The following is a 56371-nucleotide window of genomic DNA, read 5'->3' as shown; positions in this document are numbered from 1 at the left end:
GCATCGTTGCGGCGCGTGCACGGCAGCTGTTCGACCGCGCCGGTCAGCGCATCACGCAGCGCACGCTGCGCATCGGCGTCTCGGCGCGGATCTTCCACCCGGAGCCGGGGGCACAGGGGCTGCGCGGCAAAACGTTGCAATACCTCGAAGAGTCGATTGCGCACTGGGTGATGTCGCGCGACGTCATCGTGTTCATGATCCCGACGGTCGGCCACCAGGGCATGCTGCATCCGAGCAACATCCGGTTGCGCGATTACGCGAAGCATCTCGACGGCCTGTTGCTCCAGGGCGGCGCCGACGTTTCGCCGCAGACCTACGCGGAAATCTCGCCGCGCCCCGAGTGGCCGGGCGACCGCGTGCGCGATATGTACGAACTCGAATTGCTTCATGAGTTCGTCGAGTCGGGCAAGCCGGTGCTCGGCGTGTGCCGCGGCTGCCAGCTCATCAACGTTGCATTCGGCGGCACGCTTTATCAGGACATCGCCAGCGACGTGCCGACTGCCGGCGTTCACGTGAGCGAGCATTACGACCAGCATCGCCATTCGATCTCGTTCCCGGAAGGATCGACGTTCGCGAGCATGTTCCCCGGTAGGCGCGAAGCCCTCGTCAACTCGATCCACCATCAAGCCGTGAAAAACCTCGGGCGTGACTTGACGGTAGAGGCCGTATCGGCCGGCGACGGGCTCATCGAGGCAGTGCGTTACCGGCGAGCGCCGTTCGTCGTGGGCGTGCAGTGGCACCCCGAGTTTCACCGCGCGGGCGGCCCGGAACTGCTCGATTGCACGCCGCTGCTCGACACCTTCCTTCGCTCGGCGCGCGAAACGCGCTTTTGATCGCCGACCACGGCGATTGCCATCTCATACCGGCCGCGCGCAGCCTGCGCGCCCCGCTATCCTTGGGGCATGGTCTTTTGGGTCCATGCCTCGGAGTCCTACGCAGCTTGCATCCTTTCTGCTCGGGATGGGCGTCCTTATCGCATAAGAATCGTCCTAATCTTGCGATTCGTCGGCCTATCTAAAATTAAACCTCATTTTTGAGATTTTCCCGCGGCGATAATGAAGGGTTACTGAGAATCATGGACGGAATAGGCAGGTATGAAGCATTCGATCACGTTGCGCCGTGTGATGCTCAGCGCCGCGACCCTCATACTGCTGCAGCGGGGCGCAACGGCATGGGCGGGCATGCCGGCCGACGCGGCGAACATGGGCTCCGCGCCCGCCGCGGCTGGAGAAAGGGCGCCGCTCGCGGGCAGCCGCCCGGCGCTCGGCAGCTTGACGCCGCAGCCGGCCGGCGTGCTGCCAGCCGTGAGCAATCCTGATGAGCAGGCCAGCGCCGGCGCGTCGCAAGGCGATGTTGCCACGCTGATGCAACTGATTCACGACGCGCAACTCGTCGAACTCCGTACGACTTATAACGCGAGCTACGGTGCGAGCCTCTTCTTCTACCCGCCGGAGATGACGTACTACGTCGTGCTGTTTCAGGACAAGCACTTCTGGCGCGTGATCCGTTCGCAGGACGCAGCGCGTTCGGAAGCGATCTATGCCGATTTCGTGCGTCAAACCGAGCAACTCGCCCAGGTTGAGATACGGCGCACGCAGCTCGAGGCGCAAAAGACCTTCATCGAGCGCGTGATCGCGCTGTCCGAAGCGCGCGCGCGCCGGTTGCAGGCCGACCTCGACATCGCGCGCACGCAACAGGCGCGGGTCGATGCCCACCAGCGCCAAGTGCAGGGCGACGCCACGGCGCTCAATGCGCAGAAGGCACAGGCGCAGGCGCAACTGCGAGACCTGGAGCGCCAGGTGGATGCGCTCCAGCGCGCGACGGAGGCAGGCCTGCCCACTGCGCGACACTGAAGGGAGCGGCCGGCGAATGCGGGAGCGGTCGTCCGCCTTGTTGCCTGGCTTGCTTCTTACGCGACCCACAAAAAAGCCCGGTTTTAAGCCGGGTTTTTTTGTGGCGAAAATTGTGCGTTATTTTGCGAACCGGTCTGGGACCTCGGTGAGGCGACGCTGTGAAACATGGTTCACCCACTCCGTGCTATCTGCCGGCACGGCTGGCCGGGTCGATGCTTGCGCCGGGGCGTACGTTTTCGCATAAGCGAGGATGGAAGCGAATTCGTCGGCCTGATTCGCGCCGGTCTGTCGGGGTGAATAGCTCGACGCTTCCGAGTAGGCGCCTCGCGCGCGATGGGTCGTGACCGGCCGCGTTTCACGATGGGGGGCGAATTCGTGGACATCGTGATGCGCGGTGACCTTGCGTTGCGTCGCGGTTTGCGTGGCGATGCGTTCGGCGCCGCGCGGCTCGCGCTGGACTAGTCGCGCGGGAGCAACGGTTTTCGAGTGCGCGCGCAAACTGAAATCGGGTTTCGTGCGCGCAGCCAGGTTGGCTTGCGCAGGCCTGCGGCCGGTTGCTGCTTCGGCCCGGTGAACCTGTGCCGGCGCCGGAGCTGCAACGACGGGAGCCCGTTTGTCCGCCATTGGCACCGCGGCCGCTTCGACGGACATTGAGTCCGCACCGCGCGGCAAGGACGTTGCAGGGGGAGAGGGTGGCAACGCAGCCTGCCTGACTGGGCCGGTGACGAGGGGCTCGTGCTGCGCGCGCGCTTCGGCAAGATGACGCGAAGCATCTTGATGCGTGACTGGAACAGGGCGAGCATTCGCGCTGCCGGTTTCGGTTGCCGCTTCATGAGGCGCGTGACTGGCGACGATCCAGGCGAGCAACGCCGCACCGCCAATCGCGACTGCGCCGCCAGCGAGCCTGTGTTGCTCTGCCGGTGGCTTGTGTCCGAGCGACGTCGCGGGTGAGCTGACCGCGTATGCGGCGCGGGCGGCCGTCGGCCCGCAGTCAGTTTGCGACCCAATGGGCGCGGCAACGGGGCGATGAGACTGCGGCGCCGGGCTATGGCAGGTGTCCCATCGCGCGGCGGCGCGGAACGCTTCGGCGCTCAGGCAGACGGTGCGCAGGATGGCCGCATAAAGCGCTCGCAGTTCGGCCCGCAAGCTGGAATGAGGGGGCGTGAGCGCCCATTCCCGCCCAAATGACACGGGCAAGCGGGCAAGCGGGCGAATGTGCGGCAAGGCCAGCGCGCCTTGAACCTGAACGAACGGGAATGTTGACATCGATCTCTCGCAGCCCGGTGTGGCGCCGGCGCCGGGAGGCAATATCATCGGCGGCGCGAAAAGTGAGTCGCCTGCGGCGCGTGGAAAAAATGGGGATGCCACAGATGATGACAGTCCCCTTTTCGACGCTCTATCGGAGATGTCCTAAAAGATAGTGCCCGTGGGCCGCGATGACGAGATCGCCAGGCAAGCGGCGGAGTCGTGCCTCACATACGGTCGAGGCGATACACGTAGCGCAATGCCGTGATGTCGATGCCGCCCATGCGATCGGGCTCCGAGCCCGAGTAGGTCCAGCCCTGGCGCTCGTAAAACGAGATCGCGGGCGTGTTGCCGTCGAGCACATATAAGTAGAGCTGGGCTTCGCCCTGCGCGCGGGCCCAGTCCTGCGCGGCGCGCATGAGCCGCTTGCCGACGCCAATGCCCTGATGTGCCGGCAACGCATGGAGATTGTCGAGGAGCACGCCCCACGGCGATCCAGGCTGGCGCTCGGCGCAGACGAACCCCGCAGCAGCGCCCGTGTCGAGTTCGGCGATCAGCACGAGACGTCGGTCGCCGCCAGGCGCTTCCATACGCGCACGCCAGTAGGCGGCGCGCTCGGCTGCGACATCGTGCTCGAGAAACGCGGCGGGCAGCAGTGCGTGATAAGTAGCCTGCCAGCTTGCGGCGTGCATGGAGGCGAGCAAGGCGGCATCGGCGACGGTGGCCGGGCGCAGTGTAAGGGCGGAGGCTTGGGTCATGCAGAATGGTGGCGTCTGGGCCATGTGAGTCAAGGCGCGCGTCTGGGGCCGCGCGCCGAGCCCTGCTGCGCCTATTGTGCCGCATCCGGGAGCGCTCGCGGCGGAGTCAGGAAAGCGAAAGATTGAGGAATACGTAATGTAATTTAAAGGGAAGAAACCGCCGACGTGCGGCCTCATCGCGACGCTCGTGCTCTATCGCACGCCCGAAGCGCGTGATCAGTACAAGGCGGCTTGATCATCGAATCGCCCGCCCGGCGCGATCAATGAAAACGGGGCGCTGAGTTCACTCGGGCGCCCCGCTTTTGTTTCGCTCCCTACCGCGGTAGGGCTCATGCTTCGCGCAATTCGCTCGCGACCGTTTCGACGACTTCTGCCCATGCGTGCGGCCGCGGCTGGCGTACGAGCCGCGCGCACGGATACCAGGGGCTGTCGTCGGTGCCAGTGAACCAGCGCCAATCCGCGGCGAACGGCAGCATGACCCATAGCTTCGTGCCGAGCGCCCCCGCCAGGTGAGCGATCGAGGTATCGATCGACACGACGCCGTCCAGACGCTCGATCACGGCCGCGGTATCCGCAAAATCCTCGAACTTGCCACCGAGGCGATGGATCGAGCGCGCGCGCGGGTGCGCGTCGAGCGCCGCGTGTTCGGCCGCGCTCAGGTCCGGTTGCAGCACGATCCAGTCGATGCCGTCGAGCGCGAAAAGCGGCTCGAGCATGGATAGTGCAATCGCGCGGTTCTCGTGCTTCTGGATGCGGCCCGACCACGCGAGGCCGATCTTGCGCCGCGCCTGGCCGCCCAGCGAGCCGCGCCATTTGCGCCGGTAGGCGGCGCTGGCGTTGAGGTAAGGCGTGCGCGCGGGCAACGTGTCGATGGTCATGCCGAGGGCGAGCGGCAGGGAAAGCAGCGGGCAGTGCAGGTCGGCGGCGGGGCGCGGCGCGCCCTGTTCGATGAGCGTGACGCGCCAGGCAAGGGCTGCCGGCGCGATGAGCGGCACGAGCGCGCGCTGCACTTCCAGCACGACGCGCCCGTTGCCTTCGCGTGCCGCGGCTGCGGCAACGAGGGGCACAAAGCGAACGAACTGGAGCGTGTCGCCGAAACCCTGTTCGGCTTCGATGACTATCGTGCGGCCGTTCAGGGGCTCGCCGTGCCAGCGCGGCAGTGCGCCTGCCATCGTACGCGGCCCGATCGACGCCATCGGCATGGCCCCAGGCGGGGCCGAGGCAAAGCCTGCGCCGCGCGGCGCGTTGGCTTGCGCTGCGTCGCGGGCGGCGGGATCGAGCCGCCATTCGTACTCGGGCAGTCCGCGCTGGAAGTCGCCGAGGGTCAGCCACGTGAGCGCGCGATTCAGATGCGCGGCGGCGAGATCGGGGCGCACGCGCAGCGCCTGATCGAAGGCGCGCAGTGCGGCCGCATGCCGGCCTTGCGCATGATGGGCGCTGCCGAGCGCGAGCCACGCGAGGGCGAATTTCGGGTCGAAGCCGATCGCTCGTTCGTAGGGCCCGACCGCTTCGTCGTGGCGGCCGAGCGCGGAGAGCGCGTTGCCGAGCCCGAACAGGGCAGGCACGAAGCGGGGCTGCAGCGCGAGTGCGGTTTCGAAGGCGCCCACGGCTTCGCTGTGCTGGCCGGTCGCATCGAGCGTATTCGCGAGATTGAAGTGCGCGGCCACGAAGCGCGGCTGCACGCTCAGCGCCTTGCGGAAGTGATCGAGCGCGCCCGCGCTGTCGCCAAGCGCATTGAGCGCCATGCCGAGGTTGTTGTGCGCGCCGCCGTGGCCGGGCCGGATCTTGAGCGCCCGGCGAAACGAGTCGGCGGCCTCGCTGTGGCGGCCGAGCGCGTGCAGCGCGTTGCCGAGATTGTTGTGCGAGGAGGCGTCCCCGGGCTGCAGGCGCACGGCGTGGCTGAACGCGTACATGGCGTCCTCGTGGCGCCCGATCGCAGCGTAGGCGTTGCCGAGGTTGTAGTGCGCGAGCGCGAAGGCAGGCGCGAGCGTGAGCGCGTTGCGAAAGCGTTCGATCGCGCCGTCCAGTTCGCCGAGCGCCTTCAGCGCGTTGCCGAGGTTCAGCTGGAGCGCGGCGTCGTCGGGGCGCAAGGTGACCGCACGGCGCACGAGATCCGCAGCCTCGGCGTGCTGGCCCTGCTGGTGCCGCAGCACGCCGAGCAGATGCAGCGCATCGACGTGCACGGGATCGGCGGCGAGCGTCGCGCGGTAGCCGCGCTCGGCGTCAGCCAGCCGGCCGTCGCGATGTGCGGCGTACGCGCGGACAAAAACGGGTTCCATGACTGAAAAGCAAACGTTCGGGACGCAAAGCCGGCATTTTCCCACAGTCGCGAATCCGCTCCCGAAGTTGACTGATGTTTGACGGGAACTTGACCAGGATCCGTCGTGGAACTAACATATGAACATCTGTTCATATGTATTGCACGTCATCATGACCCCAGTTTCCGACGACGAGCGCGCAGTGCCGCTCGCCGACCTCTTTCGCCTGCTTGGCGACGCCACGCGTCTGCGCATCGTTCTCGCCTGTGTGCAGGAGCGGCTCGCCGTCGGTGCGATCGCCGATGCGCTGGATTTGTCGCCGTCGCTCGTGAGCCACCATCTGCGGTTATTGCGTGCAGCGCGCATCGTGCGCGCGGAACGCGAGGGCAAGCAGGTGTTCTATGTGGCCGCGGACGCGCATATCAGCGCAATGCTCGCCGGCATGCTGGAGCACGTGGCCGAGCCCTCCACGCAATGGCAGGAGGGCGCATGACGGCCGCTGATCGCGCGAACGACCTCAAGGGCGCGCAGGAGCGCGAGGACGATCACGCGCCGGTGTGGTTCGACGAGGCGCACGGCCAGACGCCGCATGCAACGACTGCGCATGCGCGTCGTCCAGACGGCGAGCCGGGTGAGCATCGCGATCACAATCACGACCACGACCACGACGATGCCTGTGCGCAGGACGCCCAGGCACCGCACGGGCACGATCACGGGCACGGCCACCATCACCATCATCACGGGCCGGTCACCGGTCATGGCCGCGCGTTTGCGATCGCCGTCGCGCTGAACGTTCTCATCGTCGTCGTTCAGACGGCTTATGGCCTGCTGGCGCATTCCACCGCGCTGCTGGCCGACGCCGGCCACAATCTCTCCGACGTGCTCGGTCTGCTGCTCGCCTGGGGCGCCGCGTGGCTCGCGACGCGCCGCCCGTCCGCGCGCTTCACGTTCGGCTTCGGCAGCTCGTCGATTCTCGCTTCGCTGGCCAACGCCGCACTGTTGCTGCTCGCGTGCGGCGCGATCCTCGCGCAAGCGCTTGGGCGCCTGTTTCATCCCGCGCCTGTCGCGGGCTTCGACGTGTTCGTCGTCGCGACCGTCGGCATGGTGGTCAACGGGTTTTCGGCATGGCTTTTCATGCGTGGCCAAAAGGACGACCTGAACATTCGCGGCGCTTTCCTGCACATGGCCGCCGATGCGGCCGTTTCCGCGGCCGTGGCCGTGAGCGGTCTCGTGATTCTCGCGACCGGCTGGAACTGGATCGATCCGCTCATGTCCATCGCCGTCGTGCTGGTGATCGTGTACGGCACCTGGGGGCTGCTGCGCGAGTCGGTGCGCCTCGCCCTCGCCGCGGTGCCAGGCAACGTCGACATCGTGCGCGTGCGGGCATTCCTCGCGCAGCAGGAGGGCGTGATCGATGTGCATGACCTGCACGTCTGGGCGCTCTCCACCACGGGTTGCGCACTCACCGCGCATCTCGTGATGCCGGCGGGACATCCCGGTGACGCCGCGCTCGACCGTATCGTCGAATCGCTCAACACGCGCTTTGGAATGCGGCACGCGACGCTGCAGGTGGATCTCGGCACGAGCGAGCATCGCTGCGCGCTCGAGTCGCCAGGCGGCGCAGAGGGGCGCACGCAGGCACACGGGCATTCGCATTCACGCTGAAGCGCGGCAAGTCGCGCTGCATTTGATGCGCTGCCGCGCGACCGGTCGGGGCGCGGGCGATACACTACGCGGTACCGAGCGCATGGAGGTTCTGCATGGCCGTGGCTTCTTCTCTCGCGCCCGTGCTCATCGTGGGTGCGGGACCCACCGGGCTCGCCGCCGCGATGAGCCTTGCGCGCGCGCGTATTCCGGTCAGGCTGATCGATCGCGCGCCGCAGCCAGGCCGCCATTCGAGAGCGATTGGCATTCAGGCGCGCACGCTCGAACTGTTCGAGCAGCACCGCATCGTCGAGCCCTTTCTCGAACTCGGTCATCGCGCGCACATCGCGAACCTCTACTCGAACGGCCAGCGCCGCGCGCGGCTCGACTTCGACCCGCTGTTCACGCGTTATCCCTATCTGCTCTTCATCGACCAAACGGTCACCGAGCGCATTCTCACCGAACATCTCGCGACGCTCGGCGTGGAAATCGAGCGCGGCTCCGAACTGCTCGAATTCAGCCAGGGTTCGGCCGGTGTGAGCGCGGAAGTGCGCCGCCCTGACGGGCGCGTCGAATCGCTGCGCTGCGCCTGGGTGATCGCCGCCGACGGCGCCCATAGCACCGTGCGCCACCGGCTCGACATGAAGTTCGACGGCGAGACGATGGCGCAATCGTTCCTGCTCGCCGACCTGAGCGCGAGCACGCCATGGTCCGACGACGAGTTTCACGTTTTCGCCTCGGGCGAGGGTCTCGCTGCGCTTTTTCCGTTCGGCCATGGCCGCTACCGCCTGATCGCCGACCACAAGGCAATGCTGCCTGCCGCGCCCGAAGGCACGATTCCCGTGCCCACGCTGGAAGAGTGCCGCGAGATCGTCCTGCAGCGCATGCATCATCCTGTTTCCGTCTCGGACATGAGCTGGGCGTCGTACTTCAGCGTGAACAGCCGGATGGTTCGGCAACTGCGCGTCGAGCGCACCTTTTTTGCCGGCGATGCCGCGCATGTCCACAGCCCCGCGGGCGCACAGGGCATGAATACGGGCATCCAGGAGGCCTTCAATCTGGGCTGGAAGATCGCGCGCGTGCATGCGGGCGGCGGGCCCGAGCGCCTGCTCGACACCTATCACGCCGAGCGCTATCCCATCGAGCGCCTCGTGCTCCAGCAAACGAGCTTCATGACGCAGCTGGTCGAAGCCGATCACGGACCGCTGAAGCTGCTGCGCGAGCGCGTGATGCCGGCGCTCGTCGCGCTGGGGCCGCTGCGCGACGCCGCGCGCCAGGCGGTGAGCGAGCTGTCGATCCAGTATCGCCGCAGCCCGCTCACGCTCGAGCGCGTGCTGGACGGTGGCCCGCGCGCCGGCGAACGCGCCCCGGACGCCTTCGTGCGGGTGGTGGACGGTCCACTGGGCAAGGCGCCCGATAAGGGGCGCATTTTCGATCTGCACGACCCGGCGTGCTTCTCGTTGTTCCTGCTGGTGGAGGGCGATGCCGATGCGGCTTCGACGAACAACGGCGCAGACGCGGGCGCGACGCTCGAGCGTTTCGCCCAGGCTGTCGAGCGGCTCTTTCCGCAGGCGCTACGAGTCTGGTGGATCGCCGATCTCGCCAACGGCGAGACACCGTTGGCGGGCGAAGGGGCGCCCTCGCTAGACGAATCGTACGGGCGCACGCGGCCCGCGTTCTACCTCGTGCGTCCCGATGGCTATATCGGTGCGCGGGGGCGCCCGGTCTCGGACCTCAATGCGTTGCTGCGCCACTGTGAGACCTGGTACGCGGCACCGGGCCTCGTTCAGCCTCCGCCGCTCTGAATGTCGTTCGAACGTGCGGCGCCGGGCCCGCGACCGGATGGGCAGGCCCGGCGGGTCTTGCTCAGGCTGCCACGGGCATCAAGGTCTCGCGATATTTCGTGAGCGCCTCGAACACGATCTGGGTGAAGCCCGCGTCCTTTCCCTCGCTGTCGAGCGCCGCGAGCAGCGTGCGGCGCATGCGCGGCTCCCAGAACTTGCGGATGTGCTCCGCGATGCCCGTGAGCGCCTCTTCGCGATCGGGCAGCGATTCGAAGAACATGCCGATCTGGTTCGCCATGTCGATCAGGTGATCTGCTTTCATCGCCTTATTTCCCCGAAGTGGTGAGCGCTTCGCGCTGGCGGAGCAGGTCGAGCTGGGTCGCGTTGAAGCGCGAGTACTCGCGCTGCCATTCCGACGGCTGCTGGACGTGGCTGACCTGCACGGCCGTCACCTTGTACTCGGGGCAGTTCGTGGCCCAATCCGAAGCTTCGGTGGTGATCACGTTCGCACCCGATTCCGGGAAGTGGAACGTCGTGTAGACCACGCCCGGCTGCATGCGCGTGCTTACCTTCGCGCGCAGCACCGTATTGCCGGCGCGCGACTCGATGCCCACCCAGTCGCCGTCGCGAATGCCACGGTCTTCGGCATCCACCGGATGGATCTCGAGGCGGTCCTCCTCGTGCCAGCGCGAGTTCTCGGTGCGGCGCGTCTGCGCGCCCACGTTGTATTGCGAGAGGATGCGGCCCGTCGTGAGCAGCAGCGGGAAGCGGCGCGTGACCTTTTCCGGCGAGGCGATGAACTTCGTGATGACGAACTTGCCCTTGCCGCGCACGAACGCATCGATGTGCATGATCGGCGTTCCATCGGGCGCCGCTTCGTTGCACGGCCACTGGATGCTGCCCATCTCGTCGAGCTTCTTGTACGAGACGCCGTGGAAAGTGGGCGTGAGGCGCGCGATCTCGTCCATGATCTGCGACGGATGCGTGTAGTCCATCTCGTAGCCGAGCGCGCGCGAGAGCAGGATCGTCGCTTCCCAGTCCGCATAGCCGGCGATCGGCGGCATGACCTTGCGCACGCGCGAGATGCGGCGCTCGGCGTTGGTGAACGTGCCGTCCTTTTCGAGGAACGATGAGCCGGGCAGCAGCACGTGGGCGTACTTCGCCGTCTCGTTCAGGAAGATGTCCTGCACGACGATGCATTCCATCGACGAGAGCGCCGCGGCGACGTGCTGCGTGTTCGGATCCGACTGGACGATGTCCTCGCCCTGGCAGTAAAGGCCCATGAAGGAGCCGTCGAGCGCTGCGTCGAACATGTTGGGTATGCGCAGGCCGGGCTCGCTTTGCAGCGCGACGTTCCAGGCGCTCTCGAAAAGGCCGCGCACCGTGGAGTCGCCCACGTGGCGATAGCCCGGCAGCTCGTGCGGGAACGAGCCCATGTCGCATGAACCCTGCACGTTGTTCTGGCCTCGCAGCGGATTCACGCCCACGCCTTCGCGGCCGATGTTGCCCGTGGCCATGGCGAGGTTGGCGATGCCCATGACCATGGTCGAGCCTTGCGCGTGTTCGGTCACGCCGAGGCCGTAATAGATCGCCGAGTTGCCTTGCTTTGCGTAGAGACGCGCGGCGGCGCGCACCTGTTCGGCCGGCACGCCGGTCACTTCGGCCATGGCCTCGGGCGAGTTCTCCGGCAGCGCGACGAAATCGCGCCATTGCTCGAATGCGCGCGTTTCGCAGCGCTCGGCGACGAACGACTCATTGACGAGCCCTTCGGTGACGATCACGTGCGCGATGGCGTTGATCATCGCGACGTTGGTGCCCGGGCGCAGTTGCAGGTGATGGTCGGCCTTCACGTGCGCAGTGTCGACGATGTCGATGCGGCGCGGATCGACGACGATCAGCTTCGCGCCCTGGCGCACGCGGCGCTTCAGGCGCGAGCCGAATACGGGGTGGCCGTCGGTGGGGTTCGCGCCGATCACCATGATCACATCGGAGTGGTCGACCGAGGCGAAGGTTTGCGTGCCCGCCGATTCGCCGAGCGTCGTCTTCAGGCCGTAGCCCGTGGGCGAGTGGCACACGCGTGCACAGGTGTCGACGTTGTTGTTGCCGAACGCGGCGCGCACGAGCTTCTGCACGAGATACGTTTCCTCGTTCGTGCAGCGCGACGACGTGATGCCGCCGATCGAATCGCGTCCATACTTTGCCTGGATGCGGCGGAACTCGCTCGCGGCATGGTTGATCGCCTCTTCCCAGCTGACTTCGCGCCACGGATCGGTGATCTTCGCGCGGATCATCGGCTTCTTGATGCGGTCCTTGTGCGTGGCATAGCCCCACGCGAAGCGGCCCTTCACGCACGCATGGCCTTCGTTCGCCTGGCCGTTCTTGTGCGGCACCATGCGCACCACTTCATTGCCCTTCATCTCGGCCTTGAACGAGCAGCCCACGCCGCAATACGCGCAGGTGGTCACGACCGAGTGCTCGGCCTGGCCCAGCATTACGACGGTCTTTTCCTGCAGCGTCGCGGTCGGGCAGGCGGCCACGCACGCGCCGCACGACACACACTCCGACTCCATGAACGGCTCGTTCGCACCCGCGGCGACGCGCGACTCGAAGCCGCGCCCGGCGATGGTCAGCGCGAACGTGCCCTGCGTTTCCTCGCAGGCGCGCACGCAGCGATTGCAGACGATGCACTTCGACGGGTCGTAGGTGAAATACGGGTTCGATTCGTCCTTCTTGTCCTTGAGGTGATTCGCGCCGTCAAAGCCGTAGCGCACTTCGCGCAGGCCGGTGACGCCCGCCATGTCCTGCAGCTCGCAGTCGCCGTTGGCGGGGCAGGTGAGGCAGTCGAGCGGGTGATCGGAGATGTACAGCTCCATCACGTTGCGGCGCAGCTTCTGCAGGCGGTCGCTCTGCGTGCGCACCTTCATGCCCGCTTCGACGGGCGTCGTGCACGAAGCGGGGTAGCCGCGGCGGCCTTCGATTTCGACGAGACACAGGCGGCACGAACCGAACGGTTCGAGCGAATCGGTCGCGCAAAGCTTGGGCACGTTGACGCCGGCCTCGATGGAGGCGCGCATCACGGAGGTGCCCGCGGGCACCGTGACGCTTTGACCGTCGATTTCGAGCGTGACATCGACATCGGCGTGGCGCAGCGGCGTGCCGTAATCGGTGTCGTCGAAGGGCGAGCGCGCGTTTGCCTTGTTCATTGCCGCCGATTTGCAGGCGCAATTGCCGGAACCGCAACCGCCGGCCTGATTCATGAGCGTGTCGGACATGGTGGTTCCTCGTTCAGGCGGCCGCCGCCGGTTGAGTAGCAGGTTCGAGACCGAAATCTTCAGGGAAATGATCGAGTGCGGAGATCACCGGGTAGGGCGTCATGCCGCCCATCGCGCAGAGCGAGCCGGACACCATCGTGTCGCACAGGTCACGCAGCAAGGTGACCTGCTTTTCGGACCTGTCGCCCTTGCGGATCTTCGCGATCACCTCGACGCCGCGCGTCGAGCCGATGCGGCACGGCGTGCATTTGCCGCACGATTCGAGTGTGCAGAACTCCATGGCGTACTGCGCGAGTTCGGCGAGATTCGAGGTGTCGTCGTGCACGACGATGCCGCCGTGGCCCACGACCGCGCCAACGGCCGCATAAGCTTCGTAGTCCATGGGAATATCCCACTGGCTCTCGGGCAGATAGGTGCCGAGCGGGCCGCCCACCTGCACGGCGCGCGCGGGGCGGCCGCTGGCGGTGCCGCCGCCGTAGTCGACCATCAGCTCGCGCAGCGTCACGCCGAACGCGAGTTCGACCAGGCCGCCGCGCGCGATATTGCCCGCGAGCTGGAACGGCAGCGTGCCGCGTGAGCGGCCCATGCCGAAGTCCTTGTAGAACGCCGCGCCCTTCGCGAAGATGATCGGCACCGTGGCGAGCGTGATGACGTTGTTGATGACCGTGGGCTTGCCGTAGAGGCCGGCGAGCGCGGGCAACGGCGGCTTCGCGCGCACGATGCCGCGCTTGCCTTCGAGCGATTCGAGCAGCGCGGTTTCCTCGCCGCAGACATAAGCGCCCGCGCCCTTGGCGACGAACAGGTCGAAGCGCTTGCCGCTGCCGAGCACGTCGTCGCCGAGCCAGCCGGCGGTGCGCGCGCGGCGGATGGCTTCCTCGAGCGCCGCGATCGAATGCGGATATTCGCTGCGCACGTAGATATGGCCGACGGTGGCGCCCACCGCGATGCCGGCGATCGTCATGCCCTCGATCAGCACGTAAGGGTCGCTTTCCATCACGAGGCGGTCGGAGAACGTGCCCGAATCGCCTTCGTCTGCATTGCAGACGATGTACTTCTGGTCGGCTTGCGCGTTGGCCACGGTGCGCCACTTGATGCCGGCCGGGAACGCGGCGCCACCGCGGCCACGCAGGCCCGATTCGACGAGCGCTTCGCAGACCTCGGCGCCGGTCATCTTCAGCGCCTCGCGCAATCCTTCGAGGCCGCCGTGGGCGACGTAGTCGTCGGTGGAAAGCGGATCGGTGATGCCGATGCGTGCGAAGGTGAGGCGCTGCTGCTTGCGCAGATACGGAATCTGCTCGACGAGGCCGACGCTGCGCGGGTGCTGGCCGCCTTGCAGGAAGCCGGCGTCGAAGAGCGCGCCGACGTCGTCGGCTTCGACGTTCGCGTAGCCTACGCGGCCTTCGGCGGTCTGCACTTCGACGAGCGGTTCGAGATAAAGCAGGCCGCGCGAGCCGTTGCGCACGAGTTCGATGCTGATGCCGCGCGCGGCGGCTTCGCATTCGATGGCTTCGGCAATGGCATCCGCGCCGAGTGCGAGGGCCGAGGAATCGCGGGGGACATAGACGCGAGTCATGCGGCCTCCTGAGCGCGTGCAACGACCGTCATCGCGGCGGCGAAGAGCTTGTCGAACTTCTGCGGGGTCACTTTTGCGTGCAAAGTGCCGTTAATCATCATGGCGGGCGAGAGCGCACATTGGCCGAGGCAATAAACGGACTCCAGCGCGACCGGGCCGTCGTGTGCGTGAGCATGTTCGGCGTCGTGGCCGTGCTGGCCGAAACGGCAGCCGGTATGCGCCTCGACGTGCTGCGCAAGCGCCTCGCTCCCCATGCTGCGGCAAGCCTCGGCGCGGCACAGCTGCACGGTGACCGGCGCGGGCGGCGCAGTGCGGAAGTGGTGGTAGTAGGTGATCACGCCGTGCACTTCGGCGCGTGAAAGATTGAGCGCCTTCGCGAGCGGCACGACGGCGTCCGGCGGTACGAAACCGGTTTCGTCCTGGATCGCGTGAAGGATCGCAAGCAGTGTGCGGCCCGGTTGCACGTGACGCTGGACGAGAGCGTCCGGCGCGCTAACAGCTGTCTCTTCCATCATGGGGCTTCTCCAGGGCATATATGCACTTGTTATTCATAAAGCGTGCATCTATGCTGCGGTTGTCTTGTTGTCTGACCGAACAATAGGCCCCCGCAAAGGCAGACGCAATAGGAAGGGAGACTTCATAATGATCAAGGTCGAGTGCCATGCGCAGCTGGTCGTGCGCGACGCGGAAGGTCGCGAGGCAAGCCTGACGGACGTTGTGCCGTTGCTTGCGCTCGTCGCGGAAGAGGGAAGCATCGCGCAAGCCGCGCAGCGTAAGGGTTTGTCCTATCGCCATGCGTGGGGCGTTTTGCGTGAAGTGGAAGCGCGCCTGGGGGGCGCACTGATCGCCAAAGCGCGCGGCCGTGGCTCCGTGCTATCGGAACTGGGCGAGTCTGTGCTGCGCTCGCAGCGCCTGTGCGCGGAGCGACTGCAGGGCAACCTGGACGCATTGGCGAGCGAAGTGGCGAGCGACCTGAACCGTTGGCTGGCGCCCGCCGCGCAGGATTTGCGCATCCATGCCTCGCACGGCTACGCGGTGGCCGCTCTCGTCACGGCGCTCGTCGCCGACCAGGTGCCGGTGCAGATCAAGTACCGCGACAGCGTCGATGCGATCACGGCGCTCGCGCGCGGCGAATGCGATCTTGCGGGTTTTCACCTGCCGCGCAGCGACTTCCGGGCGGCGTGCGCAAATGCCTACCGCGGCTGGCTGGACCCGCAGCGACATGTGCTCATCCATCTCACGCAGCGCAAGCAGGGGCTGTTCGTCGGGCGGGGCAACCCCAAGCAGGTCACCGGGCTCGCCGATCTGGCGCGCGGTGACATCCGCTTCGTGAACCGGCAGCCGGGCTCGGGCACCCGCATGCTGATCGATCTGCTGCTCACGCGGATCGGCGTCGATCCCGAACGCGTCAACGGGTACGCATCTTCGGAACTCACGCATTCGGCGATCGCCGCGTTCGTGGCGAGCGGCATGGCCGATGTGGGTTTCGGTGTCGAGCCGGCCGCGCACCATTTCGGACTCGATTTCATCGAAATCGCCGATGAAGACTACTATTTCGCGTGCGATCGTGCTCACCTCGCGCACGAACCGCTTGCGACGGTATTGGCGTTGCTCCGCGGCGGCGAATTCCGTGCATCGGTTGCGCAACTCGAGGGCTATGACCCTGCGTCCTGCGGTGAGGTCATTGAGCTTGACGCCGCTTGGGGCGGCTCGCGTGAGGGTGAGCCGCAGGCCTTGTAACCGAAAGCAATCGTCAATTCTGGCCCGGCTGCAGACTCTGGTGCTTTTTGTGATACTTTCAGTTCGTTTTTGTTCTCAGGCTCCCCATGCGCGCCCGCCGCGCCGATCGACCATGAAATTTGTTCTCAAAGTTGGTGCCGCAGCCGTCACGGCAGCGGCGTTGTTCGCCACGTTCAACCTTGCTTTCGCGCAGAACTCGCCGGGCGTCCCCGGCGGCATCCTCGACGATCAGTTCAAGTTCAACGAGCATCCGCAAATGCAGTTCGCCGCTTCGGCGCCGTCGGGCAAGTATCAGCACGGAAAGCCGACTGCGGCGCGCAAGCGCGGCGACCTCGGCGACCCGAACGGTTGTAATCTGCAGTGCCCGCAGGACAATTGATGAATTAACGGCGCCGCGGCGCGATGTTTCGCCGCGTGGAAGAACCACTCGCGAAAGTTGTGCGGCTTTCGCGAGTGATTTGCTGGCGTCTATTGGTCGAGTCGATCGACCGAGTTGATCGACGGAATACGAAAAGCCCCGGCGGCCTTGCGGCACCGGGGCTTTGTACGTGAGGCGAACAGCAATATCTGGTGGAGCCGGCGTCAACATAAAGTCGCTCGAAATTCCCTTGCAGCCAACGTTTTTGGTCGATTATCAAAGGAAATGTGCCCCCAAAGATGCCCCCGGATCAGTTGTAGTTGGGCGCGAGCCCAGCGCGGTCATTCCGAAGGTGCAGGGAAACGGAATTAGCTGGACTCTCGGCGATCGTCATCGGCGGTAGCTATCATGCCGTTCGCCGGAAAGCGGGTGCTCTGGGAATGCGACCGGCTTGTCACGACCCAGATGCGCCGTTTAGATGCGGCAGACGAATGGCGGCTTTCCGCGCAGCGTATCTTCTCTCACCGATGAACTGTCAGTGCCGAGCTAGGGTTCCGCACGTGGGAGTGACACCGAAAAGGTGGTCTCCGTCTCATCCGACCGCGTTTCGATGGCACCGTGGTGGGCCTTGGCGATCTCACTTGCGATATACAAACCCAGTCCCAGGCTGCCCGCTCTCTCGTCTTGATTCTGCCGGTCTCGTCCCCGCTCCAGGGGATCGAAGATGCGAGCGAGAGCAGCGGGTTCGATCGCCGAGCCGCAGTTGCTGACGTCGATACGGACATGTGTTACATCGCCCGTCACCATCACGCGCACGGGTCTGTCCTGTGCCCCGTACTTGATGGCATTGAGAACAAGATTTCCCAACAATTGCTGCAGGCGCTGGCTATCCCAGACCCCCTCTAGATCACCGGTCACGTGTAACTCAATCTCTCTGTCGGGATGAATAGCACGCAATTCGTCCAGCTCTTCAGCAAGCACATCCGCCAGATTGACATGTGTAGGCATAACGTTGATGCCCAGGCCCAGTTTTGTCCGGTTGAATGCGGTCAGGTCATTGAGTAACGCCTGCATCCGGGCCCCGCTGCGCATCAGGCGGCCAGCAGCTTTGGATACCTGTTCCCCTGCGTTGAGTGCCGCAAGATACGTCGAGGTGACCTGAATCGCCTGTAGAGGGCTGCGCATGTCGTGCCCCAGCATGCCAAGCAGGAGGTTGTGGTTCTGTTCAATCTGCGCATTGAACGAGGTGACCGATTCGGCAAGCGCCTGATCGATCGCTTCATTAAAACGAACGATGTCGTCGAGGTTAGGCGCTCCTGGCGCGCAGTCGTCCATCCACAGGCGAAGCACGCTTGCGCGTAACGCGCGATATTCGGCGGCAACCTGGTTGACAGTGAAGCCGGCACGAGCCCTCAGAGTGCCGTGCGTTCGCGCGGCCGACTCAGTCTCCCCGACCAGACCGGAGCCTTGCCCTAACGATTTCTCGTGTTGCTCTTCCGGTGTTTGCGGGGTTCGCAAGTCTGCTGTTACGGCGCGCAGCATTTGCTCCGCCTCTTCGCGTAACTCCGCCGATCCCATATCTGTCGACGCCGGCAGCAGGGTGGCTGCGAACGCCTCCCATTGCGCCAGGATGGGCCCCATGTCTCGCAAGATAAAGTCTGCAAGCCGCATGTCCGTGTCTCCGTCGGTAAATGGGCTGCTACCGGTGTCCCGGGGGCGCACCTATCTTACCTGCATATTGGTGACGGGCTCCAATCGAAGGAATGCCCGGCTCGTTGGTGACAAGAGGACGCCCTTGGGTGTCGCAGTATGCCCAAAACTCGTTGGCGGCTGTAATTGAAAGCGGCCGTTCGCCTGGAGCAATCGAACGTCTCAAGATGGCCGAATCTTGCCAATCGTCGCTTGATCGGCGCAAGCTTTACGCGAATGGCAGCGCACGACCCACAACTGCCTTTCGATGCAACGCGAGGGCTAGGGCCGGTTGCAACGGGGAACGGCCGTTCGCGGGTATGCGCCGAGCGAAAATCGTCTCGATCGGACTAAAGTCCGATACCCAACGGCCCGATCCATGAATAGGCTACGAGCTGCGGCCTGGAAAGGGGCATGCATATACCCATGGAGGTCTATCGTGAAAATGCCAATTGCGGCCGTGCTAACTGCCTTTATCTCATTGACGTCGATTTCGGCTCCGTGCGTATGGGCGCAAGGTACTCAAGGTACGGCTGATGCGGCCACAGCGCCGGCTTCGGAGCATCCTGATGAAATCGTAAGAATGCGCCAGCAGATCGCCGCGGCCAATCGCGCATACGACCGCGAGGTCGCGGCCGCAAAGAAGGTCTTTGACCAGAAGAAGGCCGTGGCGGCAAAGAAGCGCGACGCTGCGATCGAGGCGGCTCATCGGGGGGTTGCAGGCTGAGCACGATGCACCTCGCTGGTTAGCGCCACGCATACCTGGACCACTACGGAACTCGAGTGAGAGGCAGCGCGACGCGCGGTCTGCGTAGACACACTCACGTCTCGTCTCAAGGGGGCGCAATAATGAGCACGTTCTTCGCGGGACCGGTCAAGGATTTGTGGGGCAGCAAGTGGAAGATGGACCAGAGACTTTTCGGCGTCTTCGCTGCGATCATATTTGCCTTGCTGCAAGGATGTTCCACCGTGCCTGACCGATTGCCAGCGGTCCCAGATGAGCTGACAAGCAAGGCTGAAATTCCGGGCATGCCCGGCGTGCGCCATGTTGCCGGTGTGGACGCCCCGGATCTGACCCAGGTTGCCCTTGACTCGTTGAAGAGGGAAAGGGACTACCTCGCGCAGCAGGGACACGTGGGCCCGATGCCGCCTGCGGTATTTCTCGCGATATCCGGTGGCGGCGACAACGGCGCATTCGCTGCGGGCTTACTGAATGCATGGACAGAAACAGGAACCCGGCCGGAGTTTAAGCTCGTAACCGGCATTAGCACCGGGGCGCTTATCGCGCCTTTTGCGTTTCTCGGGCCGAAGTATGATGCGACGCTCAAACAGGTCTACACAACTATTTCTCCAGAAGACGTCCTGGAGAAGCGTAGCCTGCTCGGCGGCGTGCTCAGCGACGCGATGGCTGATAACCGGCCGTTGCTGGCGTTGACCCGGAAATTCGTCACCGCGGATCTGCTCAAGGAGGTGGCAGCAGAGTACGCTAAAGGCCGTTTGCTGCTGGTTGCAACGACCGACCTGGATGCTCGCCGAGGCATCATCTGGGACATGGGGAAAATTGCGACATACGGTGGTCCCAAGGCACTGGACCTCTTCGTGAAAATACTCGTCGCCTCCACATCAATTCCCGGCGCGTTTCCTCCAATGATGATTGACGTGGAAGTCAACGGCAAACATTACCAGGAAATGCATGTTGACGGCGGTGTCGTGGCGCAGGTGTTTGCCTATCCAGCGACGATCCGCATAGGTGAGGAGGCAGCGGCGGTCGGCGTCAACCGTGTGCGCAAGCTTTACATCATACGAAACGCACGACTCGATGCGGACTGGGAGCAGGTGGACCGCTCTACGATGAGCATTGCCTCTCGCGCCGTTGCGTCGATGATCCAAAGCCAGGGCGTCGGTGATCTTTACCGCATCTACGCGACAGCGAAGCGCGATGGTGTCGAGTTTAACCTCGCCTTCATTCCGGCAAGCTTTAATGCGCCCCACAAGGAAGAGTTCGATACCGAATACATGCGCTCACTCTATGACACCGCCTATCAAATGGCATTGAAGGGCTACCCGTGGGCAAACGCGCCGCCCGGGTTCGTTTTGCCGCGCGTAGCGGTAGCCCCGAAATAGGACACGGGCAGCGCTCGACTAAGTGCTGCGCGGACGCCGCTCCGCGCGCCGGCACGAGCCATTAAAACCGGCGAGGCATAGCTTTGTGCGATTTTTGCTGGCCGCGCCGCACAATCGAAGTAAGTCAATTGCCCGTTCGACCCCGCGGTGTCTCGTAGATACTGTCGCACGGTCGGCCCGCGAAGGTCTGTAGCGAGGTGGCAACCCGACGCTCGAGTGTCCGTGCAATGGTGGGGCCATTGACCGCTTGTGGCCGATCGGGGACATACACCAATCTAGCCAATTCGCGTCGACGATCCGGCCAAGCGCGTCATTTGCGCCAACGGGCTTCGACCTGGGGGCTTTTTTTCTACCCGCTGCGGCTATGCGCTATGCTGTGCGCCCGGCGCTGGCCCGAGTGCAGCAACTCCCGTAGTTCGACAGCGCAAGCTGTCGGCTCTGACGCTTGGCAACAGGTCGATTCGAACGGTCCCCGGGTAAGGTCATGGCCGCACTTTCCCATCATCGCGCACATAGCCGGCACCCTCATCGTTTGCCGCTTCGAGCGCCTGCATGCTGCGATATGCACGGCGGCGAAATCGGCGCACGCGCCGGTAAAACGCATCGCGTGTGATGCCCTGCGCAGCGGCAGCCTCTTTGGTACAGCGACTCAGCGCCAGGTAATGAATCAGGAACGAGATTTTTGCCGGCGAATCGCCCTGCGCCGCGATCGCGGTATTGAAGAGCGCGAGTTCTGCGGATAATTCCGGGTCGGGCACCGGGCGCACCCTGCCGGGCTGCATCTGGGCAAGAACGTTTTTCGGGATTGAAGGAGCGAAAAAGCGGCGCGTGCGGCTCCAGGCGGCCCAACGATGGGCCAGTTCGTCTATCTGAGAGTCAGTCAAGTCATCGCGCATGGGGGCATATCCGGTCGAACAATCGGGCACACCGCAACGATAGTCCAGAGCCAGGAGGCAAGCGACCACCCCTGCGCCGTCGCGCGCGCACGCGCGTAAGGCACGGGCCGCGCGTCACGGCGGAGATTCGCCCTCAAATTCGTAGACGCCTGCGCTTGTCACCACAACGCCGCTTTTCCGGTCTTTGCGGTGCAAAGTGATACTCAGCACGACAGATCCGCCCCAGTTCGCTGCTCGCCGCGAATGCGCAAGCTCGTTTTCCGCGCGCCGAATCCGCTTGCGGAATGCGCGCTCCTCGCGTCGCGCCTCGGCGGTATCGTCATACGGTGGGTGTGCACCCCGTTGCAGCCCCATCATCCGTTCGATCGTCGCCCCGAGGGTTTCGTTTTGCTGGCGGTTCGTTTCAAGCCAGTGCGAGAGCGCAGGCGACAAATAAATGGAACGGCGGCGATAACCTGCCTCGTGCAGGCGTTCGCCATGCGCGCGCAACCGCTTTACGTCAAACTGCGCCATCGCGACACTCCCGCATCGTCATCCCGAGCAATCGCCTAAGAGTCTCTCCGGGGGTCTCCTCCGGCTGGCGGTGGATCTCGACCAGGGCGCGCAATTGGCGCGAACGGGCCGCGCGTTCGAACCCAGCGGCTTGCAGTCGCTCATTCTTCGGTCCTACATTTCTCAAAACTCGAAGGTTCCATTAATTTCCTCGCGCATCTGAGCCGGGCCTTCGAGGCTGCGCAGCGCGTCGGCCACCGTCTCGACAACCCAATACTCCCCGTGCCAGGCATCTGCCCAGCGGCGCTCGTCGGGCGTCAAACGGCGCGCGCTCGGCGGCTTGCTGCCGTCTTTGACTTCGACCAGAAAACTACGGCGGCCCGAGACGTGCGCGTGAGCAACCAGAAGGTCGGGCACGCCGTGCCCCTGATTCGACAGGATCAGTACGCTTGCGTCAGCCGCGCGATAGGCGGCCACGATCGCGGACTGATTCCCGTCAACGCGAGCCAGGTAACGCCTCACGATTGCGACTCCATCTCACCTGGTTGTCCTGATGGATCGTCCGACGCCAAAATCGGCGCGCCAGTGGCTTCGGCAGCTTTGCCTGGCCATTGGGGCTCGTCGCATCGTTCGAGGGCCGCAATGGCGATTTTCGCGAGCGAGGCGGCCGTTTGCGGCGTGCTTGGCTCGATCGTCTGCCCGCCAGCCTCGACAACGTCTTTGCCGGGCAGGCAGCCGCAGGCACTCTGCGAGCAGTTCACGGCGCAGCCGGTAAGCCCAGAAGTGGCCATGCTCGCGCTCGTCACGCTCGCGCACGGTCACTGTCGCCGCGCCGGTCACACGGTCGAACGCGCTCTGCTCGATCCGCACCACGCGCGGCGCCCAGGTCGGATAACCACGCTGGACGACCCGCGCGCCGATCCGGTCTGCCAGATCGCGCCATTCGACACTGGAAATCCATTCGGCGAAGGCGGCAGCAGTGTATGCCCACTCATGAGCGCAATTCCAGGCCGTCACTGCAACCCATTTTTCGGCGGGCGCGTCGCGATGCGCGGCGCAGACCCAGCCGCCACCACCGTGATATGAAGCCGGCGCCGGGCAACCGTTGGCGATGCAACACGGGGCGGTGATCATCATTTCACCCCCTTGCAGTGCAACCGCATTTTCTTGACTGCCTCACGCGATTTGGCCGTGCCCCGACTGCCGTTTGCAAGGGATAGCTGCGGCACGCTGTTTGCAGTGTTGGTACTGCCAATGCCGCCAGATTCCTTTACTGATTCCTTTACTGATTCTGGGTGTCGTAAACGATCCGATTGTTGTGCCGGAAACGAACCTATTGAGGAATCGCAAACGACCCCATTCGACCCATGCAATGGGACCGTTTTCGATACCATTCCATCGCATTCAAAGGGCGCGTTTTCGATACCATTGGAAGGCGAATCGGCATCGTCGGACGTCCGCGCTTCGGCAAAGCGCCGCTCCATTTCTGTTTGCAGTGCAGCGAGCGGGGGGAGATGCAGGCGATAGACAACGATGCGCCCGCTCTTGCCCTTGCGAGCGCCCGTGTCGATCAGCAGGCCGGCAGCGCGCAGTTTGCGCATGTGGCATTTCACGCGGCCTTTGCTTAGGCCCGTGCGGACCGAAAGATACGGAATCGACGGCCATAGCAGCCCGTCGCGATTCGCCATTCCACCCAGTACGAATGCGAGCGCCCATGCGCTGCCGAGTTCCGGCATGAGTGCGACCGCGCGAAGCAGATCGAGGCTCATGACGCTATGCGGCCGTTTGCGTTGCCGTGTCGGGCGCACGGTAGTTTTCGGGGTCGCGCAACCACACTAGCAGATCAGCGTTGCGCCATGCGGCCGTGCGCGGACCCAGCGAGACGTGCTTCGGAAACAGGCCTCGTTGTTCCTTTTGGCGGACGGTCTCGCGGCCCATGCCAACCAACTGTCGCACTGTCGGCCAACGGCTGAATCCCTCAGCCGGCAGCGTCGCTGCCGGGTCGATCGTTGCCACTTCGTTCGCTGGCTTCACCATCATCATCCCCACTGTTTTGCCCTATTGGGCGTTACGGTGAGTTGAGAGTAGAAACGCGCGGCTGTTACGTCATGTCGGAAAAGGTGGGGGGGCTTTTTGCGAATCCGGCATTAAGGCCGAGAGAAATGATCTTCCAGAGCGTCACGATGTTCGTAATACAGGTCTCGTACGCGTACCGGCGATATCGCCAGCGGCTTGGCTACCATGGCGAATGCTTCCTTAGCGGATACGTTCTCGCGGTGGATCAGCCACCACGCATCGCGCGCAGCGATCAGGTCGCGTTCCTTTCCTGGACGGCGGTGGCCGACTTCCAAGCCTAAAGCCTTGTTGGCGTCGATACCCTCTTCAATTTTGCGGAGGGCGGCGACCCAATGGTCGCGCTGGGCAATCCAATAATCTCGCTCGGATTCAGGCACTCCCGGTGGGGGCGGTAGCTGGTCGATTGTGTCAACCCATTCGCCGAGTGCGGCGCGAACCAACGGGGGATCGGCTTCGCCGGATTTGAGTTTTTCGAGGGGCGTTGGCAAAAGCGCATTCGGGCGGGGCGCCCAGTAGGGAAACCTCGACCAATATTCGGCCAGCCTTTCCTCTGTATGTCGCTCGGCCCGCACATTCAGGTAGGCCAATACGCGCGCTTCGCGGAGCAATCGGCGTTCACGAAGTGCCTGCGCGAGCGCGAGACGTGCGCGTCTGCGCTTGCGGCGTGCCGGCTGCATCGGGCGGATCATGTGGCAGCGCCGCCGTTGATCGGAACCACCTTGGCGCCGGCCCTCAGGCCATCGAGATAGTCGGCCCATTTCTGCATCAGGTCGCGCCGTGCGACGAGCCATTGCGTGCGGTTGTAGGCGCGTCCGAGGCTGTCGCGGACTTCGTGCGCAAGCTGCATCTCGACCACTTCGGCAGGCACGCCCAGCGCCTCCACGGCGAGCGTGCGCGCCGTTGCGCGCCAGCCGTGAGGTAAAGCCGTGTCTGAATCGAAGCCCATGCGCTTGAACGCTGCGCTCATGGCCATATCGCTCATGGGCCGGTCGGCGCCGCGCAGGCTCGGGAAAACGAAGCGCCCGCGCCCGGTCAGCAAATACAGGTCGCGCAGGATCGCGACGGCCTGACGGCTGAGCGGCACGAGGTGGGTTTCGCCATTCTCCTTTTTGTCCTTCCTGCGTTTCATGCGCGCGGCGGGCACGGTCCACAATGCGGCGTCCAGATCGAATTCGGTCCACTCGGCCTGCCGCAGTTCGCCCGGTCGCTGGAATACAAGCGGGGCGAGCCGCAGCGCGGCGGTTACGGTGGCCGTGCCGTTGTAGCCGTCGATCGCGCGCAGCAGCGCGCCGAGGGCGACAGGTTCGGTGACGGCGGCGTGGTGTTTCACCGGTGCGGGCGGCAATGCGTCGCGAAGATCAGCGGCAATGTCGCGCGCGGCGCGCCCGGTCGAGACGGCGTAGCGCATGACCTGCCCGATCAGCACGCGCACGCGGTGCGCTGTCTCGATATGTCCCGTTTTCTCAATCCGCTGGAGCACGGGCAGCACGTCTGCGGGCATCAGGTCGGCAATAGGCCGGCTGCCGATATAAGGGAACACGTGCTTTTCGAGCCGGCGCAGATTGCGGGTCGCGTGCGAGTCGGACAGGGCAGGGGCGAATTTCAGATGCCACTCGCGCGCGACGGCTTCAAGCGTGTTGGCGCCGCTCACGCGTTTGGCCTGCTTCTCGGCCTTGCGGGCGACGCCGGGATCGACGCCTTGAGAAAGTAACTGGCGGGCCGCATCGCGGCGTTCGCGCGCCTGTTTCAGCGCCGTCTCTGGATAGACACCCAGTGCAAGGCGCTTCTCCTTGCCGCCGTAGCGGTATTTCAGCCGCCAGTATTTCCCGCCAGCCGCCGTGATTTCGAGATACATTCCGGCCGCGTCTGCGAGCCGGTAGGACTTTTCGCGGGGCGCGGCGTTTCGGACGGCCAGATCAGTGAGGGACATTTTGGGGCGTTGGGGGCATCAGGTTGCGAAGGTGCTCGCGATGCCCCCGAAGATGCCCCCAAAAACACCGGGTGTCAACGGGTGATCCGGTGCTACATTAGGCAATAAAAAACCCGCGAAGCCTTTGCTGTCGCGGGTTTTGGGGAATTGCGGGGTGTTTCAGGGAAATGTCTTGGTGGAGCCGGCGGGAATCGAACCCGCGTCCAGAAGCAGTCCATAACCAGTTCTACATGCGTAGTTCTGTCATTTGATTTAACCGCAGCGACGCGGACGAACACGCTGCGCTACGGCGATTCACTGGATTTTCGACCTTGGCGTCGTGACGCCACCAAGGCTTAACTGACGTAAATGACCTCTGGCGGTATTGCTACCGGTCTTGCGACGCTAGCCCGTCAGTGAGCCAGGCAGAGGACGGCGGCCCTTAGGCTGCCAGTGCGAACGTATCGTCGTTTGCAGTTACGTTTTTCCCATTGATTAACGAGGTGACGGGTCCTCGGCATGCCCTGATTACTTCATAACCCCTGTCGAAACCAGGTCGGCCCCAGAGGAAGAACAATTATCCCATAGTTCGCCATATGAGGCGAACCGCGACCCGTTCAAGGGCGCGTGGGCCCTTCACCGCGCAAAAACCGCTCAGTCCCGCTTGCCGACGTGCTGGAGCAGGGCGAACAGCGTTGCCGTAGTGTCGGCCAGATATTGCGCATTCCATTGCGCAGGTGGCACGTCGTTGCCGCAGTAGCCATAAGCGGCGGCGATCGTGGCCATGCCGGCCGCGGCGCCCGCCTGCACGTCGCGCAGGTCGTCGCCGACATACACGACGCGCTGCGGCGCCATGCCGAGCGCCTCGGCCGCGTGCAGCAACGGGGCGGGATGCGGCTTCGAGTAGGGCGTCGTGTCGCCGCTCACCACGCAGCTCGCGCGCGTGTCGAGATGCATGAGTTTCACGAGCGGCTCGGTGAGGCGCGCAACTTTGTTGGTCACGATGCCCCAGCGCACGCGGCGGGCGTCCAGGTCGTCGAGGACGGCGTCTATTCCGGCAAAGAGTGCCGTCTCAATACGCAGATTCGCTTCGTAATTCGCGAGAAATTCTTCGCGCATGGCAGCGAACTCGCGATCGTCGGGGCCGATCCCGAACGCGCCGCCGATGAGGCCACGTGCGCCGGCCGAAGCGAGCGGGCGCAGTTTTTCGAGCGGGGCGGGCGCGAGGCCGCGTGCGTGGCGCATCTGGTTGACGGCGGCCGCCAGGTCGGGGGCCGTATCGGCGAGCGTGCCGTCGAAGTCGAACAGCACGGCGTCGCAGGCGGCCAGCGCGGCGCTGTCCGTCGCGGATTGGGCGTGGGTGGATGGGTTCATGTCACGGAGGGAGTGGCGCGGCGCGCCGATGTAGAGGGACTGCCGCCGGAGCCGATGATCCGGCGGCGCCGATCGCAGAAGTCCCGTCAGGCGTCGCGCCGGCAGGCAATCATGTAATTGACGCTCGAATCGTTCGAAAGCGCGAATTGCCGCGTGAGCGGGTTGTAGGTGATGCCCTTGATGTCGGCGACGCGCAGTCCGGCGTCACGCACGAAGGCGGCAAGCTCCGAGGGGCGGATGAATCGCGCGTAATCGTGCGTGCCCTTGGGCAGCATCTTGGCGATGTATTCCGCGCCGATCACAGCGAGAAGGTACGACTTCACGTTGCGATTGAGCGTCGAGAAGAACACCCAGCCGCCCGGCTTCACGAGTGTCGCGCAGGCTTTGACGACCTCGGCGGGCTGCGGCACGTGCTCGAGCATTTCCATGCAGGTCACGACGTCGTACGACGCCGGCTCGCGCGCAGCGATCGCCTCGGCCGCGATCAACTCGTAGTCGACCGTCACGCCGCTTTCCAGACTATGCAGGTCGGCCACGCCGAGCGCCTCGTTCGACAGGTCGATGCCCTTGACGCTGGCGCCAAGTCCCGCCATCGATTGTGACAGGATGCCCCCGCCGCACCCGATGTCGAGCACGCGTTTGGACGGCAGATGCGCATGGCTGTCGATCCAGCCTAGGCGAATGGGGTTGAGGTCGTGCAGCGGCTTGAATTCGGCGTTCGGATCCCACCAGCGATGAGCAAGATCGCTGAATTTCTGCAACTCGTGGGGGTCGGCATTCGTCATGTCGTAGCAGCCTGAAGCGCGGTGCGGGTCGGAAAGAATAAACCCCGAGTATATAGGCGGGTGAGCAGGGCGGCAAAATGCCACGCCGTGCCGTAAAACTTTCCAAAACGATAAAGCCGGGCGGAAACAGGCGAAATGAAAGGGGAATAAAGGGATGGGGCGGGATGAAAAAAGCCCCGCCGAAGCGGGGCTCTTGAGGCTTGCGGTCGAAAGCTCGCGATTACTGCTTTTGCGTGCCGACGACTTCGACTTCCACGCGACGGTCCGGTGCGAGGCAGGCGATGAGAGCCTTGTGGTTCTTCTGGTTGCAGCCCGTGGTAACCGGGTTGCGCTTGCCCTTGCCTTCCGTGTAGATACGGTCGGCCGGAACACCCTTGCTGACCAGGTACGACTTGACGGCTTGCGCGCGGCGCAGCGACAGACGGTCGTTGTAGGCAGCCGAGCCGATACGGTCGGTGTGGCCCGTTGCGACGACGACTTCGAGGTTCAGCGCCTGGATCTTGCTTGCCAGATCGTCCAGCTTTTCCTTACCAGCCGGCTTCAGGATAGCCTTGTCGAAGTCGAACAGGGCATCAGCCTGGTACGTGATCTTCTGGCTGCTGATGGCCGGCGGCGGCGGAGCGACCGGCGGTTGCGGTGCCTGGGCGACCAGGGCGCCATCGCACTTGGCGTTGGCGGTGGCCGGCGTCCAGAATGCATCGCGCCAGCAAAGCTCGTTCGTGCCGTTCATCCACACGTATTCGCCGGTACCATTCACCCAGTTGTCATTGACGGCTTGTCGCGACGCCGGCACCGATTGTGCCTGAGCGGATGCAGCCACAACTGCGGTAGCTGCAATGAACGCGAGCTTTGAAAGTTTATTCATATTTCTCCTCTCGAAATTGAGATTACCGCAGGTTTACTGCGAGCTATATGACGAAGACAAGTCATACATTGCTCGAAGTATAACATTGCCAGGTTGTGGGGCACGGTTTGCGTTGTGTAGACTTCGAGCAGTGTCTAAGTTTGTGCGTTGGCATTTTGCCATATCGTTCCCGTCCGACGATAAAAAAATCCGCCCCTTTTGGGCGGCGGCGCGCCGAATGTGGTGGGCCCGCAACAAAAAGTTCCCGCAATTTTACCTGGTAATGCGCCTGGGTCGAGTGTGCGTGCCACATTGTCACCCAAATCAGTCGCGGCGAATCTGATTCGCGTCGTCACTGCGGCGTTTGCGCCACGCTCCTTGCGGTTTTGAGCCCTTCGCGCGCGCCCCTCTAATAGGTATACGTAGACGGCGGGCGAGGGTGTCTCGCATGGTAGAATCGCGTGATGCGCTGCGTCCGCGGCGTCCATGCGACAGCTGGGCTTTCGGCAGTGGCCGTTGGTGACCTCTGCCCCGCTTGCCGGGACAGGGCGCTAGCCCTGCGCGTGCCCAAACAAGATATCGATAATGGATCAATTCGCGAAAGAGACTCTGCCAATCTCCCTCGAGGAGGAAATGCGCCGCTCGTATCTCGATTACGCGATGAGCGTGATCGTCGGGCGAGCACTTCCGGATGTTCGCGACGGCCTGAAGCCCGTGCACCGGCGCGTGCTCTACGCGATGCACGAGCTCAACAACGACTGGAACCGTGCTTACAAGAAGTCGGCGCGTATCGTCGGCGACGTCATCGGTAAGTACCATCCCCATGGCGATACGGCTGTCTACGACACGATCGTGCGGATGGCGCAGGACTTCTCCCTGCGCTACATGCTGGTCGACGGCCAGGGCAATTTCGGCTCGATCGACGGCGACAACGCCGCAGCGATGCGATACACCGAAATCCGCATGGCGAAGATCGGCCATGAGCTCCTGGCCGACATCGACAAGGAAACCGTCGACTTCGGGCCGAACTACGACGGCAGCGAAAACGAACCGCAGATCCTGCCCGCGCGCATCCCGAACCTGCTCATCAACGGTTCGTCGGGGATCGCGGTCGGCATGGCCACGAATATCCCGCCGCACAATCTCAACGAAGTTGTCGACGCCTGTCAGCATCTGCTGAAAAATCCCCAGGCAACGATCGACGAGCTGATCGAGATCATTCCCGCCCCCGATTTCCCGACCGCCGGCATCATCTACGGCGTCGCCGGTGTGCGCGACGGCTATCGCACCGGCCGCGGCCGCGTGGTGATGCGCGCAGCCACGCACTTCGAGGAAATCGATCGCGGCCAGCGCATGGCGATCATCGTCGACGAGCTGCCGTACCAGGTGAACAAGCGCTCGCTGCTCGAGCGCATCGCCGAGCTCGTCAACGAGAAGAAGCTCGAAGGTATTTCTGATATTCGCGACGAGTCGGACAAAAGCGGCATGCGTGTCGTGATCGAGCTCAAGCGCGGCGAAGTGCCCGAGGTCATCCTCAACAATCTTTACAAGGCGACGCAGCTCCAGGACACGTTCGGCATGAACATGGTCGCGCTGGTGGACAATCAGCCGAAGCTGCTGAACCTGAAGGAAATGCTCGAGCATTTCCTCTCGCACCGTCGCGAAGTGCTCACGCGGCGCACGGTCTACGAACTGCGCAAGGCGCGCGAGCGCGGCCACGTGCTCGAAGGCCTTGCCGTGGCGCTCGCGAACATCGACGAATTCATCGAGCTCATCAAGGCCGCGCCCACGCCGCCGATCGCGAAACAGGAGTTGATGAACCGCTCGTGGGATTCGTCGCTCGTGCGCGAGATGCTCACGCGCGCGGAGCAGGAGAATTCGGCGGTGGGCGGTCGCGAAGCCTACCGTCCGGAAGGGCTGAACCCGCAATATGGTATGCAGGCCGACGGCCTCTACCGTCTGTCCGACACGCAGGCGCAGGAAATCCTGCAAATGCGTCTGCAGCGCCTGACCGGGCTGGAGCAGGACAAGATCATCGGCGAGTACCGCGAAGTCATGGCGCAGATCGCCGACCTGCTCGACATTCTTGCGCGCCCCGAGCGCGTAACTGTCATGATCTCCGAGGAACTCACCTCGATCAAGGGTGAATTCGGCGACGCCCGCCGCTCGAAGATCGAACTGAACGCCACCGAGCTCAATACCGAGGACCTGATCACGCCGCAGGATATGGTCGTGACCATGTCGCACTCGGGTTACGTGAAATCGCAGCCGTTGTCGGAATATCGCGCGCAGAAGCGCGGAGGTCGCGGCAAGCAGGCGACCCAGATGAAGGAAGACGACTGGATCGACACGCTCTTCATCGCCAACACGCACGATCACATCCTGTGCTTCTCCAATCGCGGCCGTGTCTACTGGGTGAAGGTGTACGAAGTGCCGCAAGGTTCGCGCAATTCGCGTGGCCGTCCGATCGTCAACATGTTCCCGCTGCAGGACGGCGAAAAGATCACGGTCGTGCTGCCGGTCAAGGAATTCTCGGCCGACAAGTTCGTCTTCATGGCCACGGCGCTGGGTACCGTCAAGAAGACCCCGCTCGAAGCCTTCAGCCGTCCGTTGCGCAAGGGTATTATTGCGGTCGGTCTTGACGACGGCGATTACCTGATCGGCGCTGCCATCACCGACGGCGAGCACGATGTGATGCTGTTCTCCGACGCCGGCAAGGCCGTGCGCTTCGACGAGAACGACGTGCGACCCATGGGCCGCGAAGCGCGCGGCGTGCGCGGCATGCAGCTCGAAGACAACCAGCAGGTCATCGCGCTCCTCGTGGCGGGTGACGAGCAGCAATCGGTGCTGACCGCGACCGAGAACGGTTACGGCAAGCGCACCCCGATCACGGAGTACACGCGCCATGGCCGCGGCACGAAGGGCATGATCGCGATCCAGACTTCGGAGCGCAACGGCAAGGTGGTTGCGGCCACACTGGTCGATCCCGAAGCGGAGATCATGCTGATCACCACCACGGGCGTGCTCATTCGCACCCGCGTGTCGGAGATCCGCGAAATGGGACGCGCAACGCAAGGTGTTACACTCATCAGCCTTGACGAAGGTACGAAGCTCTCAGGACTGCAGCAGATCGCCGAGGCGGACGCCGAAGGCGAGGGCGAGCCAGCCGAAGGCGAAGCCGAGGAGTGACGCGCCGGGTGGTGCCCGCGAGCGTGTAGCGTGCGCTCAAGCGATCCCCTTATGCGCGTGCCTTTAAGGTGGGTTTCAGTGAATCTTGTTACTGTCAGCTAAATGAATGGTGTGCCGGGCGGATCGGGCGGCGGGCGAGCAGCGCCCCGCGGTCCGCGCGGCAGCGCAACTCGATTAATTTCTCAAAGGGAGTAATGATGCAAAAACGATTCAAGCAGGTGATGTTGCTGGCCGCTCTCGTGCCGACGTTTGCCATGGCTCAGGCGCTCCAGAACCAGGCGCCCGCCCAGGCACCGGCCGCGGCAGCAGCACCCGTCGATCCGGCGAAGCAAGCCGCGATCAAGGACCTGCTCGACGCGATCGACGCACAGAAGCTCGTCGGCGCGATCGGCAACAGCGCCCAGATGCAAGCCAAGCAGCTCGTCCCGGCCATCCTGTCGGACGCGCTCTCGGAAAACAAGACGATGACGGACAAGCAAAAGCAGGCTGCCGTCCCGTCGCTGCAAAAGAACGCCGTGCCGAAGCTGGTTGACTCGGCAGGCCAGGTCTTCGCGACCGACTCGTTCAAGCAGGACGCCATGGAAGCTCAGTACGACGCTTACGCGAAGTACTACAGCACGCAGGAAATCAAGGACCTCACCACGTTCTACCGCAGCCCGACCGGCCGCAAGTTCATTCAGGTTCAAGACCAGGTTGGCCGCGACGTCGTGAACAGCCTGATGCAGAAGTACATGCCGCAGTCGATCAAGGCAACGCGCGACCAGGCCGACAAGGAAGTCGCTTCGGTCAAGGTCGCCAAGTAAGCCTTCTGGCATCGCGCGCTCCCTGGGCCCCGATCCTTCAGCAGGGTAACGGGGCCGGATGTAGCGCCCGATGTAGCAATGCGCCGTGGAAGGCCCGCGTTGGCGGGTTCCCGGCGACAATGCGATAATGGTCGTTTGCGCGTGAGCGCAAGCGACCATTTTTCTTTTTGGCGTGTGTTCCGGCGGTGGTTTTTTCCACAGCGGCCACAGTGGCGACAGCGCCAGCCTCGGGGATCTCTTTTACGATGCGCGTCTACAACTTCTCAGCCGGACCGGCAGCGTTGCCCGAAGAGGTCCTGCGTCAGGCCGCCGACGAAATGCTCGACTGGCACGGCAGCGGCATGGGCGTGATGGAGATGAGCCATCGCGGTCCGGAATTCATGCAGATCCATAGCGAGGCGCTGCTCGATCTGCGCGAGCTGATGCAGGTGCCCGCGAGTCACCAGATCCTGTTCCTGCAGGGCGGCGGCATTGGCGAGAACGCCATCGTGCCGCTCAACCTGTTCGGCACGAAGCCGCGCGCGGACTTCGTGATCACGGGCTCATGGTCGCAGAAGTCGCAGAAGGAAGCCCTCAAGTACGGTGAAGCGCATATCGCCGCGACGGGCCGCACCGAGGCCGGCTTCACGCATTCGCCGCCGAAGAGCGAGTGGCAACTCTCCGACGACCCGGCCTACGTGCACCTGTGCACGAACGAGACGATCGACGGCGTCGAGACGTTCGAGATTCCCGATCTCGGCGATATTCCGCTCGTGGCCGACGCCTCGTCGCACATCCTTTCGCGCCCGATGGACATCGCCAAGTACGGCGTGCTTTATGGTGGCGCGCAGAAGAACATCGGCATGGCGGGCGTGACGGTCGTGATCGTGCGCGAAGACCTGCTCGACCGCTCGATGTCGATCTGCCCTTCGGCGTTCGAATGGAAGACCGTGGCCGCGAACAACTCGATGTACAACACGCCGCCGACCTACGCGATCTATATCGCGGGGCTCGTGTTCAAGTGGTTGAAGCGCCAGGGCGGTCTCGAAGTCATCGAGGCGCGCAATGTCGAAAAAGCGAAGCTGCTCTACGAAACGATCGACGCAAGCAGCTTCTATATCAACAAGGTGGAGCGCCGCGCGCGCTCGCGGATGAACGTGCCGTTCTTCCTCGCCGACGAAACACGTAACGCAGATTTCCTCGCCGGCGCCAGGGAGCGCGGGCTGTTGCAGCTGAAGGGCCACAAGTCCGTCGGCGGCATGCGGGCATCGATTTACAACGCGGTGCCGCTCGAGGCAGTGAAGGCGCTGGTCGAGTACATGAAGGAATTCGAGGCGAAGCACGCGTAAGCGCCGGGGGAAGCCCCGAGCGCCGCGCGCATCCTTTCAGATTGCCGGTCTCACGCATGGACGACGAACTCAACTCCCAACTCAAGCCGCTGCGCGAACGCATCGACGCGATCGACGCGCAGCTCATCGCGCTCCTGAACCAGCGCGCATCCGTCGCGCTCGAAGTCGGCGAGGTCAAGAAGCATTTCAACGCGCCGGTGTTTCGCCCCGAGCGCGAGCTTCAGGTAATCGAGCGCCTTCAGGCAATGAGCGAAGGCCCGCTGGGCAGCGATCACATCAGCGCGATCTGGCGCGAGATCATGGCCGCGAGCCGCTCGCTCGAAAAGACGATTTCCGCTGCGTTCCTCGGGCCGGTCGGCACCTACAGCGAGCAGGCGATGTACCAGTACTTCGGGCAGTCGATCGAAGGCCTGCCGTGCCCGTCGATCGACGAGGTGTTTCGCTCGGTCGAAGCGGGCGCCGCCGAGTTCGGCGTCGTACCGGTCGAGAACTCGACCGAGGGCGCCGTTTCGCGCACGCTCGACCTGTTCCTGGAAACGCAGCTGCTCATCGGCGGTGAGATCGCATTGCCGATCCAGCACAACCTGCTGACGCAAAGCGGCAACCTCAAGGGCGTGACGCGCGTGTGCGCGCACCCGCAGGCGCTCGCACAATGCCAGCACTGGCTGACCGCGAACGCTCCGCAGCTGGAGCGTCAGAGCGTGTCGAGCAATGCCGAGGCCGCGCGTCTCGCCGCCGCCGACCCGACGATCGCCGCGATTGCCGGCGAACGCGCCGCCACGCATTACGGTCTCCTGATCGCCAGTGCACTGATCCAGGACGATCCGCACAACCGCACGCGCTTCGTGATGATCGGCAAGCAGCCGGCGGGCGCGACGGGTCATGATCAGACGTCGATGATCGTTTCGGTGAAGAACGAGCCGGGCGCGGTCTACAAGCTGCTTGAGCCGCTCGCGCGCCACGGCGTCTCGATGACGCGTTTCGAATCGCGTCCGGCGCGCGTTGGCAGCACGTGGGAGTACTACTTCTACATCGACTTCGAAGGCCATCGCGAGGATGCGGCCGTGGCCGCGGCGCTCGGCGAACTCAGCAAGAAGGCCGCGTACCTGAAGATCCTCGGCTCGTATCCGCGCGCACGGTAAGCGTTTGGGAGGGAGGGCGCCGAACCGGGCGCCTCCTGTCTGGACCGGTCCGCGATACGGCGCGCGCAGCGCCACCGCACGGGGTAACGAACCCAGCCCCGCATTGAGCCTTGGAGAAACGCATGACCATGCAATTCGCCCCCTCGTATGTGCGCGCGATCGCCCCTTATGTCGCCGACAACCGGTTTCGAAAGTCGCCCGCGAATACGGGTTTGAAGAAGGGCGCATCGTGAAGCCCCATGAGCGCGCAATCCCTATTTTTTCGGTGACGTCGTGAGTGCGTTTTCGTTTAACAAGCTGGTGATTTTCGGCGTCGGCCTCATTGGCGGATCCCTTGCTCGCGCGTTGCGCGAGCGCGATTCGCATGGCGAAGACGGTGCGCAGGTGGTCGGCGTAGGGCGCAGCGCGCATTCGGTCGCGCGCGCGCTCGAACTGGGCGTGATCGACGCAGCCGCGACGCTGGATGACGAAGCTGCGCTAGCCGCCGCACTCGCCGGCGCCGATATCGTGCTGATCGCCGCGCCCGTTGCGCAGACAGAGGCGCTGCTCGAGCGCATCGCGCCGCATCTGGGACAAGAGACCATCGTCACCGACGCCGGCAGCACCAAGAGCGACGTGATCGCCGCGGCCCGCGCCGCGCTCGGCACTCGCATCGCGCAGTTCGTTCCCGGTCACCCGATCGCCGGACGCGAATCGAGCGGCGTCGATGCCGCGCTGGCCGACCTCTACGTGGGCCGCAACGTCGTACTGTGTCCGCTCGCGGAAAACGCGCCTGCGGCGGTCGAACGTGTTGCCGCGATGTGGCGCGCCACCGGCGCCGTGATCGGCGAGATGCCGGCCGCGCAGCACGATCGTGTCTTCGCCTCGGTAAGCCATCTGCCCCACCTGCTGTCGTTCGCGCTCGTCGACCAGATTCTCGCCTCGCCCGACGCCCAGTTGAAGTTCTCGTTCGCAGCGGGCGGTTTCCGCGATTTCACGCGTATCGCTGCCTCCAGCCCGGAAATGTGGCGCGACGTGTGTCTCGCCAATCGCGCAGCGCTGCTGGCGGAGCTCGACGGCTACACTGAGGTGCTCGCGAAGCTGCGTGCGGCCATCGACGCCGGCGACGGGGCCGCGCTCGAAACCGTGTTCGCGCGCTCGCGCGCGGCGCGCGAGGCGTGGCAGGAACGCGGCGGCAAGGGCGCGGCGGCCATCGAAGCAGCGCCAGGCAAATAGGCACACCAACACGCAGGCACGCAAACAAGCAAGCAGGAATCCGCCAGGCGGCGCGTACGCCGCCAGGGTCGCAACAAGGCATTCTCAGGACACGCTCATGGAACACCTCGATCTCGGACCGTTCACCCGTGCGTCCGGCACGATCCGTCTGCCCGGCTCGAAGAGCATCTCGAACCGCGTGCTGCTGCTCGCCGCGCTGGCCGAGGGCGAAACGACCATCACGAACCTGCTCGACTCCGACGACACGCGCGTCATGCTCGACGCGCTCGAAAAGCTCGGCGTGAAGCTCAAGCGCGAGGACGACACCTGCGTCGTGCAGGGCACGCGCGGCGCGTTTCAGGCAGTGCGCGCGGATCTCTTCCTCGGCAATGCGGGCACGGCCGTGCGTCCGCTCACGGCGGCGCTCGCCGTGAACGGCGGCGATTACCGGATCTTCGGCGTGCCGCGCATGCACGAGCGGCCCATCGGCGACCTGGTGGACGGGCTGCGCCAGATCGGCGCGAAGATCGACTATGAGGAGAACGAAGGCTATCCGCCGTTGCGCATCCGTCCGGCGCCGATTTCGGTCGAGGCGCCCATCCGCGTGCGCGGCGACGTGTCGAGCCAGTTCCTCACGGCGCTCCTCATGACGCTGCCGCTCGTGCGCGCCAAGGACGGCGTGTCGATCGTCGAGGTGGACGGCGAGCTGATTTCCAAGCCCTACATCGAGATCACGATCAAGCTGATGGAGCGCTTCGGCGTGAAGGTCGAGCGCCACGGCTGGCATCGCTTCGAGATTCCCGCGGGCGTGCGCTACCAGTCGCCGGGCAGGATCATGGTGGAAGGCGATGCGTCATCGGCGTCGTACTTCCTCGCCGCGGGCGCGATCGGCGGCGGGCCGGTGCGCGTGGAAGGCGTAGGCCGCTCCAGCATCCAGGGCGATGTCGCGTTTGCGGCGGCCCTCATGCGCATGGGCGCGAACGTCACGGTCGCCGACGACTGGATCGAAGTGCGCGGCATCGGCAACGATCACGGCAAGCTCGATCCCATCGACATGGACTTCAACCTGATCCCCGACGCGGCCATGACGATCGCCGTGGCGGCGCTCTTTGCCGACGGCGCGACCACGCTGCGCAACATCGCAAGCTGGCGCGTGAAGGAAACCGACCGCATCGCGGCGATGGCCACGGAACTGCGCAAGGTGGGTGCGAATGTGGAGGAGGGCCCCGATTACCTGATCGTGCGCCCGCCTGAAAAGCTCACGCCCAACGCCGCAATCGACACCTACGACGACCACCGCATGGCGATGTGCTTTTCGCTGGTGAGCCTTGGCGGCGTGCCGGTGCGCATCAACGACCCGAAGTGCGTGGGCAAGACGTTCCCCGATTATTTCGAGCGCTTCCTGGCGCTCGCGCAACCTTGATTGATACGAAGCCAAGCACGTTTGCCGCATGAAATCGACCCGTCCCTTTTATCCGACGCCCGTCATCACGATCGACGGCCCCACCGCTTCCGGCAAAGGCACGGTGGCGGCGCTGGTTGCCGCGCATCTCGGCTTTCACCTGCTCGACAGCGGCGCGCTCTACCGTCTGGCGGCGCTCGCGAGCATGCGCTATGCGATTGCCGCGGACGATGCCGAGCGTCTTGCGAAATTGATCGATGACCTCCATATCACGTTTCGCGAGGGGCTCGCGCAGCTCGACGGCGTTGACGTTTCGAACGAAATCCGCGCCGAGGAAGTAGGCAACCGGGCCTCGATGATCGCCGCGCATCCGGCCGTGCGCACGGCGCTCGTGGCTCGCCAGCGGGCGTTTCGCAAGCTTCCGGGGCTCGTCGCGGACGGCCGCGATATGGGCACGGTGATCTTCCCGGACGCCGTCCTGAAGGTGTTCTTGACGGCCAGCGTGGAGGCCCGCGCGGCCCGCCGGCATAAGCAATTGATCCAAAAAGGTTTTTCTGCTAATATGGATGACTTGCTTCGGGATTTGCGTGAACGCGACGCGCGCGACAGTAACCGCGCGGCCGCGCCGCTCAAGCCCGCAGCGGATGCGCAGCTTCTCGATACTTCGGCGCTCTCCGTCGACCAGGCGGTCGAACAGGTCGTGCGGTGGTATCAGGAATCGAGCCAACTGCGGCTGTCCGGTAGTCGTTGAGCACTAGTAGTTGAGCACGGCAGTGCGCAGTAGAAAACAGCAGTCGTAGTGGCAGTACGAGTAGGTGCCCCGTATAGCGTCAGTCAAGGCGCCGGGGCGTGTGTTAAACCCTTTAACCCAGTGTGGCTTTTGCATCTGTGCCGCGAACCCAAGCGTTCCGGCCTCAACGCCCGGCAGTCAAGACTGGCTGGTCGAGCAGCGAAAACCATGCAAATCCAGATTTTTATGTCCGACCTGCAAACCTCCACCCCCAATACCGAATCCTTTGCGGCTCTGTTCGAAGAGTCGCTGACCCGCCAGGACATGCGCGCCGGCGAAGTCATCTCCGCTGAAGTCGTGCGCGTCGACCACAACTTCGTGGTCGTCAACGCTGGCCTGAAGTCCGAGGCTTACATTCCCATCGAGGAATTCCTGAACGACCAGGGCGAAGTGGAGGTTCAGGCGGGTGATTTCGTTTCCGTCGCGATCGACGCGCTGGAAAACGGCTACGGCGACACCATCCTGTCGCGCGACAAGGCGAAGCGTCTCGCTTCGTGGCTGTCGCTGGAAAAGGCCCTCGACAACAACGAACTCGTGACCGGCACGATCACGGGCAAGGTCAAGGGCGGCATGACCGTCATGGTCAACGGCATCCGCGCGTTCCTGCCGGGTTCGCTCGTCGACACGCGTCCGGTCAAGGACACGACGCCGTACGAAGGCAAGACGCTCGAATTCCGCGTGATCAAGCTCGACCGCAAGCGTAACAACGTCGTGCTGTCGCGCCGCGCAGTGATCGAAGCCACGCAAGGCGAAGAGCGCGCAAAGCTGCTCGAAACGCTGAAGGAAGGCGCGATCGTCAACGGCGTGGTCAAGAACATCACCGACTACGGCGCGTTCGTGGACCTCGGCGGCATCGACGGCCTGCTGCACATCACCGACATCGCATGGCGTCGCGTGCGTCACCCGAGCGAAGTTCTCTCGGTTGGCCAGGAAGTCACCGCGAAGATCCTCAAGTTCGACCAGGAAAAGAACCGCGTTTCGCTCGGTATCAAGCAACTGGGCGACGATCCGTGGGAAGGCATCTCGCGCCGCTACCCGTCGGGCACGCGCCTGTTCGGCAAGGTCACGAACATCACCGACTACGGCGCGTTCGTCGAAGTCGAGTCGGGTATCGAAGGCCTCGTCCACGTTTCGGAAATGGACTGGACCAACAAGAACGTGGCCCCCTCGAAGGTTGTCCAGCTGGGCGACGAAGTCGAAGTCATGGTCCTCGAGATCGACGAAGACCGCCGCCGTATCAGCCTCGGCATGAAGCAGTGCAAGCCGAATCCGTGGGATGACTTCAGCCGCAACTTCAAGAAGGGCGACAAGCTGCAAGGCGCGATCAAGTCGATCACCGACTTCGGCGTGTTCATCGGCCTGCCCGGCGGCATCGACGGTCTGGTTCACCTCTCCGACCTGTCGTGGAGCGAAACCGGCGAAGAAGCCGTGCGCAAGTACAAGAAGGGCGACGAAGTCGAGGCCGTGGTTCTGGGCATCGACGTCGAGAAGGAGCGTATCTCGCTCGGCATCAAGCAGCTCGAAGGCGACCCGTTCAGCAACTTCGTTGCTGTCAACGACAAGGGTTCGATCGTCGACGGCGTGGTCAAGTCGGTCGATGCCAAGGGCGCTGTGATCACGCTGAACGCGGACGTCGAAGGCTATCTGCGTGCTTCGGAAATCGCGCAAGACCGCGTGGAAGATGCTCGCAACGTGCTGAAGGAAGGCGACAAGGTCAACGCGATGATCATCAACATCGATCGCAAGTCGCGTGGCATCAACCTGTCGATCAAGGCTAAGGACTCGGCTGAGACGCAAGAAGCACTGCGCAGCATGTCGTCGGACACGGGTTCGGCTGCCACCGGCACGACCAACCTGGGCGCACTGCTGAAGGCCAAGCTCGACGGCCAGAACCAGTAAGCCTCAAACGGGGGCAAGCTGAAGTATGACCAAATCTGAATTGGTCGCGCAGCTGGCTACGCGATTTCCGCAACTTGTTCTCAAGGATGCGGATTTCGCGGTCAAGACGATGCTCGATGCGATGTCCGAGGCCCTTGCCAAGGGTCATCGCATCGAAATTCGCGGCTTTGGCAGCTTCGGCCTGAATCGTCGGCCGTCGCGCGTCGGCCGCAATCCGAAATCGGGTGAAAAGGTGCTGGTGCCTGAGAAGTTCGTGCCGCACTTCAAGCCGGGCAAGGAATTGCGCGAGCGCGTGGACCGTCATTCGGGCGAGCCGCTGAAGGCGGAAGAGCCGGACGACGACCTGTAAGCGTGCGATCGTTTTCGATCGGGCGATTGCGGTCGTCGGCGGTCAATGCCAGATGGCCAGAACGCATGGACCGGTAAAAGGCGCTGGGGTGAACAACCCCGGCGTTTTTTTTCGCCTGCGCCTTTTCGACGCTGATTGCACGCCATGGCGTTTCGATCTGGCTCCCCGCACGCTGGCACGTGTCGGCGGGCGGGCCGTTCAATTACAATACGGGACACTTCGGCCCGGCTGGTGCTGCGGCGCAGCATGCCGGCTTCGCCGGTGCGGCCGGTGTCTTTGCAACTGCCAAGAGAATCCTTCATGAGATTGATCGCCTGGGTGATCCGTGTGCTGGTGTTCGTGCTGCTGCTCGTACTCGCACTCGCCAACACGCAAAGCACGACGCTGAACTTTCTGGCCGGGTATTCGTGGCAGGCTCCGCTTATCCTGATCGGCCTCGCGTTTTTCGTTGTCGGGCTGCTGGCGGGGCTGCTTTCGGCGCTGCCTGGCGTGTTCCGGCTGCGCATGGAAAACGGCCGCCTCAAACGCGACCTGCGCGTGGCGCGTGAAACGCCCACGCCGAGCGTCGAGCCGCCGCTGCCGCCGCTCATCTGATTCGTATTGCCGTGCCGCGCGCCAAACGCGTGCGGCTGAATTTCCGCTCTCACCATCGCTCGCATGGATCTCGATTTCTGGTGGCTCCTCGTCATTCCCGTTGCCTTCGCGCTCGGCTGGATGGCGTCGCGCTACGACCTGAAGGCACTGCTTTCCGAAAGTGCAAACTTGCCGCGCTCCTATTTCCGGGGCCTGAATTTTCTGCTCAACGAACAGCCGGACAAGGCCATCGATGCGTTCATCGAGGTCGCCAAGCTCGACCCCGAAACGGTGGAATTGCACTTCGCGCTCGGCAATCTGTTTCGCCGCCGCGGCGAGACCGACCGCGCGATCCGCGTGCATCAGAATCTGCTTTCGCGTTCCGACCTGCCTGTGAACGAGCGCGACCACGCGCTCTATGAACTCGGCCAGGACTTCCTGAAGGCGGGCTTGCTCGACCGCGCGGAGGAGACGTTCGGCAAGCTCAAGACGGGCGACTTCGCGCTCGGCGCGCAGCGCGCGCTGCTCGCGATCTACGAGATCGAGAAGGACTGGAACCGCTGCATCGACACCGCGCGCCAACTCGAAGTCATGGGCGCGGCGTCGCTCGACCTCGAAATCGCGCAGTTCCATTGCGAGCTCGCGCAGGAAGCGCTCCAGCAGAAGAAGCCCGATGAGGCGCGCCGCCAGCTTTCGCTCGCGCTCAAGGCCAATTCGCAGAACGTGCGCGCGACGATCCTCGCGGGCGACGTCGATGCGGCAAGCGGCGACTCCGCAACGGCACTCGGCCACTGGCGCGAGGTCGAGGCGCAAAACCCGGCCTATCTGCCGCTCGTTGCCGAAAAGGTCATGAAGGCCTACGAGGCGCTCGGGCGTGCGGAAGAGGGCGCAGAACTGCTCACGACGTGGGTCGACGCCTATCCGTCGAACGACCTGCTCGACGTCGCGTACAAGTACGTCGCCGCGCTGCGCGGCGCCGATGCGGCACACGCGCTCGCCCGCGCGCAGATGCAGAAGTCGCCGAACCTCGCCGGCATGTCGCGCCTGCTCGAGGCGCAGCAGGCCGCTGCCGACGAGCCGCGTCGCAGCGAACTCGAACTGATGCACAAGCTGCTCCAGCAGCGCACGAAAAATCTGCCACGCTATACCTGCCAGAACTGCGGGTTCCGGGCGCGCCTCTTTTACTGGCAATGCCCGGGCTGCAGCGGCTGGGAAACCTATGCGCCTCGTCGCGTCGAACCGGTTCCCGCGTCGAGCTGAGCCCGCGGGCGCGCGCACCGAGCCGCGCGGCTCGCCGGCCGTACCTAACCGGCCGTACCTAACCGGCCGTACCTGACCGGACGTACTTGAGCGGCCGCACTGACCGGCCGCACCTGACCGGCCGCACCTGACCGGCCGTAGCTAACCGGCCGTACCTAACCGGCCGTACCGCATTGTCATTTCAACACCAGCATCTGTTACCGGAGCGCCCATGAAGATCACCATTGTCGGTACCGGCTACGTCGGCCTCGTTACCGGTGCGTGTCTTGCCGAAATCGGCCACGACGTGTTTTGCCTCGACGTCGATCCACGCAAGATCGACATCCTCAATGGCGGCGGCGTGCCCATTCACGAGCCGGGCCTCCTCGAGCTCATCGCGCGCAATCGCGCGGCGGGTCGCATCACCTTCTCCACCGATGTCCCGGCAAGCGTCGAGCACGGCGAAGTGCAGTTCATCGCCGTGGGCACGCCGCCCGACGAAGACGGCTCGGCCGATCTCCAGTACGTGCTCGAAGCGGCGCGCAGCATTGGCCGCTACATGAACGGCTTCAAGGTGGTCGTCGACAAGTCGACGGTGCCGGTCGGCACGGCCCAGCGCGTGCACGGCGTGCTGGCCGAAGAGCTCGCGAAACGCGGCCTCGCGCATAGCGCGGACCATCGCTTCTCGGTCGTCTCGAACCCCGAGTTCCTGAAGGAGGGCGCGGCCGTGGACGACTTCATGCGCCCCGACCGCATCATCATCGGCCTCGACGATGATGATCACGGCAACGCCGCGCGCGAGAAGATGAAACGCCTGTACGCGCCGTTCAACCGCAACCACGAGCGCACCATCTACATGGACGTGCGCTCCGCCGAATTCACGAAGTACGCGGCCAACGCCATGCTCGCCACGCGCATTTCGTTCATGAACGAGATGGCGAATCTCGCCGACCGCGTGGGCGCCGACATCGAGTCGGTGCGGCGCGGCATCGGCTCCGATCCGCGCATCGGCTATCACTTCCTCTATGCGGGCTGTGGCTATGGCGGCTCGTGCTTCCCGAAGGACGTGCAGGCGCTGATTCGCACCGCCGCGGAGTCGGGCCAGCACCTGCGCGTTCTCGAAGCCGTCGAAGAGGTCAATCACAGCCAGAAGGAAGTGCTCGTTAAGAAGATCGCCAAGGTGTGTGGCGCGGACCTCACCGGCAAGCACTTCGCCGTATGGGGCCTTGCCTTCAAGCCGAATACCGACGACATGCGCGAAGCGCCGAGCCGCCGTCTGATCGCCGACCTGCTTGCGCGCGGCGCGACCGTAGCAGCGTGGGATCCGGTGGCGGCCGAGGAGGCGCAGCGCGTGTTCGCGCTCGATCTGGCCCACGCGCCCGAGCAACACGCGCGCCTCACGTTCGCTTCGAGCCAGGACGACGCGCTTATGGGCGCGGACGCGCTCGTGATCGTCACCGAATGGACCGCGTTCAAGGCGCCCGATTTTGCGCACCTGAAGAAGGTGCTCAAGGCGCCGCGGATCTTCGACGGACGCAATCTCTATGAGCCCGACACGATGGCGGAGCTCGGCATTGACTATCACTCGATTGGGCGGCCCCATGTCAATTTCACAAACTCCGCAGCCTGAAGCCGCGGCTGTGACTGCGCTCGCAACCCCGATCGCGCCAGAGGTGCGCGTCGTGCCGCGCGAGAAACTCGCTACCTCGCGCGTACTGGTCGTTGGTGACGTGATGCTCGACCGCTACTGGTTCGGCGACGTCAATCGCATCTCGCCTGAAGCGCCGGTGCCGGTCGTGCATGTGCAACGCAAGGAAGACCGCCTTGGCGGCGCGGCAAACGTCGCGCGCAACGCGGCCGCGCTCGGCGCTCATGCGGGCCTGCTATGCGTGGTGGGCCACGACGAACCCGGTGAGCGCATCATCGAGCTGCTGGGCGAGAGCAACGTGAACGCGTATCTCGAACGCGATCCCGCGTTGCCGACGACCATCAAGCTGCGCGTGCTTTCGCGCCAGCAGCAACTCCTGCGCGTGGACTTCGAGAACACACCCGCGCACGAAATCCTGCTCGCCGGCCTTGCCCGCTTCGACGCGCTGCTGCCCACGTACGACGTGATCCTGCTATCGGACTACGCGAAGGGCGGCCTCACGCATGTCACGCAGATGATTGCGAAGGCGCGCGCCGCAGGCAAGGCAGTGCTCGTCGATCCCAAGGGCGACGACTGGGAGCGTTATCGCGGTGCGAGCCTCATTACGCCGAATCGCGCGGAATTGCGTGAAGTGGTGGGCACGTGGAAGTCGGAGGAGGATCTCCATGCACGCGTGACGAAGCTGCGCCGCGAACTGCAGTTCGATGCGCTGCTGCTCACGCGCTCGGAAGAGGGTATGACGCTCTTTTCCGACGCCGGCGTGCTCCACGCCGCGGCCGACGCGCGCGAAGTGTATGATGTCTCGGGCGCCGGCGACACGGTGATCGCGACCGTCGCAGTCATGCTGGGCGCGGGCCTGCCGCTCGTCGAATGTGTCGCGCTCGCCAATCGCGCGGCTGGCATCGTCGTCGGCAAGCTGGGTACCGCCACCGTCGACTACGACGAACTCTTCCAATAACGTTGTGCACGCGAGCGCGCAGCGCTCGCGCCGCGGCCGGAATTTCCCGAGCGTTATTCCGGCGGGCTATCAACCTCGTGTGAACCTCGTCACCGCAGACCTATCATGACCCTCATCGTCACCGGCGCGGCCGGCTTCATCGGCAGCAACATCGTCAAGGCGCTGAACGAACGCGGCGAAGATCGCATCATCGCCGTCGACAACCTGACCCGCGCGGACAAGTTCAGGAACCTCGTCGATTGCGAGATCGACGACTACATCGACAAGACCGAGTTCGTCGAGCGCTTCGCGCGCGGCGATTTCGGCGACGTGCGCGCCGTGTTCCACGAAGGCGCCTGTTCGGACACGATGGAAACCGACGGCCGCTACATGATGGACAACAACTTCCGCTACAGCCGCGCCGTGCTCGACGCATGCCTCGCGCAGCGCGTGCAGTTTCTGTATGCGTCGTCGGCGGCGATCTATGGCGGCTCGACGCGCTTTGTCGAAGAACGCGAAGTGGAAGCACCGCTGAACGTGTACGGCTATTCGAAGTTCCTGTTCGACCAGGTGATCCGCCGCGTGCTGCCCACGGCGCAAAGCCAGATTGCGGGCTTTCGCTACTTCAACGTGTACGGCCCGCGCGAGACGCACAAGGCGCGCATGGCGTCGGTGGCGTTCCACAACTTCAACCAGTTCCGCGCCGAAGGCCGCGTGAAGCTGTTCGGCGAGTACAACGGCTATGCGCCCGGCGAGCAGACGCGCGACTTCGTTTCGGTCGAGGATGTGGTGAAGGTCAACCTGTTCTTCTTCGATCACCCGGAGAAAACGGGCATCTTCAATCTGGGCAGCGGCCGCGCGCAGCCGTTCAACGACATCGCGACGACCGTGGTGAACACACTGCGTGCGATGGAAGGTAAGCCCGCGCTCTCGCTCGCGGAGCAGGTCAAGGAAGGGCTGATCGAATACATCCCGTTCCCCGACGCGCTGCGCGGCAAGTACCAGTGCTTCACGCAGGCCGACCAGTCGAAGCTGCGCGCAGCGGGCTACGACGCGCCGTTCCTGACGGTGCAGGAAGGGGTGGATCGTTACGTACGTTGGCTTTCTGGCCAGGTGTAACGCAAAGCCGCGACTTCCTAAACTGGACTCTCCTCGCCGGCGATCGTCGCCGGCGTTTTCAGGGAGATCCAGCATGTTCCGAAAAGTCCTTGCGGCGGCCGCGCTCCTGGCCGTGTTCGGCCACGCCCTAGCGGCCGTCGACGTCAACACCGCGAACGAAGACGCGCTTCGCGGCATCAAGGGCATTGGGCCCGCGCGCGCCAAGGCCATTCTCGACGAGCGCGGTGCGCACGGCCCTTACAAGGATGCCGCCGACCTCGGCAAGCGCGTGAAGGGCATGGGCGGCCATACTGTCGAACGTTTGCAGGCCGAAGGATTGGCCGTCGGCCCGGCGAACGCCCAGGCGGCGCAGGCGAAAGTTGCACAGGCAACGTCTGCGAAGGCGGCCGCGCAGCCGGTTGCCCATCAGCCGCCTGCCGTGGCCGTCAAGAAGTAGGCGTCCTCTTGCGCTTTACCCCGCGCGTCGTGCGTCCTCGCGCACCGGCGTCACGGGGCGTCAGTCTCCTTCAGGTGTCGCCTCGGTGAACTTCACCCGCGACTTCGACCCGCGGCTCAGGCCGCGGGCTTTTTGCCTGCGTGGCGCCTCGCGCTTCAGCCTGCGGCCATACCGGCGTCATGGGTCCCCTGCGGTCGCTGGCCGCGTGGTTTAGAATCGACGGATCACGTCATCGCGCCTCACCGCCATTCCCATGCCCTACAAGACCATTGAAGACACGATCGGCAACACCCCGCTCGTGCAGCTCGTCCGCTTGCCGGACGATGAAATCCGCGCCCGCAACAACGTCATTCTGGCCAAGCTGGAAGGCAACAACCCGGCTGGATCGGTGAAGGACCGCCCGGCGGTCTCGATGATCCGCAAGGCCGAAGAGCGCGGCCGCATCAAGCCGGGCGACACGCTCATCGAGGCGACGAGCGGCAACACGGGCATCGCGCTCGCCATGGCGGCGGCGATCCGTGGCTACAAGATGGTGCTCATCATGCCGGAGGATCTGTCGGTTGAGCGCCGCCAGAGCATGGCCGCCTATGGCGCCGAAATCATGCTCACGCCGGTGAAGGGCGGCATGGAGTATGCGCGCGACCTCGCCGAGCAGATGCAGCGCGACGGCAAGGGCATCATCCTCGATCAGTTCGCCAACCCCGACAATCCGCTCGCGCATTACGAGGGCACCGGCCCGGAAATCTGGCGCGACACGGAAGGGCGCATCACGCACTTCGTGTCGTCGATGGGAACGACCGGCACGATCATGGGTACGTCCCAGTACCTGAAGGAAAGGAACCAGGCCATCGAGATCGTCGGCGCGCAGCCGGAGGAGGGCTCGCGCATCCCGGGCATTCGCAAGTGGCCCGAAGCGTATATGCCCAAAATCTTCGATCGCAGCCGTGTGGATCGCGTGGAGAACGTGAGCCAGGCTGCCGCTGAAAACATGGCGCGTCGTCTGGCCTCGGTCGAAGGCATCTTCGCCGGCATTTCGTCGGGCGGCGCGTGCGAGGTGGCGATGCGTCTCGCGCGCCAGGTCGAGAACGCGACCATCGTGTTCATCGTCTGCGACCGTGGCGACCGGTATCTGTCGACGGGCGTGTTCCCGGCCTGATCGAAGCCTCGATGCAAAAACGGCCTTCGGTGTTCCGAAGGCCGTTTCGTTTGTGCGGCTCGGCTCGCTGTCGCGTTATTGGTCTTGTCCCGCAGGCGTCGCGCCCGTGCCGCCTGCGTTGCCTGCGCCGCTGTTCGTGCCGTTGCTGCTATTGCCATTGGCGTTGCCGCCATTGACATCATTGGCACCGTTCGAACTGCCGGCATTGCCACCATTGCCACCACTGGCACGATTACCGTTCGACGGGCCCACGCCCACGCCCGGCTGCGTCGCCAGCATCTGCGCCTTCACGCGCAAGCCCAGCTGATAGACGGCGAGCGCGTAGAAGAAGCTGCGGTTATAACGCGTGAGCACATAGAAGTTCTTGAGCCCGAGCTTGTACTCCGTGCCTCGGCCCGGCGTGGGCAGGTCGATGACCGTGACGGGCGTGCTCGCCTCGGCGGCGATGTCGACGTCCGGCTGGTCCAGCACGAGACCTGAGCGCAGCAACTGGCTGAGCGGCCAGCGCGGTTCGGGCTTGCCGTCCGCGGCAGCCTGCGCAATACCCAGGCTACCCGCATCGGTGGCGATATTCCATACGACGGGGCGTCCCGTTTCCCAGCCGTTCTGCCGCAGATAGTTCGCCACGCTGCCGATCGCGTCGGCCTGGCTCCCGCGCAGGTCGATATGGTTGTTGCCTTCGTAGTCGACCGCGTACTGCACGATGCTGCTCGGGAGGAATTGCGGAATGCCGATCGCGCCCGTGTACGAGCCGAGCACCGACGACGGATCGATCTGCGCGCCGCGCGTCCACACGAGGTAGTCCTCGAGATTTTTGCGGAACGTTGCCATGCGCTCGGCGCGATTCGGTGTGTTCGGGTAGTCGAAAGCGAGTGTCGTGAGGGCGTCGAGCACGCGGAAATCGCCCATGTAGCGCCCGTAAATCGTCTCGACGCCGATGATGCCGACGATCACCTCCGGCGGCACGCCGAACTCTTCCGATGCGCGCTGCAGCGTGGCCTGGTTCGCGCGCCAGAAGCGCACGCCCGCATTGATGCGTACCGGGTCGAGGAAGCGCGCCTGATACGCGTGCCAGTTCTTGATGCCCGGCACGGGCGAGGGCGTGACGAGCTTCACGGCCGTCGCCGAATAGTTGGCGCTCGCGAACAGTGCGTGCAGCGCGGCGGGATCGAAGTCGTAGCGCGCCACCATGTCGTTGATGAAGCCGTCGACGTCGGGATTGTTCGCGTAGCGCTGCGGGACGATTTCCTCTTCGAACGTCTGGCCCGGGGTCGGCGTTTGCGGCTGTGCCTGCGCGAGCGTAAGCGGCGTCTGTCGCGTTTTCGGCGCGTTGGATTGCGCACGCACGGCACCGGTGCACAGCGACGCCGCCACGCAAAGCGCGAGTGCGAGGGTCGTGCGGCGTGGGCGGCCGGAGGCGGACAGGGCAGTGTTGAGCGTCATGAGCGAAGAGGGGGAGAGCGGGCCAGGAAGAACCCGGGCAGTATAACCGAGCGCCTGGCGGGAATTGGACCCCTGCGAGCGCGGCGGCGCCTGAGCGTCGGGTCGCTGTGGTAACGTGGTGACTGATGGCGCGCCAGCCGGCGCGCCGGCATACAAAAGACACAAGGAGACACGCGGCCGCGCCAGAAGCCCGCGGCCAGTGCGACTCATGACGACCGGTTTCTTCTCTCACCCCGACTTCCTGCTGCACGAGATGGGCGAATGGCATCCCGAATGTCCGGCGCGTCTGCAGGCCATCGAAGACCAGCTGATCGCCAGCCGCATCGCTGCGCTGATCGAGCGCGACGAATCGGCGCCGCTCGCGGCTGAGGCAGAACTGCTGCGCGTGCATACCCAGGCGCACATCGACTTCGTCCGCAACACCGCGCCCAGGGAAGGCTACGCGAGCATCGACCCCGACACGCTGATGAATCCGCACACGTGGCAGGCGGCGCTGCGCGCGGCGGGCGCGGCGATCGCCGCCACCGATGCCGTGCTCGCGGGCCGCTACGAGAACGCGTTCTGCAGCGTGCGGCCTCCCGGCCATCACGCGGAACCGGCGCGCGCGATGGGCTTTTGCTTCTTCAACAACGTGGCGATCGCGGCGCGCCATGCGCTCGAAGTCCACGGTCTGCAACGCGTGGCGATCATCGATTTCGACGTGCATCACGGCAACGGCACCGAAGCGGCGTTCGCGGGCGACTCGCGCGTGCTGATGTGCAGCTTCTTCCAGCATCCGTTCTATCCGTATACGGGTGCCGAAAATCCGGCGCCGAACATGGTGAATCTGCCGATCGCGGCGCGCACGAAGGGCATGGAAGTGCGCGAGGCCATCGACATCATGTGGCTGCCGCGCCTGCACGAGTTCAAGCCCGAGATGGTGTTCGTCTCGGCGGGCTTCGACGCGCACCGTGAGGACGACCTGGGGAACATGGGGCTCGTGGAGGATGACTTCGCCTGGATCACGCAACAGATCCGCACGATTGCGGCCCGCTATGCGAAGGGGCGCATCGTGAGCTGCCTCGAAGGCGGCTACAACCTCTCGGCGCTAGGGCGCAGCGTGGTCGCGCATCTGCGCGTGCTGGCGGATATCTAGGCGTCCCTCGGTGCCCCAGGCGGCGCGCACATCTGAACGAAGGAGACACGCATCATGAGCGCAAATCCCAGCGCATCGCCAGCGCAGGCCGAGGGCGCGCCGCTCGTCGAAATCGCGCATGACGCCTGGGGGGTGCCGGGCGTCGTGTGCCTCACGCTCAATCGCCCTGACGCGTTCAACGCGCTTTCCGAGGCGCTCATCGACGCGCTCCATGCCGAGCTCACGGCGCTCGCCGCTTCCGATGCGCGCGTCGTCGTGATCGCGGCGGCGGGCCGCGCGTTCTGCGCGGGCCACGATCTCAGGGAAATGCGCGCGGAACCTTCGCACGCCTACTACGCGAGGCTGTTCGAGCGCTGCTCGAAGATGATGCTGGCGATCCAGAAGATGCCGCAGCCCGTCATCGCGCGCGTGCAGGGCGTGGCGACCGCGGCGGGCTGCCAGCTCGTCGCGATGTGCGATCTGGCGGTCGCAGCCGATTCGGCGCGCTTCGCCGTGTCGGGTATCAACCTCGGCTTGTTCTGCTCCACGCCCGCCGTGCCGCTCACTCGCAATGTCTCGCGCAAGGCGGCCTTCGAGATGCTGATGACGGGCGAGTTCATCGACGCGGCGCAGGCGCAGCGCGAAGGCCTCGTGAACCGCGTGGTCCCCGCCGACGAACTCGACGGCGCCGTGACGGCGCTGGCCACGAGCATTTGCGCCAAGCCGCGCGAAGCGGTCGCGGCCGGCAAGGGCCTCTTTTACCGGCAGCTCGAAATGGGCATCGAAGCCGCATATCAGCTGGCCGGACAGACCATGGCCTGCAACATGATGACCGACCCCGCCCTCGACGGCGTCCAGGCGTTCATCGAAAAACGCAGCGCAAGATAACAGCGTCCGGCCGCTCAGCAGCGCGGGTCGATCCAGTCGATCAGCGCGCGGATCACGCGTTCGCGATCGAGGTCGTTGAGCGTTTCGTGATAGCTGCCTTCATACAGCGTGAGCGTGCGATCGGGCGATCCCACGTTCGCGCCGAATTCGCGGCTGCCTTCGGGTTCGGTGAGTTTGTCCGCGGTGCCATGCCAGACCAGCACGGGCACGCGCAATTGCGCGCGGCCCGCTTCGATGCGCTGCATCGCTTCGAGCAATTGCGCCCCCGTGCGGGCGGGAATCGCGCCGTGATGCACGAGCGGATCGGCGCGATTCGCTTCGACCACCGCGGGGTCGCGCGCGAGCAGCGCGGCGTCGATCTTCATGGCCGGGAAGCGCGGCCAGATTGCACTGATGATGCGGCTCGCGCCAATCATCCACGCGGGAACGTCGCGGCCCGGCGCGAGCGCCGCGCTCGAAAGCAGAAGGCCCGCCAGCGGCACGCGCGATTGCGGCAGGCGCTCGATCGCGTAGAGCGCGGCGATCGCGCCGCCCATGCTGTGGCCCATCAGGAAGAGCGGCGTGCGCGCACTGGCGCCCGCGGCACCGGCGGCGCACTGCGCGCTCGCGTAGGCGACGAGCGCCTCCACGTCGTCGAGATATTCGTCGAAGCGCGCGACCCACGTGCGGCGGCCGGGAGCGTGACCGTGGCCCCGCAGATCGATCGCATAGACATCGATGCCAGCGGCGTTCAGTCGCGCGGCGAGCGAAGCGTAACGGCCCGCGTGTTCCGCGAGGCCATGAACCAGCGCCAGCGCCGCACGCGGCGGCGCGTTCGAACGCCAGACGTAAAGCGGTAGTTCGACGCCGTCACGCGTACGCAATGTCGCCGGTTCGGTGGACCCGGTGGCGTGTATTGGGCCGCTCTGCTGACTGGTCTCCATCTCCCTCCCAGGCTCGCCGTTCATTGTCGGTATCGTTCTTCAGTGCGTGGCCAGGCAGTGTACGGCCTCTTGAGCCCCGGCGGCCTGCCGGCGGCCTCTAATGTCTCAAAGTCATGAAAGTATCGAAATTGATTATTAAAAGGAATTTTACATGCCAGGGTAAAATGCCGGCCTGAATCCAGTCCAGCAAACTAGCAAACGGCGGCTGTCTGCCGGCGCGACGCGTTTCCCGAAACCCAAAAGGGGCGGGCTACGTGAGCGGCGCGCGGCGCACCCGCCGTTTCGTTTTTTCCATGATCGAAATTCGAAACGTGTCCCAGCGCTTCGCCGGCCCACAAGGCTGGATCGAAGCGCTGCACAACGTCAATCTGACGGTTCCACCGGGCGAAGTGTTCGGCATCATCGGGCGCAGCGGCGCCGGCAAGAGCACGCTCGTCCGTACCATCAATCTGCTCACACGTCCAACCGAAGGCGATATCGTCGTCAACGGTCGCGCGCTGACGTCGCTTTCGTCCGGCGACCTGCGCGAAGCGCGGCGCGAGATCGGCATGATCTTCCAGCACTTCAACCTGCTGTCGTCGCGCACCGTGTTCGACAACGTCGCGCTACCGCTCGAACTCGCCGGCGCGAAGCGCGCCGAGATCGAAGCGACGGTGCTGCCCCTGCTCGAACTCGTCGGCTTGAGCGCGCAGAAGGACCGCTATCCGTCGCAGATCAGCGGCGGCCAGAAGCAGCGCGTCGGCATCGCACGCGCGCTCGCGAGCAAGCCGAAAGTGCTGCTCTCCGACGAAGCGACCTCGGCGCTCGACCCGGAAACCACGCGCGCCATTCTCGACCTCCTGCGCAAGATCAATCGCGAGCTGAACCTGACCATCGTGATGATCACGCACCAGATGGAAGTGATCAAACAGGTCTGCGACCGTGTGGCCGTGCTCGATGCGGGCCGTGTGGTGGAAAGCGGTCCCGTCATCGACGTGTTTCTGCAGCCGCGCCATGAAGTCACGCGTGCGCTGCTCGGCGACGTCATCGCCCAGGAGCTGCCGCCGGCGCTCAAGGCGCGCGTGGCCGAGCACCTCGCAAAAGGCAGCGGCCACTTGCTGCGTCTCGCGTTCAAGGGCACGGGCGTCGATCAGCCCGTGCTATCGGAGACGATTCGCCGCTTCGAACTCGATTTCAACATCCTGCACGGCCAGATCGACGAGATCCAGGGGCAGGCGTTCGGCTCGCTCGCGGTGCTCGCGGGCGGCGATCCGGTGAAGGTGGCGCAGGCCATCGCATGGCTGCGCGAGCAAGGCGTCGTGGTGGAGGAGCTGTCCCATGTGGAGTGAAATGTTCGACATGTTCGTCCAGTCGTTCTGGGAGACGCTCGTCATGGTGGGCATCTCGGGGCTCGTGGGCGCGGCCATCGGCCTGCCGCTCGGCGTGCTGCTCTATCTCACCGACCGCAATGGCGTGCTGCAGAACATCGCTGCGAATCGCGTGATGGGCGTGGTCGTCAACGCCGTGCGCTCGACGCCGTTCATCATCCTGCTCGTCGCCGTGATTCCGTTCACGCGTCTGGTGGTGGGATCGTCGATTGGTACGGCGGCCGCCATCGTGCCGCTCACCATCGCCGCTGCGCCGTTCATCGCGCGGCTCGTGGAAACGGCGCTGCGCGAAGTCGATCGCGGCCTCATCGAAGCCGCCCAGGCCATGGGCGCGAGCACGAGCCAGATCGTCTTCAAGGTGCTGCTGCCCGAGTCGCTGCCCGGCGTCGTGGCGGGGCTCACCATCACGTTCATCTCGCTCGTCGGCTATTCGGCGATGGCGGGCGCGATCGGCGGCGGCGGCCTGGGCGACCTCGGCATCCGCTATGGCTATCAGCGCTTCGAGCCTGAAGTCATGCTGATCGTCGTCGTGATCCTGATCGTGTTCGTGCAGCTCGTGCAGTCGTTCGGCGACTGGCTCGTGCGGCGCTTGAGCCACAAATAAGCCCCTGCAGCAAGCGTTCTTTCGATCGACACAACTCCACAAAACAAAGGTTTGGATATGCAACGACGTTTCGTGATCCGGTTCGCGGCCGCCCTGGGTGCGGCTGTGTTCATCGCACCGCTGGCGGCCCACGCGGACGACACCATCAAGGTCGGCGTGACGGGCGGCCCGCACGAGCAGGTAATGGAAGTCGTGAAGAGCGTGGCCGCGAAGAACGGGCTGAACATCAAGATCGTCGAGTTCTCCGACTACGTGCAGCCGAACGCGGCGCTCGCGGGCGGCGACCTCGACGCGAACAGCTACCAGCACGCACCGTATCTCGACGCGCAGGTGAAGGATCGCGGCTACAAGCTCGTGAAGATCGCCGATACGGTCACGTTCCCGATGGGCATTTACTCGAAGAAGATCAAGTCGCTCGCCGAGCTGAAGCCGGGCTCGCGTATCGCAGTGCCCAATGACCCGACGAACGGTGGCCGGGCGTTGCTGCTGCTGCAGAAACAAGGCCTCATCAAGCTGCGCAGCGAGGCAGGCCTGAAGGCGACGCCGCTCGACATCGTGGAAAACCCCAGGAAGCTGAAGATCGTCGAACTGGACGCCGCGCAGATTCCGCGCTCGCTCGACGACGTGGACGCCGCCGCGATCAATACCAACTTCGCGATGGAAGCCGGCCTGAAGCCGAAACAGGACGCGATCGCCATCGAGGATCCGAAGGGCCCGTACGTGAACATCCTCGCGATCCGCGAAGCCGATCGCAACAAGCCCTGGGTGGCGAAGCTGGTGGCCGCCTACCACTCGCCGGAGGTGAAGCAGTACATCGAAACGAAGTTCGGTGGCGCGGTCATCACCTCATGGTAAGCGCCCCTTTTTGCCATGAAATCAGCGATATTTTTCGGCGCCCGGGCTTGATGCCCGGGTTTTTTGCAACGTAAAATAGCACGATCGTTCGCTACCGACAGCCGGGTTGCGGCAGCGGTTGTTCGTGAAAATTGCTGGTGGCAGATCTGCCCTGCGGGGCTCTCGCTATAATGTCCGCCAGGTTGACGTATTCGTAACTTCGGAGCATGTGAATGAAAGTCCTTGTGCCAGTGAAACGCGTAGTCGATTACAACGTAAAGGTTCGTGTGAAGTCGGATGGCACGGGCGTCGACATTGCGAACGTGAAGATGTCGATGAACCCGTTCGACGAAATCGCCGTGGAAGAGGCGGTGCGCCTGAAGGAAGCGGGCGTGGCGACGGAAGTGATCGCCGTGTCCGCGGGTGTCGCGCAAGCGCAGGAAACGCTGCGCACGGCGCTGGCGATCGGCGCCGATCGCGCGATCCTGATCGAGTCGAACGAAGACCTCCAGCCGCTGGCCGTGGCCAAGCTCCTGAAGGCGCTGGTCGACAAGGAACAGCCGCAGCTCGTGATCCTCGGCAAGCAGGCCATCGACGACGATTCGAACCAGACCGGCCAGATGCTCGCCGCACTGGCGAACCTGCCGCAGGCGACGTTCGCATCGAAGGTCGTGGTCGCCGACGGCAAGGCAACGGTTTCGCGCGAAGTGGATGGCGGCGCGGAAACGCTGTCCTTGAAGCTCCCCGCAGTCGTCACGACCGACCTGCGCCTGAACGAGCCGCGCTACGTCACGCTGCCGAACATCATGAAGGCGAAGAAGAAGCCGCTCGAGACGATCAAGCCCGAGGACCTCGGCGTCGACGTCACGCCGCGTCTGAAGACGCTGAAGGTTGCCGAGCCGCCCAAGCGTTCGGCTGGCGTGAAGGTGCCGGACGTGAAGACGCTGGTCGAGAAGCTGAAGACCGAAGCCAAGGTGCTGTAAGGAGAGCAGACGAAAATGACGAATCTGGTTATTGCAGAACACGACAATCAGTCGATCAAGGCCGCAACGCTGAACACGGTTGCCGCAGCACAGAAGATTGGCGGCGACGTGCACGTGCTGGTCGCGGGCCACAACGCACAGGCCGCAGCAGACGCGGCAGCAAAGATCGCAGGCGTTGCGAAGGTGCTGCTCGCCGATGCGCCGCAACTCGAACAGGGTCTCGCCGAGAACGTCGAAGCGACGGTCCTGAGCATCGCAAAGAACTATTCGCACATCCTGGCTCCGGCAACGGCAGCGGGCAAGAACGTCACGCCGCGTATCGCCGCGAAGCTCGACG

The 56371-nt window shown here is 64.4% G+C and carries 52 protein-coding genes and 1 other RNA gene (2 of these 53 cut by a window edge); 32 read left to right on the top strand and 21 right to left on the bottom strand.

The window, feature by feature from the left end:
* Both VSR34_RS09760 and VSR34_RS09755 read left to right on the top strand, forming a co-directional pair.
* On the top strand, positions 1-833 hold the 3' portion of the coding sequence (locus VSR34_RS09760; RefSeq protein ID WP_028211671.1) for a type 1 glutamine amidotransferase. The gene continues 556 nt to the left of window position 1, outside the view; only the last 833 of its 1389 coding nucleotides appear in the window; its start codon lies off the left edge, out of view; the stop codon is at positions 831-833.
* Between the two features lie 261 nt (positions 834-1094).
* A complete protein-coding gene (locus VSR34_RS09755) occupies positions 1095-1853 on the top strand; it encodes a DUF2968 domain-containing protein (RefSeq protein WP_028211672.1) in 759 nt (252 codons plus the stop codon).
* Positions 1854-3325: 1472 nt separating this feature from the next.
* Here VSR34_RS09755 and VSR34_RS09750 read toward each other — a convergent pair.
* Entirely contained in the window at positions 3326-3856 is a 531-nt protein-coding gene (locus VSR34_RS09750) for a GNAT family N-acetyltransferase (protein ID WP_028211675.1), read from the bottom strand.
* Positions 3857-4185: 329 nt separating this feature from the next.
* The gene (locus VSR34_RS09745) at positions 4186-6135 is read right to left on the bottom strand and encodes a tetratricopeptide repeat protein (RefSeq protein WP_342962399.1); all 1950 of its coding nucleotides are present in this window, start codon (positions 6133-6135) and stop codon (positions 4186-4188) included.
* A 151-nt stretch (positions 6136-6286) separates the two neighbouring features.
* Here VSR34_RS09745 and VSR34_RS09740 point away from each other — a divergent pair, with 151 nt between their 5' ends.
* The 3 genes from VSR34_RS09740 (at position 6287) to VSR34_RS09730 (ending at position 9563) form a co-directional block, all read left to right on the top strand.
* Positions 6287-6607: a metalloregulator ArsR/SmtB family transcription factor gene (locus VSR34_RS09740; RefSeq protein ID WP_238327776.1), complete on the top strand. Its 321-nt coding sequence runs from the start codon at positions 6287-6289 to the stop codon at positions 6605-6607.
* Complete coding sequence (locus tag VSR34_RS09735) at positions 6604-7779, top strand: cation diffusion facilitator family transporter (RefSeq protein ID WP_342962398.1); 1176 nt, start codon at positions 6604-6606, stop codon at positions 7777-7779. Before VSR34_RS09740 ends, VSR34_RS09735 begins: the two co-directional genes overlap by 4 nt.
* Before the next feature lie 95 nt (positions 7780-7874).
* Positions 7875-9563, top strand: coding sequence for an FAD-dependent monooxygenase (locus tag VSR34_RS09730; protein ID WP_342962397.1), 1689 nt, complete (start codon positions 7875-7877; stop codon positions 9561-9563).
* A 61-nt stretch (positions 9564-9624) separates the two neighbouring features.
* Here VSR34_RS09730 and VSR34_RS09725 read toward each other — a convergent pair whose 3' ends face one another.
* The 4 genes from VSR34_RS09725 to VSR34_RS09710 are packed head-to-tail and all read right to left on the bottom strand — an operon-like array spanning position 9625 to position 14899.
* Positions 9625-9864 carry a formate dehydrogenase subunit delta gene (locus VSR34_RS09725; protein WP_028211679.1) on the bottom strand — a complete coding sequence of 80 codons (240 nt, stop codon included), beginning with the start codon at positions 9862-9864 and terminating at the stop codon, positions 9625-9627.
* A 4-nt stretch (positions 9865-9868) separates the two neighbouring features.
* Positions 9869-12814 (bottom strand): formate dehydrogenase subunit alpha, encoded by a 2946-nt coding sequence (fdhF, locus tag VSR34_RS09720; RefSeq protein ID WP_028211680.1) that lies wholly within the window; start codon positions 12812-12814, stop codon positions 9869-9871.
* 13 nt (positions 12815-12827) lie between these two features.
* A complete protein-coding gene (locus VSR34_RS09715; RefSeq protein WP_028211681.1) occupies positions 12828-14387 on the bottom strand; it encodes a formate dehydrogenase beta subunit in 1560 nt (519 codons plus the stop codon).
* Positions 14384-14899 (bottom strand): NAD(P)H-dependent oxidoreductase subunit E, encoded by a 516-nt coding sequence (locus VSR34_RS09710; protein WP_028211682.1) that lies wholly within the window; start codon positions 14897-14899, stop codon positions 14384-14386. The genes VSR34_RS09715 and VSR34_RS09710 overlap by 4 nt, the downstream gene beginning before the upstream one ends.
* 130 nt (positions 14900-15029) lie before the next feature.
* Here VSR34_RS09710 and VSR34_RS09705 point away from each other — a divergent pair, with 130 nt between their 5' ends.
* Both VSR34_RS09705 and VSR34_RS09700 read left to right on the top strand, forming a co-directional pair.
* A complete protein-coding gene (locus VSR34_RS09705) occupies positions 15030-16127 on the top strand; it encodes a substrate-binding domain-containing protein (protein ID WP_028211683.1) in 1098 nt (365 codons plus the stop codon).
* Positions 16128-16239: 112 nt separating this feature from the next.
* Positions 16240-16506: a hypothetical protein gene (locus VSR34_RS09700; protein WP_028211684.1), complete on the top strand. Its 267-nt coding sequence runs from the start codon at positions 16240-16242 to the stop codon at positions 16504-16506.
* Between the two features lie 525 nt (positions 16507-17031).
* On the opposite strand, the gene VSR34_RS09695 is transcribed toward VSR34_RS09700, so the two are convergent.
* The gene (locus VSR34_RS09695; RefSeq protein ID WP_342962396.1) at positions 17032-18156 is read right to left on the bottom strand and encodes a sensor histidine kinase; all 1125 of its coding nucleotides are present in this window, start codon (positions 18154-18156) and stop codon (positions 17032-17034) included.
* A 601-nt stretch (positions 18157-18757) separates the two neighbouring features.
* Here VSR34_RS09695 and VSR34_RS09690 point away from each other — a divergent pair.
* Together VSR34_RS09690 and VSR34_RS09685 are read left to right on the top strand one after the other, a co-directional pair.
* A complete protein-coding gene (locus VSR34_RS09690) occupies positions 18758-18901 on the top strand; it encodes a hypothetical protein (RefSeq protein ID WP_342962395.1) in 144 nt (47 codons plus the stop codon).
* Positions 18902-19023: 122 nt separating this feature from the next.
* Positions 19024-20298: a patatin-like phospholipase family protein gene (locus VSR34_RS09685; RefSeq protein ID WP_342962394.1), complete on the top strand. Its 1275-nt coding sequence runs from the start codon at positions 19024-19026 to the stop codon at positions 20296-20298.
* 482 nt (positions 20299-20780) lie between these two features.
* On the opposite strand, the gene VSR34_RS09680 is transcribed toward VSR34_RS09685, so the two are convergent.
* The 12 genes from VSR34_RS09680 to ompA form a co-directional block, all read right to left on the bottom strand.
* The gene (locus VSR34_RS09680; RefSeq protein WP_342962393.1) at positions 20781-21194 is read right to left on the bottom strand and encodes a hypothetical protein; all 414 of its coding nucleotides are present in this window, start codon (positions 21192-21194) and stop codon (positions 20781-20783) included.
* 114 nt (positions 21195-21308) lie between these two features.
* Complete coding sequence (locus tag VSR34_RS09675; protein WP_342962392.1) at positions 21309-21707, bottom strand: hypothetical protein; 399 nt, start codon at positions 21705-21707, stop codon at positions 21309-21311.
* 162 nt (positions 21708-21869) lie between these two features.
* A complete protein-coding gene (locus tag VSR34_RS09670) occupies positions 21870-22163 on the bottom strand; it encodes a hypothetical protein (RefSeq protein ID WP_342962391.1) in 294 nt (97 codons plus the stop codon).
* Positions 22164-22223: 60 nt separating this feature from the next.
* A complete protein-coding gene (locus VSR34_RS09665; RefSeq protein ID WP_342962390.1) occupies positions 22224-22823 on the bottom strand; it encodes a hypothetical protein in 600 nt (199 codons plus the stop codon).
* A complete protein-coding gene (locus VSR34_RS09660; RefSeq protein ID WP_342962389.1) occupies positions 22820-23455 on the bottom strand; it encodes a hypothetical protein in 636 nt (211 codons plus the stop codon). The genes VSR34_RS09665 and VSR34_RS09660 overlap by 4 nt, the downstream gene beginning before the upstream one ends.
* A 4-nt stretch (positions 23456-23459) precedes the next feature.
* On the bottom strand, positions 23460-23729 hold the full coding sequence (locus tag VSR34_RS09655; protein ID WP_342962388.1) for an AlpA family phage regulatory protein: 270 nt from the start codon (positions 23727-23729) through the stop codon (positions 23460-23462).
* A gap of 104 nt (positions 23730-23833) precedes the next feature.
* Positions 23834-24451, bottom strand: a complete 618-nt coding sequence (locus tag VSR34_RS09650) for a hypothetical protein (protein ID WP_342962387.1) — start codon at positions 24449-24451, stop codon at positions 23834-23836.
* Positions 24448-25692: an integrase arm-type DNA-binding domain-containing protein gene (locus tag VSR34_RS09645; protein WP_342962386.1), complete on the bottom strand. Its 1245-nt coding sequence runs from the start codon at positions 25690-25692 to the stop codon at positions 24448-24450. The genes VSR34_RS09650 and VSR34_RS09645 overlap by 4 nt, the downstream gene beginning before the upstream one ends.
* Before the next feature lie 173 nt (positions 25693-25865).
* Positions 25866-26235: a transfer-messenger RNA gene (ssrA, locus tag VSR34_RS09640) on the bottom strand.
* Between the two features lie 90 nt (positions 26236-26325).
* Positions 26326-27045, bottom strand: coding sequence for an HAD-IA family hydrolase (locus VSR34_RS09635; protein ID WP_028211685.1), 720 nt, complete (start codon positions 27043-27045; stop codon positions 26326-26328).
* Between the two features lie 86 nt (positions 27046-27131).
* Entirely contained in the window at positions 27132-27830 is a 699-nt protein-coding gene (gene ubiG / locus VSR34_RS09630) for a bifunctional 2-polyprenyl-6-hydroxyphenol methylase/3-demethylubiquinol 3-O-methyltransferase UbiG (RefSeq protein WP_342962385.1), read from the bottom strand.
* A 220-nt stretch (positions 27831-28050) separates the two neighbouring features.
* Positions 28051-28695 carry an outer membrane protein OmpA gene (gene ompA / locus VSR34_RS09625; protein WP_342962384.1) on the bottom strand — a complete coding sequence of 215 codons (645 nt, stop codon included), beginning with the start codon at positions 28693-28695 and terminating at the stop codon, positions 28051-28053.
* Positions 28696-29259: 564 nt separating this feature from the next.
* On the opposite strand from ompA, the gene gyrA reads away from it, so the two are divergent.
* From gyrA to cysM, 16 genes are all read left to right on the top strand, one after another.
* Positions 29260-31863 (top strand): DNA gyrase subunit A, encoded by a 2604-nt coding sequence (gene gyrA, locus VSR34_RS09620; RefSeq protein ID WP_028230525.1) that lies wholly within the window; start codon positions 29260-29262, stop codon positions 31861-31863.
* Between the two features lie 197 nt (positions 31864-32060).
* The gene (locus VSR34_RS09615) at positions 32061-32666 is read left to right on the top strand and encodes a DUF2059 domain-containing protein (RefSeq protein WP_028211689.1); all 606 of its coding nucleotides are present in this window, start codon (positions 32061-32063) and stop codon (positions 32664-32666) included.
* Between the two features lie 245 nt (positions 32667-32911).
* Entirely contained in the window at positions 32912-33994 is a 1083-nt protein-coding gene (gene serC / locus VSR34_RS09610) for a 3-phosphoserine/phosphohydroxythreonine transaminase (protein ID WP_028211690.1), read from the top strand.
* A gap of 56 nt (positions 33995-34050) precedes the next feature.
* A complete protein-coding gene (pheA, locus tag VSR34_RS09605; RefSeq protein ID WP_342962383.1) occupies positions 34051-35136 on the top strand; it encodes a prephenate dehydratase in 1086 nt (361 codons plus the stop codon).
* 273 nt (positions 35137-35409) lie between these two features.
* Entirely contained in the window at positions 35410-36351 is a 942-nt protein-coding gene (locus tag VSR34_RS09600; RefSeq protein ID WP_028211692.1) for a prephenate dehydrogenase/arogenate dehydrogenase family protein, read from the top strand.
* Between the two features lie 97 nt (positions 36352-36448).
* Positions 36449-37753, top strand: a complete 1305-nt coding sequence (gene aroA, locus VSR34_RS09595) for a 3-phosphoshikimate 1-carboxyvinyltransferase (protein ID WP_028211693.1) — start codon at positions 36449-36451, stop codon at positions 37751-37753.
* Positions 37754-37781: 28 nt separating this feature from the next.
* A complete protein-coding gene (cmk, locus tag VSR34_RS09590; RefSeq protein WP_028211694.1) occupies positions 37782-38483 on the top strand; it encodes a (d)CMP kinase in 702 nt (233 codons plus the stop codon).
* 207 nt (positions 38484-38690) lie between these two features.
* Positions 38691-40421 (top strand): 30S ribosomal protein S1, encoded by a 1731-nt coding sequence (gene rpsA, locus VSR34_RS09585; protein WP_028211695.1) that lies wholly within the window; start codon positions 38691-38693, stop codon positions 40419-40421.
* 25 nt (positions 40422-40446) lie between these two features.
* On the top strand, positions 40447-40770 hold the full coding sequence (locus VSR34_RS09580; protein ID WP_028211696.1) for an integration host factor subunit beta: 324 nt from the start codon (positions 40447-40449) through the stop codon (positions 40768-40770).
* A 300-nt stretch (positions 40771-41070) separates the two neighbouring features.
* A complete protein-coding gene (locus tag VSR34_RS09575) occupies positions 41071-41364 on the top strand; it encodes a LapA family protein (protein WP_028211697.1) in 294 nt (97 codons plus the stop codon).
* Between the two features lie 63 nt (positions 41365-41427).
* Positions 41428-42603, top strand: coding sequence for a lipopolysaccharide assembly protein LapB (lapB, locus tag VSR34_RS09570; protein ID WP_028211698.1), 1176 nt, complete (start codon positions 41428-41430; stop codon positions 42601-42603).
* A 211-nt stretch (positions 42604-42814) separates the two neighbouring features.
* Positions 42815-44212, top strand: coding sequence for a UDP-glucose/GDP-mannose dehydrogenase family protein (locus VSR34_RS09565; protein WP_028211699.1), 1398 nt, complete (start codon positions 42815-42817; stop codon positions 44210-44212).
* Entirely contained in the window at positions 44184-45188 is a 1005-nt protein-coding gene (rfaE1, locus tag VSR34_RS09560) for a D-glycero-beta-D-manno-heptose-7-phosphate kinase (RefSeq protein WP_154671194.1), read from the top strand. Before VSR34_RS09565 ends, rfaE1 begins: the two co-directional genes overlap by 29 nt.
* 105 nt (positions 45189-45293) lie before the next feature.
* Positions 45294-46286: an ADP-glyceromanno-heptose 6-epimerase gene (gene rfaD / locus VSR34_RS09555; protein ID WP_028211700.1), complete on the top strand. Its 993-nt coding sequence runs from the start codon at positions 45294-45296 to the stop codon at positions 46284-46286.
* Positions 46287-46359: 73 nt separating this feature from the next.
* Entirely contained in the window at positions 46360-46722 is a 363-nt protein-coding gene (locus tag VSR34_RS09550) for a helix-hairpin-helix domain-containing protein (RefSeq protein ID WP_342962382.1), read from the top strand.
* A 253-nt stretch (positions 46723-46975) separates the two neighbouring features.
* A complete protein-coding gene (gene cysM / locus VSR34_RS09545; RefSeq protein WP_342962381.1) occupies positions 46976-47878 on the top strand; it encodes a cysteine synthase CysM in 903 nt (300 codons plus the stop codon).
* Positions 47879-47953: 75 nt separating this feature from the next.
* On the opposite strand, the gene mltB is transcribed toward cysM, so the two are convergent.
* Positions 47954-49321, bottom strand: coding sequence for a lytic murein transglycosylase B (gene mltB, locus VSR34_RS09540; protein ID WP_081715972.1), 1368 nt, complete (start codon positions 49319-49321; stop codon positions 47954-47956).
* A gap of 208 nt (positions 49322-49529) precedes the next feature.
* Here mltB and VSR34_RS09535 point away from each other — a divergent pair, with 208 nt between their 5' ends.
* Positions 49530-50456, top strand: coding sequence for a histone deacetylase family protein (locus VSR34_RS09535; RefSeq protein WP_028211703.1), 927 nt, complete (start codon positions 49530-49532; stop codon positions 50454-50456).
* Between the two features lie 54 nt (positions 50457-50510).
* Positions 50511-51323: an enoyl-CoA hydratase gene (locus tag VSR34_RS09530; protein WP_028211704.1), complete on the top strand. Its 813-nt coding sequence runs from the start codon at positions 50511-50513 to the stop codon at positions 51321-51323.
* Positions 51324-51337: 14 nt separating this feature from the next.
* Here the strand turns inward: VSR34_RS09530 and VSR34_RS09525 are convergent, their stop codons facing one another.
* Positions 51338-52246: an alpha/beta hydrolase gene (locus tag VSR34_RS09525; protein WP_042289686.1), complete on the bottom strand. Its 909-nt coding sequence runs from the start codon at positions 52244-52246 to the stop codon at positions 51338-51340.
* Positions 52247-52539: 293 nt separating this feature from the next.
* Between VSR34_RS09525 and VSR34_RS09520 the strand changes: the two genes are divergently transcribed.
* The 5 genes from VSR34_RS09520 to VSR34_RS09500 all read left to right on the top strand — a co-directional run.
* On the top strand, positions 52540-53574 hold the full coding sequence (locus VSR34_RS09520; RefSeq protein ID WP_342962380.1) for a methionine ABC transporter ATP-binding protein: 1035 nt from the start codon (positions 52540-52542) through the stop codon (positions 53572-53574).
* Entirely contained in the window at positions 53564-54217 is a 654-nt protein-coding gene (locus tag VSR34_RS09515; RefSeq protein ID WP_028211707.1) for a methionine ABC transporter permease, read from the top strand. The genes VSR34_RS09520 and VSR34_RS09515 overlap by 11 nt, the downstream gene beginning before the upstream one ends.
* Positions 54218-54274: 57 nt before the next feature.
* On the top strand, positions 54275-55072 hold the full coding sequence (locus VSR34_RS09510; RefSeq protein WP_028211708.1) for a MetQ/NlpA family ABC transporter substrate-binding protein: 798 nt from the start codon (positions 54275-54277) through the stop codon (positions 55070-55072).
* 212 nt (positions 55073-55284) lie between these two features.
* Positions 55285-56034, top strand: a complete 750-nt coding sequence (locus VSR34_RS09505; RefSeq protein ID WP_028230526.1) for an electron transfer flavoprotein subunit beta/FixA family protein — start codon at positions 55285-55287, stop codon at positions 56032-56034.
* 15 nt (positions 56035-56049) lie between these two features.
* On the top strand, positions 56050-56371 hold the 5' end (the start) of the coding sequence (locus VSR34_RS09500; protein WP_042289684.1) for an FAD-binding protein. 614 nt of this gene lie beyond the right edge of the window; 322 of the gene's 936 nt are visible here — the first part of the coding sequence; it begins with the start codon at positions 56050-56052; its stop codon lies beyond the right edge, outside the window.

This window comes from Paraburkholderia sp. JHI2823, assembly GCF_038900695.1.
Taxonomy (GTDB): domain Bacteria; phylum Pseudomonadota; class Gammaproteobacteria; order Burkholderiales; family Burkholderiaceae; genus Paraburkholderia; species Paraburkholderia mimosarum.
Note: the sequence above shows the minus strand (reverse complement) of the source record. Positions and strands in the feature narration are given on the sequence as shown.

Bases quoted from the DNA above. Each gene is read 5' to 3' on its own strand.
- cmk (WP_028211694.1), top strand. From the start codon at position 37,782: ATGAAATCGACCCGTCCCTTTTATCCGACGCCCGTCATCACGATCGAC.
- VSR34_RS09665 (WP_342962390.1), bottom strand. From the start codon at position 22,823: ATGATGATCACCGCCCCGTGTTGCATCGCCAACGGTTGCCCGGCGCCG.
- VSR34_RS09645 (WP_342962386.1), bottom strand. From the start codon at position 25,692: ATGTCCCTCACTGATCTGGCCGTCCGAAACGCCGCGCCCCGCGAAAAG.
- aroA (WP_028211693.1), top strand. From the start codon at position 36,449: ATGGAACACCTCGATCTCGGACCGTTCACCCGTGCGTCCGGCACGATC.
- VSR34_RS09535 (WP_028211703.1), top strand. From the start codon at position 49,530: ATGACGACCGGTTTCTTCTCTCACCCCGACTTCCTGCTGCACGAGATG.
- VSR34_RS09715 (WP_028211681.1), bottom strand. From the start codon at position 14,387: ATGACTCGCGTCTATGTCCCCCGCGATTCCTCGGCCCTCGCACTCGGC.
- VSR34_RS09695 (WP_342962396.1), bottom strand. From the start codon at position 18,156: ATGCGGCTTGCAGACTTTATCTTGCGAGACATGGGGCCCATCCTGGCG.
- gyrA (WP_028230525.1), top strand. From the start codon at position 29,260: ATGGATCAATTCGCGAAAGAGACTCTGCCAATCTCCCTCGAGGAGGAA.
- VSR34_RS09580 (WP_028211696.1), top strand. From the start codon at position 40,447: ATGACCAAATCTGAATTGGTCGCGCAGCTGGCTACGCGATTTCCGCAA.
- cysM (WP_342962381.1), top strand. From the start codon at position 46,976: ATGCCCTACAAGACCATTGAAGACACGATCGGCAACACCCCGCTCGTG.
- VSR34_RS09515 (WP_028211707.1), top strand. From the start codon at position 53,564: ATGTGGAGTGAAATGTTCGACATGTTCGTCCAGTCGTTCTGGGAGACG.
- VSR34_RS09525 (WP_042289686.1), bottom strand. From the start codon at position 52,246: ATGGAGACCAGTCAGCAGAGCGGCCCAATACACGCCACCGGGTCCACC.
- VSR34_RS09755 (WP_028211672.1), top strand. From the start codon at position 1,095: ATGAAGCATTCGATCACGTTGCGCCGTGTGATGCTCAGCGCCGCGACC.
- pheA (WP_342962383.1), top strand. From the start codon at position 34,051: ATGGACGACGAACTCAACTCCCAACTCAAGCCGCTGCGCGAACGCATC.
- VSR34_RS09700 (WP_028211684.1), top strand. From the start codon at position 16,240: ATGAAATTTGTTCTCAAAGTTGGTGCCGCAGCCGTCACGGCAGCGGCG.
- VSR34_RS09675 (WP_342962392.1), bottom strand. From the start codon at position 21,707: ATGGCGCAGTTTGACGTAAAGCGGTTGCGCGCGCATGGCGAACGCCTG.
- VSR34_RS09740 (WP_238327776.1), top strand. From the start codon at position 6,287: ATGACCCCAGTTTCCGACGACGAGCGCGCAGTGCCGCTCGCCGACCTC.
- VSR34_RS09690 (WP_342962395.1), top strand. From the start codon at position 18,758: ATGCGCCAGCAGATCGCCGCGGCCAATCGCGCATACGACCGCGAGGTC.
- lapB (WP_028211698.1), top strand. From the start codon at position 41,428: ATGGATCTCGATTTCTGGTGGCTCCTCGTCATTCCCGTTGCCTTCGCG.
- VSR34_RS09615 (WP_028211689.1), top strand. From the start codon at position 32,061: ATGCAAAAACGATTCAAGCAGGTGATGTTGCTGGCCGCTCTCGTGCCG.
- VSR34_RS09745 (WP_342962399.1), bottom strand. From the start codon at position 6,135: ATGGAACCCGTTTTTGTCCGCGCGTACGCCGCACATCGCGACGGCCGG.
- VSR34_RS09680 (WP_342962393.1), bottom strand. From the start codon at position 21,194: ATGCGCGATGACTTGACTGACTCTCAGATAGACGAACTGGCCCATCGT.
- VSR34_RS09705 (WP_028211683.1), top strand. From the start codon at position 15,030: ATGATCAAGGTCGAGTGCCATGCGCAGCTGGTCGTGCGCGACGCGGAA.
- VSR34_RS09655 (WP_342962388.1), bottom strand. From the start codon at position 23,729: ATGATGATGGTGAAGCCAGCGAACGAAGTGGCAACGATCGACCCGGCA.
- VSR34_RS09575 (WP_028211697.1), top strand. From the start codon at position 41,071: ATGAGATTGATCGCCTGGGTGATCCGTGTGCTGGTGTTCGTGCTGCTG.
- VSR34_RS09550 (WP_342962382.1), top strand. From the start codon at position 46,360: ATGTTCCGAAAAGTCCTTGCGGCGGCCGCGCTCCTGGCCGTGTTCGGC.
- VSR34_RS09660 (WP_342962389.1), bottom strand. From the start codon at position 23,455: ATGAGCCTCGATCTGCTTCGCGCGGTCGCACTCATGCCGGAACTCGGC.
- mltB (WP_081715972.1), bottom strand. From the start codon at position 49,321: ATGACGCTCAACACTGCCCTGTCCGCCTCCGGCCGCCCACGCCGCACG.
- VSR34_RS09750 (WP_028211675.1), bottom strand. From the start codon at position 3,856: ATGACCCAAGCCTCCGCCCTTACACTGCGCCCGGCCACCGTCGCCGAT.
- rfaD (WP_028211700.1), top strand. From the start codon at position 45,294: ATGACCCTCATCGTCACCGGCGCGGCCGGCTTCATCGGCAGCAACATC.
- fdhF (WP_028211680.1), bottom strand. From the start codon at position 12,814: ATGTCCGACACGCTCATGAATCAGGCCGGCGGTTGCGGTTCCGGCAAT.
- VSR34_RS09505 (WP_028230526.1), top strand. From the start codon at position 55,285: ATGAAAGTCCTTGTGCCAGTGAAACGCGTAGTCGATTACAACGTAAAG.
- VSR34_RS09730 (WP_342962397.1), top strand. From the start codon at position 7,875: ATGGCCGTGGCTTCTTCTCTCGCGCCCGTGCTCATCGTGGGTGCGGGA.
- VSR34_RS09565 (WP_028211699.1), top strand. From the start codon at position 42,815: ATGAAGATCACCATTGTCGGTACCGGCTACGTCGGCCTCGTTACCGGT.
- serC (WP_028211690.1), top strand. From the start codon at position 32,912: ATGCGCGTCTACAACTTCTCAGCCGGACCGGCAGCGTTGCCCGAAGAG.
- VSR34_RS09520 (WP_342962380.1), top strand. From the start codon at position 52,540: ATGATCGAAATTCGAAACGTGTCCCAGCGCTTCGCCGGCCCACAAGGC.
- VSR34_RS09685 (WP_342962394.1), top strand. From the start codon at position 19,024: ATGAGCACGTTCTTCGCGGGACCGGTCAAGGATTTGTGGGGCAGCAAG.
- VSR34_RS09635 (WP_028211685.1), bottom strand. From the start codon at position 27,045: ATGAACCCATCCACCCACGCCCAATCCGCGACGGACAGCGCCGCGCTG.
- VSR34_RS09710 (WP_028211682.1), bottom strand. From the start codon at position 14,899: ATGGAAGAGACAGCTGTTAGCGCGCCGGACGCTCTCGTCCAGCGTCAC.
- VSR34_RS09650 (WP_342962387.1), bottom strand. From the start codon at position 24,451: ATGATCCGCCCGATGCAGCCGGCACGCCGCAAGCGCAGACGCGCACGT.
- VSR34_RS09725 (WP_028211679.1), bottom strand. From the start codon at position 9,864: ATGAAAGCAGATCACCTGATCGACATGGCGAACCAGATCGGCATGTTC.
- VSR34_RS09735 (WP_342962398.1), top strand. From the start codon at position 6,604: ATGACGGCCGCTGATCGCGCGAACGACCTCAAGGGCGCGCAGGAGCGC.
- VSR34_RS09530 (WP_028211704.1), top strand. From the start codon at position 50,511: ATGAGCGCAAATCCCAGCGCATCGCCAGCGCAGGCCGAGGGCGCGCCG.
- rpsA (WP_028211695.1), top strand. From the start codon at position 38,691: ATGCAAATCCAGATTTTTATGTCCGACCTGCAAACCTCCACCCCCAAT.
- VSR34_RS09510 (WP_028211708.1), top strand. From the start codon at position 54,275: ATGCAACGACGTTTCGTGATCCGGTTCGCGGCCGCCCTGGGTGCGGCT.
- rfaE1 (WP_154671194.1), top strand. From the start codon at position 44,184: ATGTCAATTTCACAAACTCCGCAGCCTGAAGCCGCGGCTGTGACTGCG.
- ompA (WP_342962384.1), bottom strand. From the start codon at position 28,695: ATGAATAAACTTTCAAAGCTCGCGTTCATTGCAGCTACCGCAGTTGTG.
- ubiG (WP_342962385.1), bottom strand. From the start codon at position 27,830: ATGACGAATGCCGACCCCCACGAGTTGCAGAAATTCAGCGATCTTGCT.